Annotated in this window: 43 protein-coding genes and 1 riboswitch (1 of these 44 cut by a window edge); of the genes, 18 read left to right on the top strand and 25 right to left on the bottom strand. The window is 33.2% G+C overall.

The window, feature by feature from the left end; all coding sequences use genetic code 11:
* Positions 1–600 precede the first annotated feature (600 nt).
* Positions 601–7,326, bottom strand: coding sequence for a T9SS type B sorting domain-containing protein (locus tag ACQQ6V_RS03645; protein ID WP_448844198.1), 6,726 nt, complete (start codon positions 7,324–7,326; stop codon positions 601–603).
* 478 nt (positions 7,327–7,804) lie between these two features.
* On the opposite strand from ACQQ6V_RS03645, the gene bsh reads away from it, so the two are divergent.
* Together bsh and ACQQ6V_RS03635 are read left to right on the top strand one after the other, a co-directional pair.
* A complete protein-coding gene (gene bsh / locus ACQQ6V_RS03640; protein ID WP_448844197.1) occupies positions 7,805–8,863 on the top strand; it encodes a bile salt hydrolase in 1,059 nt (352 codons plus the stop codon).
* 135 nt (positions 8,864–8,998) lie between these two features.
* A complete protein-coding gene (locus ACQQ6V_RS03635; protein ID WP_448844196.1) occupies positions 8,999–9,403 on the top strand; it encodes a YdbT family protein in 405 nt (134 codons plus the stop codon).
* Between the two features lie 69 nt (positions 9,404–9,472).
* Here ACQQ6V_RS03635 and ACQQ6V_RS03630 read toward each other — a convergent pair whose 3' ends face one another.
* Positions 9,473–10,816: a DEAD/DEAH box helicase gene (locus tag ACQQ6V_RS03630; RefSeq protein WP_448844195.1), complete on the bottom strand. Its 1,344-nt coding sequence runs from the start codon at positions 10,814–10,816 to the stop codon at positions 9,473–9,475.
* 114 nt (positions 10,817–10,930) lie between these two features.
* Here ACQQ6V_RS03630 and ACQQ6V_RS03625 point away from each other — a divergent pair, with 114 nt between their 5' ends.
* On the top strand, positions 10,931–11,740 hold the full coding sequence (locus tag ACQQ6V_RS03625) for a copper resistance protein NlpE N-terminal domain-containing protein (protein WP_448844194.1): 810 nt from the start codon (positions 10,931–10,933) through the stop codon (positions 11,738–11,740).
* 54 nt (positions 11,741–11,794) lie between these two features.
* On the opposite strand, the gene ACQQ6V_RS03620 is transcribed toward ACQQ6V_RS03625, so the two are convergent.
* Both ACQQ6V_RS03620 and ACQQ6V_RS03615 read right to left on the bottom strand, forming a co-directional pair.
* The gene (locus tag ACQQ6V_RS03620; RefSeq protein WP_448844193.1) at positions 11,795–12,967 is read right to left on the bottom strand and encodes a sensor histidine kinase; all 1,173 of its coding nucleotides are present in this window, start codon (positions 12,965–12,967) and stop codon (positions 11,795–11,797) included.
* Between the two features lie 113 nt (positions 12,968–13,080).
* Positions 13,081–15,081, bottom strand: coding sequence for a S9 family peptidase (locus ACQQ6V_RS03615; protein ID WP_448844192.1), 2,001 nt, complete (start codon positions 15,079–15,081; stop codon positions 13,081–13,083).
* A gap of 185 nt (positions 15,082–15,266) precedes the next feature.
* Between ACQQ6V_RS03615 and secG the strand changes: the two genes are divergently transcribed.
* The gene (gene secG, locus ACQQ6V_RS03610) at positions 15,267–15,602 is read left to right on the top strand and encodes a preprotein translocase subunit SecG (RefSeq protein ID WP_448844191.1); all 336 of its coding nucleotides are present in this window, start codon (positions 15,267–15,269) and stop codon (positions 15,600–15,602) included.
* Between the two features lie 200 nt (positions 15,603–15,802).
* Here secG and ACQQ6V_RS03605 read toward each other — a convergent pair whose 3' ends face one another.
* The 6 genes from ACQQ6V_RS03605 to recQ form a co-directional block, all read right to left on the bottom strand.
* Complete coding sequence (locus ACQQ6V_RS03605) at positions 15,803–18,574, bottom strand: TonB-dependent receptor plug domain-containing protein (protein WP_448844190.1); 2,772 nt, start codon at positions 18,572–18,574, stop codon at positions 15,803–15,805.
* 103 nt (positions 18,575–18,677) lie between these two features.
* A riboswitch (SAM riboswitch) is annotated at positions 18,678–18,778 on the bottom strand.
* Between the two features lie 168 nt (positions 18,779–18,946).
* Positions 18,947–19,855, bottom strand: coding sequence for a DUF4476 domain-containing protein (locus ACQQ6V_RS03600; RefSeq protein WP_448844189.1), 909 nt, complete (start codon positions 19,853–19,855; stop codon positions 18,947–18,949).
* 124 nt (positions 19,856–19,979) lie between these two features.
* Entirely contained in the window at positions 19,980–21,383 is a 1,404-nt protein-coding gene (gene lpdA, locus ACQQ6V_RS03595; protein WP_448844188.1) for a dihydrolipoyl dehydrogenase, read from the bottom strand.
* Positions 21,384–21,610: 227 nt separating this feature from the next.
* Complete coding sequence (locus ACQQ6V_RS03590; RefSeq protein WP_448844187.1) at positions 21,611–21,961, bottom strand: hypothetical protein; 351 nt, start codon at positions 21,959–21,961, stop codon at positions 21,611–21,613.
* A gap of 67 nt (positions 21,962–22,028) precedes the next feature.
* Entirely contained in the window at positions 22,029–23,111 is a 1,083-nt protein-coding gene (locus ACQQ6V_RS03585; protein ID WP_448844186.1) for a glycosyltransferase, read from the bottom strand.
* Positions 23,112–23,241: 130 nt separating this feature from the next.
* Positions 23,242–25,446 (bottom strand): DNA helicase RecQ, encoded by a 2,205-nt coding sequence (gene recQ, locus ACQQ6V_RS03580; protein WP_448844185.1) that lies wholly within the window; start codon positions 25,444–25,446, stop codon positions 23,242–23,244.
* A gap of 241 nt (positions 25,447–25,687) precedes the next feature.
* Here recQ and ACQQ6V_RS03575 point away from each other — a divergent pair, with 241 nt between their 5' ends.
* Both ACQQ6V_RS03575 and tatC read left to right on the top strand, forming a co-directional pair.
* On the top strand, positions 25,688–26,638 hold the full coding sequence (locus ACQQ6V_RS03575) for a KpsF/GutQ family sugar-phosphate isomerase (RefSeq protein WP_448844184.1): 951 nt from the start codon (positions 25,688–25,690) through the stop codon (positions 26,636–26,638).
* 84 nt (positions 26,639–26,722) lie between these two features.
* Positions 26,723–27,553, top strand: a complete 831-nt coding sequence (tatC, locus tag ACQQ6V_RS03570; protein ID WP_448844183.1) for a twin-arginine translocase subunit TatC — start codon at positions 26,723–26,725, stop codon at positions 27,551–27,553.
* A 53-nt stretch (positions 27,554–27,606) separates the two neighbouring features.
* Here the strand turns inward: tatC and ACQQ6V_RS03565 are convergent, their stop codons facing one another.
* Positions 27,607–28,503: a DMT family transporter gene (locus tag ACQQ6V_RS03565; protein ID WP_448844182.1), complete on the bottom strand. Its 897-nt coding sequence runs from the start codon at positions 28,501–28,503 to the stop codon at positions 27,607–27,609.
* Positions 28,504–28,601: 98 nt separating this feature from the next.
* On the opposite strand from ACQQ6V_RS03565, the gene ACQQ6V_RS03560 reads away from it, so the two are divergent.
* Positions 28,602–29,075, top strand: a complete 474-nt coding sequence (locus ACQQ6V_RS03560; protein ID WP_448844181.1) for an Lrp/AsnC family transcriptional regulator — start codon at positions 28,602–28,604, stop codon at positions 29,073–29,075.
* Positions 29,076–29,126: 51 nt separating this feature from the next.
* Here ACQQ6V_RS03560 and tpx read toward each other — a convergent pair whose 3' ends face one another.
* Complete coding sequence (gene tpx / locus ACQQ6V_RS03555; RefSeq protein WP_448844180.1) at positions 29,127–29,624, bottom strand: thiol peroxidase; 498 nt, start codon at positions 29,622–29,624, stop codon at positions 29,127–29,129.
* 182 nt (positions 29,625–29,806) lie between these two features.
* On the opposite strand from tpx, the gene ACQQ6V_RS03550 reads away from it, so the two are divergent.
* The 7 genes from ACQQ6V_RS03550 to ACQQ6V_RS03520 all read left to right on the top strand — a co-directional run bounded on the left by ACQQ6V_RS03550 (position 29,807) and on the right by ACQQ6V_RS03520 (position 38,464).
* Positions 29,807–32,026, top strand: coding sequence for an NADP-dependent isocitrate dehydrogenase (locus ACQQ6V_RS03550; RefSeq protein ID WP_448844179.1), 2,220 nt, complete (start codon positions 29,807–29,809; stop codon positions 32,024–32,026).
* A 138-nt stretch (positions 32,027–32,164) separates the two neighbouring features.
* Entirely contained in the window at positions 32,165–34,567 is a 2,403-nt protein-coding gene (locus ACQQ6V_RS03545) for a hypothetical protein (RefSeq protein ID WP_448844178.1), read from the top strand.
* A 26-nt stretch (positions 34,568–34,593) separates the two neighbouring features.
* Positions 34,594–35,049, top strand: coding sequence for a methylglyoxal synthase (locus ACQQ6V_RS03540; RefSeq protein ID WP_448844177.1), 456 nt, complete (start codon positions 34,594–34,596; stop codon positions 35,047–35,049).
* Positions 35,050–35,856, top strand: coding sequence for a DNA alkylation repair protein (locus ACQQ6V_RS03535; RefSeq protein WP_448844176.1), 807 nt, complete (start codon positions 35,050–35,052; stop codon positions 35,854–35,856). It begins immediately after the preceding gene.
* A 240-nt stretch (positions 35,857–36,096) separates the two neighbouring features.
* Positions 36,097–36,603, top strand: coding sequence for a MepB family protein (locus tag ACQQ6V_RS03530; protein ID WP_448844175.1), 507 nt, complete (start codon positions 36,097–36,099; stop codon positions 36,601–36,603).
* Positions 36,604–36,823: 220 nt separating this feature from the next.
* Positions 36,824–37,465: a hypothetical protein gene (locus ACQQ6V_RS03525; RefSeq protein WP_448844174.1), complete on the top strand. Its 642-nt coding sequence runs from the start codon at positions 36,824–36,826 to the stop codon at positions 37,463–37,465.
* Positions 37,466–37,672: 207 nt separating this feature from the next.
* Positions 37,673–38,464 (top strand): GLPGLI family protein, encoded by a 792-nt coding sequence (locus tag ACQQ6V_RS03520; RefSeq protein ID WP_448844173.1) that lies wholly within the window; start codon positions 37,673–37,675, stop codon positions 38,462–38,464.
* Between the two features lie 34 nt (positions 38,465–38,498).
* On the opposite strand, the gene ACQQ6V_RS03515 is transcribed toward ACQQ6V_RS03520, so the two are convergent.
* From ACQQ6V_RS03515 to ACQQ6V_RS03500, 4 genes are all read right to left on the bottom strand, one after another.
* Positions 38,499–39,011 (bottom strand): DUF421 domain-containing protein, encoded by a 513-nt coding sequence (locus tag ACQQ6V_RS03515; protein WP_448844172.1) that lies wholly within the window; start codon positions 39,009–39,011, stop codon positions 38,499–38,501.
* Between the two features lie 63 nt (positions 39,012–39,074).
* Positions 39,075–39,467, bottom strand: coding sequence for a hypothetical protein (locus tag ACQQ6V_RS03510; protein WP_448844171.1), 393 nt, complete (start codon positions 39,465–39,467; stop codon positions 39,075–39,077).
* A gap of 165 nt (positions 39,468–39,632) precedes the next feature.
* Positions 39,633–42,458, bottom strand: coding sequence for an excinuclease ABC subunit UvrA (uvrA, locus tag ACQQ6V_RS03505; protein WP_448846171.1), 2,826 nt, complete (start codon positions 42,456–42,458; stop codon positions 39,633–39,635).
* A gap of 97 nt (positions 42,459–42,555) precedes the next feature.
* Complete coding sequence (locus ACQQ6V_RS03500; protein WP_448844170.1) at positions 42,556–43,485, bottom strand: DUF6845 domain-containing protein; 930 nt, start codon at positions 43,483–43,485, stop codon at positions 42,556–42,558.
* A 170-nt stretch (positions 43,486–43,655) separates the two neighbouring features.
* Here ACQQ6V_RS03500 and ACQQ6V_RS03495 point away from each other — a divergent pair, with 170 nt between their 5' ends.
* Together ACQQ6V_RS03495 and ACQQ6V_RS03490 are read left to right on the top strand one after the other, a co-directional pair.
* The gene (locus ACQQ6V_RS03495) at positions 43,656–44,447 is read left to right on the top strand and encodes a S1/P1 nuclease (RefSeq protein WP_448844169.1); all 792 of its coding nucleotides are present in this window, start codon (positions 43,656–43,658) and stop codon (positions 44,445–44,447) included.
* 508 nt (positions 44,448–44,955) lie between these two features.
* A complete protein-coding gene (locus ACQQ6V_RS03490; protein ID WP_448844168.1) occupies positions 44,956–45,822 on the top strand; it encodes a sigma-70 family RNA polymerase sigma factor in 867 nt (288 codons plus the stop codon).
* Between the two features lie 127 nt (positions 45,823–45,949).
* On the opposite strand, the gene ACQQ6V_RS03485 is transcribed toward ACQQ6V_RS03490, so the two are convergent.
* From ACQQ6V_RS03485 to dnaA, 7 genes are all read right to left on the bottom strand, one after another.
* Entirely contained in the window at positions 45,950–47,551 is a 1,602-nt protein-coding gene (locus ACQQ6V_RS03485) for an efflux MFS transporter permease (protein ID WP_448844167.1), read from the bottom strand.
* Between the two features lie 121 nt (positions 47,552–47,672).
* Positions 47,673–48,788, bottom strand: coding sequence for an HlyD family secretion protein (locus ACQQ6V_RS03480; protein ID WP_448844166.1), 1,116 nt, complete (start codon positions 48,786–48,788; stop codon positions 47,673–47,675).
* A 34-nt stretch (positions 48,789–48,822) separates the two neighbouring features.
* Positions 48,823–50,130: a TolC family protein gene (locus tag ACQQ6V_RS03475; RefSeq protein WP_448844165.1), complete on the bottom strand. Its 1,308-nt coding sequence runs from the start codon at positions 50,128–50,130 to the stop codon at positions 48,823–48,825.
* 122 nt (positions 50,131–50,252) lie between these two features.
* Positions 50,253–51,083, bottom strand: a complete 831-nt coding sequence (locus ACQQ6V_RS03470; RefSeq protein ID WP_448844164.1) for a helix-turn-helix domain-containing protein — start codon at positions 51,081–51,083, stop codon at positions 50,253–50,255.
* A 264-nt stretch (positions 51,084–51,347) separates the two neighbouring features.
* Entirely contained in the window at positions 51,348–52,046 is a 699-nt protein-coding gene (locus ACQQ6V_RS03465) for an SAM-dependent methyltransferase (protein ID WP_448844163.1), read from the bottom strand.
* 1 nt (position 52,047) lies between these two features.
* Positions 52,048–52,512 (bottom strand): low molecular weight protein-tyrosine-phosphatase, encoded by a 465-nt coding sequence (locus tag ACQQ6V_RS03460; RefSeq protein ID WP_448844162.1) that lies wholly within the window; start codon positions 52,510–52,512, stop codon positions 52,048–52,050.
* Between the two features lie 61 nt (positions 52,513–52,573).
* Entirely contained in the window at positions 52,574–54,025 is a 1,452-nt protein-coding gene (gene dnaA, locus ACQQ6V_RS03455; protein WP_448844161.1) for a chromosomal replication initiator protein DnaA, read from the bottom strand.
* A 135-nt stretch (positions 54,026–54,160) separates the two neighbouring features.
* On the opposite strand from dnaA, the gene ACQQ6V_RS03450 reads away from it, so the two are divergent.
* Both ACQQ6V_RS03450 and ACQQ6V_RS03445 read left to right on the top strand, forming a co-directional pair.
* Positions 54,161–54,571 (top strand): acyl-CoA thioesterase, encoded by a 411-nt coding sequence (locus ACQQ6V_RS03450; protein WP_448844160.1) that lies wholly within the window; start codon positions 54,161–54,163, stop codon positions 54,569–54,571.
* Positions 54,572–54,780: 209 nt separating this feature from the next.
* Positions 54,781–55,437, top strand: a complete 657-nt coding sequence (locus ACQQ6V_RS03445) for a response regulator (protein WP_448844159.1) — start codon at positions 54,781–54,783, stop codon at positions 55,435–55,437.
* A gap of 66 nt (positions 55,438–55,503) precedes the next feature.
* On the opposite strand, the gene ACQQ6V_RS03440 is transcribed toward ACQQ6V_RS03445, so the two are convergent.
* Both ACQQ6V_RS03440 and ACQQ6V_RS03435 read right to left on the bottom strand, forming a co-directional pair.
* Entirely contained in the window at positions 55,504–57,000 is a 1,497-nt protein-coding gene (locus ACQQ6V_RS03440) for a carboxypeptidase regulatory-like domain-containing protein (RefSeq protein ID WP_448844158.1), read from the bottom strand.
* Positions 57,001–57,019: 19 nt separating this feature from the next.
* Positions 57,020–57,671, bottom strand: partial view of a CsgG/HfaB family protein gene (locus ACQQ6V_RS03435; RefSeq protein WP_448844157.1) — the 3' end only. Its footprint extends 767 nt past the window's final position; only the last 652 of its 1,419 coding nucleotides appear in the window; its start codon lies beyond the right edge, outside the window; the stop codon is at positions 57,020–57,022.

Genomic DNA, 57,671 nt, shown 5'->3' with positions numbered 1-57,671 from the left:
ATAGTAATTTTTAATTTTATTAGTTATTCTTACATAAAACCCGCCCGATGAACTCTTAGAAAAAATACTTCGTTCTAAGTTAATTATGCTAAAAAGTCAAAGATAATAATTCTATTTTCTGTTACACTAATCGTAGTGTCAACAAGCATCAATTTGCTCTAATAATAATTACTATATTCAACTTTTATTTTATTGAAATCTATTAAACCTTTACTTTTAAAAACTATTTTTTAACGTATAACATTAAGAAAACTATTGATTAAAGTAAAGCATTAATTTATAATTTTTCGGATTCCAAAGATCATCATTATTATTGAAATATTAAGCTAAAAAGTAAACTTCATTGAAGTTATATTCCACAAAAAAGCATTTAATCTTATAATATTAGTAAAGATCTTCATATGACGTTTTGGAAAGCAATTTTTTATTCGAGATCGTGATTAAGTTATTTAATAAAACAAACTACTTTTAATAAAAACACAAGCTTAGTGAATGTGAAAAGTAGAGATCATGTAGAATTTCAAACAAAAAAAACCTTAAGAAATAATTTACTTCTTAAGGTTATTGGCTATTCTTATAAAAGTTGAAACCTCATCATTTTTAGTTTCTATTTTTAATTGTTAAAAATCCTGTTAAAATTCTTCCATCTGTAACAACGATATGGTACCAATAGTTACCTGTTGGCAATACTCTTTTTTGATAATGCCCATCCCAAGAGAAAGGACCGTCCACCTTCTTATTAAGAACCTCTATACCAGTCCTATCAAGAACTCGTATGATTGATCCAGGATATTTTTCGATACCATCAATCCCCCAGAAGTCATTAACACCATCTCCATTGGGAGAAAAGACATTTTTTATTTTGAAGATTGTAAACTCTTGCTCTGCCACTGCACAAATATTGATTTTATCACGCGCATATACTTTATAAGTACCAGTTTCTAAATTAAAAAATGTGTTAGATGATTGCCATAATTTCCCATCTAATGAAAACTCGAAATTACCATTGCCCTGCATTACTACTTTCACATTATTATTCTCAATTTTTATTTCAGAGATAATAGGTAAAGGTACTCCTGGGATTGCTGTAGATACTAACTGAGAAGTCACAGCAAGACGCCCAACACTTTCGCAACCATCTATAGTTTGTGTAGCATAGTAAGTTTTTCCGTCTTCTAAAATTTGAGTTACAGGCAATACAGCCGTTGAAATCATACTCGAATACCATTTTATTTGACTCCCAACTATCTTAATATTAGACAATTGAGAGCTTTGACTAACACAAAATAGCTGCAACGAATCTCCTGTTGGTGCTGGTGTTGATATAATCTTAATAGTTATGGGAACACGATCACTCTCACAACCTTCTACAAATTGTGATGCATAATAGGTTTTACCATCTGTGAGAATTGTAGATGAAGGTAAGTTAAGTCCTCCAGCTATGTTTTCATACCATTTCACTCCTGTCCCTGTAATTATTATATTTGAAAGCGTTGCATTTTGCTGAATACAAAAGCTTTGACTAGAATTCAAAATAGGTTTTGGTGTATTATTAATATAAACAGCAATATTAGCCGTTGTAGGATCAGATATACATCCCATTGCATTCTTTAATCTAATAATATAATTACCTGGTGCCAAAGCTCCAAATGTATTAGAAAGCTGCCATGATAGACCATTATCAATAGTATATTCTGTACCTATATCTAAAATTAAAATTTGTCCATTAGGTCTATTACAATCAATTTGTTGCACTTGGATTACAGGTGACTTAGGCGTATCTGCAGGTTTATTAATCGTTACTTTTACAGCAGCGGATTCGCAACCAGCAACATTTTTTGTTTTGATAAAGTAATCACCTGCTGCAAGTGGTCCAGACTTTGGATTTGTAACATACGTAATCCCATTATCATAGCTATAAAATGGCATCACAGTATTGATAGTGATTTCACCAAAGGCATAGACACATGACGTAGGTTGTACAACATTATACGTTGGTAATATTGGCGCATCTGGAGGTGTATCTATCTGTATAGATAATGCTGGTGATGGACATCCGCCTAAAGCCAATTTAACACGAACCAAATAATTACCTGGCGGTAGATTTTGACTAGCTTGCCCGATCCAAGTTACACCATCATCATAGCTATAAAATGCGGCTGGAGAAATTATAGAAATCTTACCATTAGTAGCAGAGCAACCTACAGGTTGTGTCACACTCACTTGAGGTATTGTTGGTGTAGAAGGTTGCGTCTTGATATTAGCAACAGCAACTAAAGAAATGCAACCCGCAGCATCTTTAATTATAATATTATAAGTGCCTGGTGACAAATTAGTTTTAGTATTAGAAGATCCAAATGTTAGTCCATTATCAAAACTATATTCTAATGCAGTAGAATTAACAATAATTTCGCCTAATGGATTGTTACAATCTGGTTGTTTTATATCGAAAGTTGGCGCAGGTAAAGGTGCTGGATCACTAATAGTAACAGTTGTAGGAAAAGATAGGCATCCAGAAGTATCTTTTACTCTTACTTTATAAGTACCTGGTAATAAGTTAATTTTAGTATTAGCATAAACGTAAGTAAGACCATCGTCAAAACTATAAGTAGATCCTACTGTCTTAATAACAATACCACCAGTAGATACGCTACATGTAGGTTGTACAATATCCACATCTGGCGCAGCAATATATTGCCCAGAATTGAGATTAACAATTAATGTTTTAGAATCACAAGAATAGGTATTTGTTCTTATTTTAAGAATGTAAGTCCCCGCACCCAAATTCTTTTTAATAGGATCGGTACTCCATGAAGCGCCATCATTAAAACTAAAGCTAATACCTGGAGTGGAAATACTGATACTCCCATCCGTAGTATTACAAGCTGAAGGTTGTACAATAGTCGCAAATGGAGCATTGGGAATATTAGGTACAGAACTGATATAAACACTTTGTGATTGAGAAAGACATCCCGAAGCATTTTTAGTTAAAACAGAATAACTTCCAGAAGCAAGTTTATCTTTCATTGGAGAAGTTTGCCAAGTTGCTCCATTATCAAAACTGTATAAATCTGCTATAGACTTAATTACAATCGTCCCAGATGGCGTTTCGCAGGTTGGTGCAATCGTTGTTGTTTGCGGTGCACTAGCATAATAAGTTTGAACAGAAGTATAAGTTGCAAGAGAAACACAATTTTGTTGGTTCTTAATTTTAATATTGTAACCTCCTGGTTTTGGGTCAAGTAACGTCCTGCTAGTTCCCCAAGTAACTCCGTTGTCAAAAGAATAAAAATCTCCATCACTTACAATTGTAATGCTTCCACCATTTCCGCAAGTTGGTTGTACTGTTTTTAAAAGTGGTCTCGGAAGATAATATTGCTGTATAGATACACTATAAGCATATGGATTAGAAATACAATTTTGAGAATTCTTAATAACAATATTATAATAGCCTGATGTTGGATTATTAAGAATAGGATTAGTCGTCCAAGTTGACCCACCATTAAAACTATATTGAGCGGCTGTCGTTAATATCTTTATCATACCTCCATTACCACAACTTGGCTGAATCACCTGTACATCTGGATTAGGAATATACACCGGGTCTAATGACATAGATATTGCATTAGGATTAGATGTACAATTTTGGTCATTTTTCACCATCAAATTATAATATCCAGATTGCAATCCTGTAAATGTATTAGACGAAGACCAAGTCTTACCTCCATCAATTGAATAGTTTTTAAAAGGAGACAAAAATGTAATTGTACCGCCAACACCGCAAGAAGGCTGCGTAAAACTATACACTGGATCTGGCAAATAGAATTCTTTAATATTAACATAAGAGGTATTAGACTCGCAAGCATTATTATTTTTAATTTTAACATAATAATAACCTGGTTGCAAATTATTAAACACAGGTGTTGTCACCCAAGTACCTCCTCCATTAATACTATAAAAATCAGCAGTAGCATTAATTGTAAGACTCGCCTTTGTAGTGCAAGTTGCCTCTACAATGGACACTGAAGGTTCTGGTAGATTATATTCCGAAAGATTGATATATTTAGTGATTGACGTACAGCCTGCTTTTCTAATTACAATATTATAACTTCCTTTAGATAAACTATTGAATATTGGGCTTGAAGACCATGTGCTTCCACCATTAATACTATATTGATCAGCTGGTGTTACAATCTCTATAGACCCAACAGAATTGCCACAACTTGGGCTTGTTGCTTTATAAATAGGCTCTGGCAAATATGCTGTGCTAAAGTAAACATAATTAGCATCCGAAATACAATTCAAATTATTTTTAACAACAATTGTAAAACTTGTTGACGTAAGATTATTAAATACTGGACTTGCTGACCATGTAGAACCATTATCGATACTGTACCAATCAGCTGGAGTTAGAATGGTTATGCTCCCTTTTGTACTACAAGTTGGTTGGACAATTGATACCTGAGGCTTTGGTAGTTTTGCCTGATATAAATATGCAGAAGCTGGATTAGAAATACAACCAAGATTATTTTTAATCAATATATAATAACTGCCAGCTGATAAAACTTTAGAATTACTCGTCCCCCAAGTCACACCATTATCAAAACTATAAAAATCAGCATAGGTATTAATCGTCACTTTACCATCTACACCACATTTTGGTTGCTCTACATAGATTACAGGTGCTTGTAAAGTAGGCTTTTGTAATGTTACTTGATAATTTTGAGAAATACATCCTGCACTATTTTTAATTTTAATATTATAATTACCTGCAGGCAATTGTTTCAGGTTACTCGTTGTCCAGGTAAGACCTCCATCAAAACTATATTCGGATGCTTCTGTCTTTATATATATAGTACCATCTACACCACATTGTGGTTGATTAGTTTCTACTTCAGGATTAGTATTCTCAAATTTCCTAAGATAAACATATTGCATATTTGATACACAATCTAGATAGTTTTTCACACCGATATTATAAGTCCCTGCTGATAAATTATCTAAAAAATTAGATGTTACCCAAGTTGTACCTCCATCAAAGGTATAGTAGTCTGCCGGCGTATTAATTGTTATTTTTCCTTTTACAGCACAAGCAGGATGCTCAACATTATAATCCACCTCACCTAATGTGCTACTCACAATATTTACTGGATAAGGATTAGATATACAACCTGCGATATCCTTAATACGTACAAAGTACTTTCCTGGCTTAAGCTTATCTATTGTAGATGTTGTCCCCCATGTAACACCGTTATCTACACTATAAAAAGGAGCATTAGAGGTAATAATAATACGTCCTGTATCACCACAAAACTTAGGATTATCTCCATACGCTGAAGGATACGGCAATAATGCAGGAATAATTTCTACTTCTTGAGCATAAGAAATACAGCCTTTTACTGTTTTTATTTTTACCAAAAATTTACCAGGACTTAAATTTGTTTTTATTGGATTAGTCGTCCACGTAATGCCATTATCAAAACTATATTCTGAAGCAGCAGAAGTCACTTCTATTTTACCAAAACTCACAAAGCAAGAAGGCTGGCTAACGACTAACTGAGGTGTTACAGCCGTCTGACTTGGTTGTATATCCACCGTTGCTGTACTAGAGCAACCGTAACTATCTGTTACAACAACACTATAAATACCTACATCTGTTACGGTTATACTTCTTGTCGTTTCGCCACTAGGGCTCCACAAATAAGTAGCACCTTCGGATGCTGTTAATTGTGTACTGCCCGAGCATACATTAAGCACACCTGAAATCTGAGATGATGGATTACGAACTTCTAAAGTGACAGGTATTATCTTAAAACAACTCGCATCTTTAGAAACCCTAACATACAAAGTAGTTGAAGAGGAAGAAAAATTACCTTGATTAGTGACTGGATTGTTATTAAATGCATCCTCATAAGTTTTACAATAAACAAAACTTAACCCAGCTGTAGAGCTTACTAATTGAGTATTAAGATCATCCAGATTAAACACTTCTATTCCATCTTCATTTGCATCACATTTTGATAATTTCCCTGTTTTAACATTTATATTACAGGAAGTATTACAATTAAGAAAACTTATATCCCATCCATCATTAGCATCATTATCTGAAGCTGATTCGAAAAAATTACCACTACCACAAACAATAGTAGGCATATCATAATCGACTTTTACCCCAACATTATAATTCGCAAAATTAATATCAGGAAAGTCAGCAGTTGACAAACTAAAGCAAAACTTTTTATTAATAGCATCAATATTAGCTGCAGTAGTTGTATGTACAACTTTACCTGTACTATCGTAAAGACTTAAGGTCATCTTTTTTACTGTCGCTACAACTCCTCCAGAATTAGGTACAGTAAATGTACCACAAACATTAAGCGGTAACGTTGGACATACTGCATACAATGGGTCTAATTTGATGCTTCCAACAAAACTCTCATCGGTATGAGACACACAAATATCATCCACGTAGGCATAGCCAAAATGTCCTCCCAATCCACAACGAGAAGCCATAAACTCTACCGTAAACTCTTCATTATTTGGTATTGAAGAAATATCTAAAATACCCGCTTGCCAATTGGCTGTGTATAATGTTACATAACCATATGAACCATCTGGAACTTTAGTGAAAATACAGTTTTTCTCATCACCCACTAGACAAAACTCACTAATAGTCTTGCCATTTTTATCAAGAATCCTAGCTTTAAAATATGCCTGATTATCCGTATGGCTAGTATCGTAAACGCTTTGTAAAACGGCTTTGTAATTAAATTTTAGAAAATTTTCATTATTAGTTTTAAATCTTTTACTCTGTACAACCGAGCCATAAGTACCTGAGTTTTCATAATTAATTTTTAATGCATACTGATCCCAAGCCTTTATATCGCCCATGTAACGATCTATAAAACTTGAAGAAACAGTTGTCGCCATTAAGGATTTAGCTTTAGCTGGATCATACAACGGGATATAAGCATCTGCTTTATTAGTTATTGAGCGACACTGAGTAGGTCCAGGCGGATCTCCTATAGTATACATAAAATCTTTAAGAAAACTATTCCCAGAAATTGTTTCATGCTGTTCAAAACCACCATTAGAACACATCTGTACAGCTGACATCGCTCCTTTTTTCATAGAGCTTTGTTCTTCCCTAACTTTACTATCACGTAACTTAATAGCAGCATCTCGTGATTTTGGATTAGTTATAATCTTACCTTGTGTATCTTCTATAATACCATTTCTTAAGTAGCCTAAATTTTGTGAATTTTGTGATTGTGCACAAAGAAATTGAAACAAAAAAAGTAAAACTAAAATATAAAATTTATTCATCAAATTAACCTATAATATTGAATGTCAAATATATTAAAATTTGTATTTTTTTCTATCATTAATTAATAGAATACATTGCAGTAAAACAGAGTTACGGTTTATTATCTACATACCAATCGTAAAATTACACAATCACTAACATCAACCATCAAAAACAAATAAATCAATAAAAAAAATCCAAACAAATGAAAATAACAAAACTACATCAACATAATCCGCTCTAATTAAGTTGTGATTAACCCATATCTATTATTCGATTTTATTAAGTATAAACTATAATACAATTATAAATACTTACAAAAACAAACTAATAATTACTCTTGCGATTATTTATAACAATTGATAATCAACAACATTTAATTAAATTAAAACCAAAATAATAGATTATTTTTATTAAATTGTAAAGCATATCAAATAATGAAATAACCAAAATATATTAAATCTCATAAACAGATATTAATCTAAAAATTAGTTAAACATGAAAAAAAACAATTTACTTAGAGCAACAGTAGCATTAAGCACCATCGCAATGCTAACGCTTACTCAGAAAATGGATGCCTGCACAAGAGTAGTCTACAAAGGCCCCGATAATACAGTAATTACAGCCCGATCCATGGATTGGAAAGACGAAATAGACGCCAATATCTGGGTATTCCCAAGAGGAATTGAGAAAAATGGAAGTGTCGGCAAAAACTCCATTAATTGGACTTCTAAATATGGAAGTGTCATCACCAGTGCATGGGACATTGCTACAACAGATGGTATTAATGAGAAGGGCTTAGTGGCTAATGTTCTTTGGCTCGTAGAAAGTCAATATCCCAAGTATAATCCCAACGGAAAAGATAAAGGTATTACTATTTCTGCTTGGGCGCAGTACGTTTTAGATAATTTTGCATCCGTTAAAGATGCTGTAGACGAGCTTAGAAAAGAAGAATTTGTAATCGTTTCTGATTATATTCCTGGGACGACAAAATTCACTACACTACACCTTTCTATATCTGATGCATCAGGCGATAATGCCATCTTCGAGTATATCGGAGGAAAACTAAAAATACATCATGATTCTTCTTACACAGTAATGACCAACTCTCCTACTTTTGATGAGCAATTAGCCATTAATAAATATTGGCTTGGCATCCCAGGTACCATAATGTTACCAGGGACTAACAGAGCAGCAGATCGGTTTGCGAGAGCATCTTACTACATCAATGCTATCCCTCAGACTGCGGATGTGCGAACTTCTGTTGCAAGTGTTTTCAGTGTTATTAGAAATTGCTCTGTCCCTTACGGTATTTCTTCAGAAGCAGAACCTAATATATCTTCAACAAGATGGAGATCTGTAGCGGATCAAAAAAACCTCGTATACTATTTTGAAACGATTAAAACTCCAAATACTTTTTGGGTTGATCTCAAAAAATTAGACTTTAACAAAAATGCGCCTGTAAAAAGATTAAGCGTAAGTAAAAATGAAACCTATGCGGGAGAAACATCTAAAACCTTTGTACCAACTAAAGCATTTACATTTCTAGGGATATAAAATATTATTGCGCAAAAAATCTCTTCGTGCTAGAAATAGCCGTATAGAAATACTTTGTCATAAAAACCATAATAACTATTGCTAAGTATTTTTCATTAAAAATCCTTAAATTTGAAACTAAAATAATATTGACTAATGAAGGTTGCTTACTCTAAGAAGAGACTTTATACTAATTTAATTTTAGGGATTTTTTGGATTGTACTTAGCATAGCTTATTACATGAGCATTAAACAATTTAGATGGAATGCTTATCTTACCCTAGCCGGAGGGCTTGCATACATCATATTGTATATTTTAGAATCTCGTAAAAACTATTTCGAAATCACAGACAACACACTTAAAATCAATTCTATTCCAGCTAAAGAGATAAAACTGGATGATATTAAAGCTGTCAATTATTATGCTGGAGATTTCACATTTATTACCTCTGATAAAAAGCTTAAAATTGTTCAAAATCAGATTAATAAAGATCAATTATCAGAATTTCAAGATTTTTTTAAAACCCTAAACTTAAATTTAGCTTTAAAGAAATTCAAGTAATATTGAAACAAAAAAAGCTCTCAAAATAATATGATAATTTTGAGAGCTTTTTGTTTATTAAAGAAGTTTTCACTTTCTCTTTTTAGCTTTTTGTTTTTGCTGACCTCTGTTTGTAGGTTTTGTTTTAGGCGGTTTACGCTTTGTTGGTCCTCCTAGATTGACCTTTTTATTCTTATCTTTTTTCTCATGGAATGCAGAATTACCTTCATTAAGCTTAACATTAACAAGGTTTTTCATTTTTACAACCTCTTTCTCAGACTCAATTTTAATATCAGAAATCTTAACCGCTTCTGGGAAATCTACTTTAAGAATCTCTTTATCCATCAACAATTCTATATCCAAAATAAAAGTTGCTTCTTTTGGAGTATAAAAACTGATTGCAATACCATCTTTATCCGCACGACCAGTACGTCCAATTCTGTGAATATATTGCTCCGGAACTTCCGAAATCTCAAAATTGAAAACGTGAGAAACATCCGGAATATCTAATCCACGAGCCATAATATCCGTTGTGATAATACCTCTTAGCTCGTTATTACTAAATTCTTCCATCGTACGAAGACGGAAATTCTGAGACTTATTAGAGTGAATAACTCCAAATTGTCCAGGGAATTCTTCATTAATTTTATTGAAAATTAAATCTGCGTGTTTCTTATTATTAGCAAAAATCAAAATCTTTTCAAAATCATTTTCTGATTTCAAGAAGTGAATTAATAGATTAAGCTTTGTATTAAAATTAGCAACAGGAATTGCAGATTGAGCAATCTTCTCCAACGGTGTACCAGATCTTGCCAAAGAAATCTCCAATGGATTTTTGAAATACTCATTCAACATTGCATCTACTTGATCTGTCATTGTAGCAGAAAACAAAATATTCTGACGTTTGCTACTCATCATCGTGAAAATATGTGTCAGCTGACCTTTAAAACCAAGACTCAACATCTCATCAAACTCATCAACCACCAATTTCTTAAGATCTTTGAACTGAAGAACATTATCAATCCCAAGATCCATAACACGCCCAGGTGTACCAACTAGAATATCAACACCAGCATACACCAACTTCTTTTGAGTATTGATATTAACACCACCATAAATTCCTAAAACACGAACATTAATTTCTTCCGTTAACTGATTAAGAACTTCCGTTACCTGCACTACCAATTCTCGGGTAGGTACCAGAATAACAATTTTTGGCTGATCAGTTTTAGAGTATTTGTATTCTCTAAGAATCGGTAAAAGATACGCCAACGTTTTACCCGTACCTGTCTGCGCAATGCCCATTACATCGCGTCCGGAAAGAATCGGCGAAAAACTTTTTAACTGAATTGGTGTAGGCTCAGAAATGTTTAATTTTTCTAAAGCATTATTAAGAGATTTTGGTAAATCAAAATCGGAAAAGCTTGATATCATTTTGCAAAGATAATCATTTCAAAAAAAAGGTGATTAATTAAATATAATTGTATTTAATTAATCATTTTAAAAGAAAGGAATAATATTTGTTTAACACGTGTCAAAATAAATCTTATGATTCCACAAATGACTTTAAAATCGTTAAAAACTATCGGACTTGCTAGTCTGTTTATGCTAAGTTTTACATCTTGTAAAATGACCAATACTAATAACAATTCTGTAAAAAGCGATATAGCAGATGCTCACAATGCTAAAAACTCTTTAGATTATGATGGTATGTACCAAGGAACTTTGCCATGTGCAGATTGCGAAGGTAAAAAAACAATCATATATATTAATCAAGATAATACCTATGTTCTAAAACAAGATTATCTTGGTAAGAAAGCTTCAATAGAAGAAAAAGGCAATTATGTTTGGGACAAAAATGATAATCAATTTACCTTGCAACCGTCAGATAGCAAAGGACAAGCACTTAAGTTTTTTGTTGGAGAAAATACACTTACTATGTTAGATACTTCTGGTAAAAAGATAACAGGCAGCCTTGCTGATCATTATGTTTTGTCAAAAGACAATGCTGCGCTTCTTAATAAAAAGTGGAGAATTATGACTTTGTATGGAAAAGCATTTGACTTAGAAAAATCGCCAAAAAGAGAAGGCTATATCCAATTTATAGATGAAGATAATCGCTTTACTTCAACTGCTGGTTGTAATCAGATGAATGGGGCTTTCAAAATCAAACCTAACAATCAATTAGAAATAGGTAATGCTATGTCAACACTAATGGCATGCTCAGATATGTCTGCAGAAAAAGACTTAGGTAAAGTTTTATCAGAAACAAAATCTTTCTTAATTGACAATGAAGATTTGTCTTTTCTAAATAAAGATAAAAAAGTTATCGCTCAATTTAAAGTTCCAATGAACTAAAACATTTCTAGCAATTATAACAATGTCGCACTCTTTACCAGAATGCGACATTTTTTATACATCATCTTTAGGCAGTTTCATAATAATCCTAAAGGTAGATCCTTTTCCTAATTGAGAGTTAACAACTTTTATCTCGCCGTTGTGATACTCATGGATTACACGATTGGCTAATGACAATCCCAATCCCCAGCCTCTTTTTTTGGTAGAATATCCCGGTTTGAAAACCTTTCTCGCTTGGCTTTTTGTCATTCCTATTCCTGTATCTACCACATCAATATACACATTGCGTCCTTTATTATAGAGCAAAACATCCAATTTGCCTTCGCCCTTCATAGCATCTACAGCATTTTTCACAAGATTCTCTATCACCCAACTTACAAGAATCTTACTATGCGGGATGAGGATTTTCTCATATGTTTTTTGAAAATTAAATTCGATTTTAGTAGAAATTCTACTTTTCATATAATTAAAATTCTCCTGCATAGTCTCATTAATATCCAGATCTGTAAGCTCTGGGATAGATCCTATTTTTGAAAATCGTTCAGAAATTGTTTTCAGACGTTCTACATCTTTTTCAAGCTCTTTCACGCCCATTCCGTTTTCATTTTCTAGCTTCATGATTTCTACCCAGCCAATCATAGATGATAATGGTGTCCCGATCTGATGGGCAGTTTCTTTAGCTAATCCAGCCCAGACAAAACCCTCGTCTTTTTTCTTGAGCATCCTCAAAAACCAAAAAGAAAACATCAAATAAAGTCCTATAAATAACGCAATCGCATAGGGATATATGGTAAAATAATAAAGTAAATCAGAATTATCATAAAATACGAATTGCTTCTTACCAAATGGCTGTTCTACGACAAATGGCTCGGAAGCTTTCTCCATCTTTTTAACCAAATTTTGTAACTTGATTGAGTCATTTTCTATAGATTTTGGAATATTAGACAGGAAAAAAGGCGTTCGTTTTTCATCTGTCACGATAAGAGGAATATTGGTATTTTCCTGCATTACCGCCAGATACAATCCTTGAAACTTAGTGTCTGCAGAAGCCTCATCGTCAGAATAAGATTTAAGTGCCGCAGTTATAAGTTCAACCTTTTTTTTCTCTTGTAATCTTAATTGATTAATTAAAATAACAGAAGAAACAGCAATTCCCATAACAACAGCTGTCAGGATAAAGTAAATAACCCAGTTATTGATACGCTTGAGAAAATTGAATCTTTTCATTCTGAAAATTCGGTTTTGATTGGCAATTTATGAAATTAATATTTTAATTATTTAGTCAAATAAAAAAGTGCTAGATATTTTCTAACACTTTTTATATATTTAAGATAAGTCTTTTATAGAGTTTCTTTTAACCAATCAAAGAATTCTCGTTGCCATACCAATCCATTTTGAGGATGTAAAACCCAGTGATTTTCATTAGGGAAATATAAAAATTTAGTTTTAAGTCCTTTTAATTTAGCCGCCTGGAAAGCTTCTTGTCCCTGCTCATAAGGCACTCGGAAATCTATACCACCTTGGATAATCATAATTGGCTTATTCCATTGTGCAACCTTTTTAATCGGATTAAATTCTGTGTAAGCTTTAGGTTGAGGGTTTTTCCAATAAGGACCGCCAAGATCCCAGTTAGCAAAAAATAACTCTTCTGTTGTCCCATACCAAGATGTCATGTCAAACAATCCATCATGTGCAATAAAGGTTTTGAATCTGTTCTCATGCATCCCAGCCAACATAAATACAGAATAACCTCCATAACTAGCACCAACTGCTGCTACTCTATCGTTATCTACATAAGGCAAAGTTTTAGCAAAATCTGTCGCTGCAATATAATCTCTAATTGGTTGTCCACCCCAATCACCGCTGATTTCTTCGTTCCATTTTGTACCCCAACCTGGCATACCGCGTCTGTTAGGTGCCACGACGATATAATCATTAGCTGTCATTAATCCAAAATTCCATCTAACACTGAAATATTGTGTTAACGCAGATTGTGGACCTCCTTGACAATATAGAAGGGTTGGATATTTTTTATTCGGGTCAAAATTAGGCGGATAATGGAACCAAACGCCCATTTCTTTTCCGTCCGATGTTTTAACCATTTTCAGCTCCGATGTCCCTTGAGACAATTGGGCGTAAGTTTCTTTGTTAACCTCCGTAACTTGTTTCATCGCGCCTTTCTTCAATTCAACTGAAAAAAGATCTGCATTATGATTAACATCTACTCTGGTAACGATAAGGTTATTTTTAGTCTGAGCAATAATGCCATTAACATCAAATTGTCCATTGGTAACCTGAGCTACTTTTGCAGACTTAGCATCTACAGAAAACAATTGTATTGTACCTCTGTAAGCAGCAGTGAAATAAATAGATTTTCCGTCTTCGCTCCAGTAAGTTGCCCCTGTAACAGACTCGTCCCAATTTTTGGTAAGATTAGTTTTAGCTTTGGTCTTCCAATCCATGATAATGATATCATTTTTGTCGGCTTCGTAACCATCGCGTTTCATACTTTGCCACAATAATGACTTGCCATCTTTACTGAATTTTGGGTTAACATCATAACCCATCATACCTTCTGTAAGATTAACAGTTGTACCTGTTGCTAAGTTGTAAGCAAAAATATCAGTATTAGTGCTTTGTGCATAATCTGCGCCGCTTTTAGCTTTAGTCACGTATAATAACTCAGCAGAGTCTGGACTCCATATAAAATCTTCGCTTCCCCCAAAAGGTTTCTGTGGAGAATCGTATTTTTTACCTTCTAAAAGATCTTTAGCTTTATCAACAGATTCAGAAATATTAACTACAAAAACGTGGTTATATTTACCTTCATTCCATGCATCCCAATGTCTGTGGTTAAGATCTGTATAGATCTGCGCAGTAGACTTAGGCGTATCATTGTATTTATCTTTCCCTAAAAGTTTTTCTACTAAAACAGCCTTACTAAAAGCTATTTTTTTACCGTCTGGAGAAATAACAACATTTTCTACATCGCCATCCACGGCATAGAAATCTTGCCAAGTCTTCCCTGCATCTTTAGAAACAACAATCTTATCTCCTTCTTGTGCATATAAGCCATTCTTATCCCATTGGATGATTGCTCTTTTCCGGAAATCTACCTTTGTTGCTGTATTATTAATTAAATTAAGAAAATAAGATTCAGAACCTGATTTTTCAGTTTTGAGATCTGTTTTACTTAACTTATAAATCAAAGAAGATTGATCTGGAGAAACTGCCTGAACACCGATTTTGTTAAGCGTCCACAAAATTTCTGGCGTCATCACGTGTTGTGCATTCATCATAAAAGGCGCTGCTAACGCAAAAAGCGTATGTTTTAACTGCATGAAATTGTTTTTTATAATTCTCTACGAATTTATTAATTATATTTTAAAGATCATTAAGATTATAATATATCAAAAAAACATTGTATCCATCAATATATTATTATAAATAAATCGCATAAAATCTAGAATATCTTTCATTAATTAATTTTTAATGATTATATTTGCCATTCAAAATTTTAAATTAAATGAGCACTATATTCACGCTTTTTATGGTATTAATAATGATCGCTTGCGTCTTATTAGTAATTATTATCATGGCACAAAACCCTAAAGGTGGAGGTCTTTCTGGTACATTCGGAGGTACATCTTCTGCAACATTTGGTGTGCAAAGAACCAACGACTTTATGGAGAAAGCAACTTGGACTTTGGGTATTACAATTGCTGTACTAATATTATTAAGCATTGTAATGACTGGGAAACCATCAGTAGCAACACAAGCTCCTAAAGCTCCAGCAAAACAAGAAGCTCCTGTAGCACCAACTAATAATGCTCCAGCAACACAAGCTCCAGTGCAGAAATAAGAATTATATTTTATATAAATATTAAACCGATTGATTATTCGATCGGTTTTTTTTGTCTAAAAAAGTGAAATATAGAAGTTTGTTTATCAAAATTAAAGCGCATTAAGTTTCTAACTAACGTTAAGAACTTTGTCTAATATATCTCTAAAAAGAAAAGAGAGAAACCGCAGTCTCTCTCTTTATCAAAACAATAATAAAAATTAAAAAGTAAAATTAACTCTACTAAAGACGTAGCGTCCATTTTGTCCAAATTGTGAAGTCGATCTAGAATAAACAAATTGATCGTTATTACTAGAAAGTGGTAAATTCTTAGTTGGATAGATATCAAACAAATTGTTAACACCTAATGTCAATCCAACATTTTTTGTAATGGTATAACCCAAAGAAATATCCGTAATGACTTTATCAGAAATTAACTGATGCTCGTAAGGTAGTACATTAGCATTAATAATATCTGCGCCCCACACTTTCCCGAAGTAAGTATTTCTTAAGTAAAAATTAAAATCTTTCCAACTTATATTATGAGATAAACTGGCTTTAATCTTTGGCACAGAATCTTCCAGATATACTCTAGATTTCTCTGAGAAAAAAGTATTTTCTAACCCAAGGTTTCTAAGCCCTTCTGAGGTATGTACATCACCAACTTTTCTGGTTTTATTAAGGTTAATCGCAAAATCATTATTCAGTTTTACAGCGCCAGTTCTGTAATTATGGCTGATGACAATATCAAGACCTTTGGTTTCTGTATCTATAGAATTGGCAAAAAACTGCGCGGCAGTAACACCCGCTTCATCAAATTTTTGTTGAAGTCCTTGTAGACTAGGGTTAACCAAAATCTGTTCTGCAGTTGGTCTATTAAATTGATCCGTTAATACAATACGATCATCGATTCTGATAAAATAAGCATCTGCTGTGATGTTCAAATTAAGACTCGGAATTTTATATGTAAAACCTGTGCTGATAGATTTTGACGTTTCTTGTTTGAGTTTCGGAATTCCGAAAGTTGTAGCGAAATAAGAATCATTACTAAAAGTCCCTACTTCCTTCAAGACACCATCAGAAAATAAAGTAGATGTTGTATTATAATAAATCTGGTGAATTGATGGTGCACGGAAACCCGTAGATCCAGCAAATCTGAAATTAAGATGATCTGTTAACTTAATTCTTGATGCCAATTTATAATTAAATGTCGACCCAAAATCCGAATAGTCCTCATATCTAATTGCAGCATCTACCAATAACCAATTGGTGAAATTAAATTCTACATCTGCGTAAGCTGCATAAGAGTTTCTGCTTCTATCAGTTCTGTTAGCATCTCTAAATCCTGCAAAAACCTGTGATCCTCCTGCCAAAGCAGCTCCAAAAAAATCTGTTGGCTTTTGATTAGCTGGTGTTGCAGCCGTCTGTGGATTCCCGAAAATATCATAAGCCGTGTAAGAAGCCGCTTCGCCTGGTGTAATCTTAAAATTCTCATGGCGCTGCTCTCCTCCAAAAGCTACATTAATCCCAGACCAAACATCAAAATTCTTACTGAAATCTAAGTTAACAGTATTTTGTAAAAATTGTAATCCTCCCGCCTTAAAACTATTAGGAGTTGCAAACCTCAAGCTCGTATTGCCAGTATTTTTAATCGTATAGTCGAAACTATTTTGACCAAAAGTATTACTCAAATCAACATTCCAGCCACTCCATTCTCCTTTGATCCCAGAAGATAAAGACACATCTTGTATATCCGTTACAATATTAGGCAGATAACCATCCGGATATAATCCTGTAAATGTTCTCGCTTGATTTGGACGTCTATAAAATCCTCCAGAACTACCATGTCTTATGCCATAACCACCAAAAGTATAAACCTTCCAATCATCATTAAGAGGCACTTCTATATTTGCAAAAACTTGTTGATTGTTAAGCTTAGACTGTCCAACTTGCATATTAAAATCTCTTCTTTCTAATCCGCGATATGCCAATTCCTGATTAGTAACATCGCCTTTTAACAAACCTTGCAAAGCAGAAATACTCGTCGCATTCTGAATATTATTTTGTAATGCCTGGTTAAAATATCCCACCTTTGGCGCATATTGCTTGATGTAATCTATTAACTGCTGAGAATTGGGCGTATTATTAATGTTAGAAAACAAAGAAGACAAATTAACTCCATCATTAAGCGCTCTTTTTTCAATTGCATTGTAGGCATTATACAAAGCACCACTTTCTACACCCGCTCTAGTTGTTGGCTCTCGAAATTGAGAAGATAAGGTCACGTTATAAAAACCACCTTTAGTTCCAATTTTATTCCCGTAATTAAGATCTAACTGATATTGTTGCCCATCAAAATTACCTGTATGATCGTTAGCTGTTGGTGTAAGATATCCACCATAATTAAGTTGTCCTGTTAATTTTCCTGTATCTTTTTTTAAGATTAAATTCATCACACCGGCAATAGCATCAGATCCATATTGTGCAGATGCGCCATCACGCAAAACTTCAATTTTATTAAGCGCAAAAGCTGGGATAGCATTAAGATCCGTCCCTACTGTCCCTCTTCCTGGAGAACCATTAACATTAATCAATGCAGACGTATGCCTTCTTTTACCATTAACTAAAACCAAAACCTGATCCGGACTAAGACCTCTTAATTGCGCAGGATCTAGATGATCCGTACCATCTGCATTAGTCTGAATAGTGGACGTAAAAGAGGGAGCTATACTGTTAAGAATTTGATTAATATTAGTCTGTGGCAGGCTTACAGAAGCTTCTTTGATATTAAAAACATCTACTGCAACTGGACTATCAGCCTTAGATCGTCCACCGCTTCTAGAACCTACGACAACAACCTCTTCTATATTATTTTGTTGTATAGAATCTTTTTTAGCCACGATCTCTTGACCAGAGAAAGTCCCTAAGCCCGCAAAAAAAACAACAGCGCTTGTCACTGAGTAAATTTTGTTCTTTTTAGAATTTGAATTCATTTTTGTTATATTTTTTAAATTTTTTGACCATAAAAAAACCTCTTCCAGAAAGACAGAAAGAGGATATCAAATTATATCTATAAAAATAAAAATGAACTGATCTTACTTATCTATCCTTTTTCAAGGTTAAATGAAACACCTTACCTAATTGGCAGGTTGTTAAGACTTCTAAGGGTTAACTCCCTCCATCTTTCTTAATAAGTTAACAACAATATTGCATTATCATGGTGCAAATGTAAAACAGTTTTAATAAAAAAACAAACATTTCATACCGAAATAGTATGAATTGATAAACTTAAGCAATTAATAGCTTGATTATCAATAATTTAATTTTACAATAAAAAAGAGAAACTAAAAAGCTTCTCTTGAATATTAAGATTTTGAAATGAATTTCATAAGATCATCTTTATACCTCTGATACGTAAAAGCATCAAAAACAATAAAGAAATTATTACGATCTACACATGAGTTAAAAAGTTGCTTAGCCAATTCTAAGCGATTAGTATCAAAAGAAAATTCAGTTAACATTTCAGCAATTTGCTTGGACGTAAATTGCGTAGTTCTCAGTTGTTGTAGAATAAAGTCTTTTTTATTATTATCAAAACTAGCTTCTCTTTTCATCGTAGTCATAAACTGAGAAAAGCTCTGATTATTCATTACATTACTTGGATTAGAATTACCCCAACCGTTGTTATAAGGATTATTCCAGACATCATCCCATTGATTAAAACCGTATGTCTGCCCTTTTATCGGATAAGAATCTAAAAGATATAATCCATTATGGGTAAAGAAATCTAGAACGATTCTGTTATTATTAGACACTGATAATTGCGTTCTGTAAATAAGAAATCCATCTTGATAAATTGAAATTGGCATACGACCTGAGTCTAAATCAAAAAAACGAAATTTTCCAGAAGCATTACTTATCGTCTGGTCTCCTATTTCTACAGTAAAATATCCATATTCAGGGATTCTTAAGAATACTTCGGAATAGCCAAAATTCTGATTCCACCGATAGCCAGAAGTCTGCCCAGAAGAAGAAGAATTATTATTGCCAGAGTTATTAGGATTTCGGAAACCAGAGTTATCCAAAGCTCCTGATTGATTATTAGAATTACGATTGTTAGACGACTTATTATTTCTAAAACCTTTATCTGATTTTTGCGTATTTAGCTCTGTTTTAGAAGCTTCATTTTTAAGGAATTCACCAGCTTTACCGGCTTCTTGTGCAAAACCAGATATACTAATAGCAATTAACATCGAAGTAAAAATACTTTTCATAGTTTTGTAATTTATAAATTATATTATGTCATGAATCATGCCATAAAAAATAATTATCATATAAAAGCATAAAAAAAAAGAGAAGTTTATTAACTTCTCTTTCAATAATATTATGTCAAAAACCTTACATGTGTAAAGCTCTCTTTCCTGTAGCATCCAAAGCAGCTTCTTTAATAGCTTCTGCATAAGTTGGGTGCGCATGAGACATTCTAGAAATATCTTCAGCACTTGCACGGAATTCCATCGCGGTAACTCCTTCTGCAATTAGATCGGCAGCTCTTGCTCCAATCATATGGAAACCAAGAACCTCATCTGTTTTCTCGTCTGCAATAATCTTTACAAAACCATCTGTATCACCAGAAGCTCGGCTTCTTCCTAATGCTCTCATTGGGAAATTACCAACTTTATAAGCAACACCCTCTTCCTTAAGCTGCTCTTCTGTTTTACCAACACCAGCAACTTCTGGCCATGTATAAACAACACCAGGAATCAGGTTATAATTGATATGAGGTTTCTGACCTGCTAGAGTTTCAGCAACAAAAGTTCCTTCTTCTTCCGCTTTGTGCGCTAACATTGCACCAGCAACAACATCTCCAATTGCGTAGATATTAGAAACATTAGTCTGTAAGTGATCGTTAGTTTTCACGCGACCTCTTTCGTCCAATTCTACACCAGCTTTCTCTAGTCCAAGTCCTTCTGTATAAGGTTTTCTACCAACAGAAACTAATACATAATCACCTTCTACAACAACTTCTTCTCCTTTCTTATCTTTAGCCGTAACTTTTACAGAATCTCCATTTCTTTCTACACCAGCAACAGCAGTAGAAAGCATGAATTTCATACCTTGTTTTTTCAAGACTTTTTGTAATTCTTTAGACAAAGATCCATCCATACCAGGAATAATCTTATCCATAAACTCAATCACAGTTACCTGAGATCCTAATCTTAAATAGACAGAACCCAACTCTAGACCAATTACACCACCACCGATAACAACAAGATGTTTTGGGATTTCTTTAAGGTTAAGTGCTTCTGTAGATGTAATTACTCTTTCTTTATCTAAAGTGATAAATGGCAAACTAGATGGCTTAGATCCCGTTGCGATAATGGTATATTTAGAATCGATTGTTTCTGAAGAACCATCATTCTTAGTTACTTTAATTTGTGTAGCAGATTCAAAACTTCCAACACCTTCAAAAACGGTAATTTTATTTTTGTCCATTAGGAAATTAATTCCTTTGGTGGTCATCTCTACAACTTCGTTTTTACGAGCGATCATTCTTGCGATATCCGCTTGTGGCTCATTAATGATAATGCCGTGGTTTGCAAAATCGTGTTTCGCTTGTTCAAAATGCTCAGAGCTGTCCAATAAAGCTTTTGACGGAATACAACCTACGTTAAGGCAAGTACCGCCCAAAGTAGGATATTTCTCAATAATTGCAGTTTTGAAACCTAATTGCGCCGCTCTAATTGCAGCAACATATCCGCCTGGACCTGAACCTATTACGGTAACATCGAATTGACTCATGTTATTATATTAATTTGTTAATTATTATCTCTTTAATTCCTACAAATTTAACGATTAATTACTAAGTGAGAAAGTGAGATTTATCAAATTTCATATTAGACGTATAAAGTTTATGATTAAACCTTAAAAACAATAAAATGACTGATCTTACTTTACTTTTCCACTCACTCAATATATTTTAATCCTAAAAATAAGCATTAGAAAAGTTCCTTACACTTACAAAAGTATCACAAATCAAAATTGATTTTCCCTTTACCAAGTTTCGCCGAACTTTCAAAATAAAGACCTCCATAGACATACCATTGAAGGCTTTCCAAAAATTCGATTGCATTTTCTGGTGTTATTCGTGCTCTATCTTTTTTAGAAACAATCCCTTTGTACCATCTTCCTGAATTGGGGAAACTTTCAAATTCAACAAAATAATGAATCCATATTCTCTGGCAAAATTTGCACTGCTGGATTGTTACTTCTGCATCTCTTCCGTTGGTATGATCTATGCCTAACTCAGAACTTCTGAATTCTGTGTAGCTAAGAGTCGGTTTTTCACAAGCGCATCCAATTTGGGGAATTTTATTCATCTATTATTATTGATTTTAATAAAGTTCAAATGTAAGAAAATAAGAATCCAAAACGCAAATCCTCCAATTACTTCTTCATAATATCCATTAAAACATTTTCATATTTATCCAAAATAATATCCTTAGAAAATCTTGATTTAATAGATTCTACAATCGCTTCTTTGGGATGATCCTGATGTACAATTCTCAATATTTCTTCAGAAAAAGCTTTATGATGTTCTATATCAGAAATTTCTCCATTAACATGATCTTTTATAATCTCATTAATCCCACCTGGGCAGTTATTGGCTAAGGCATAGACTCCGCACGCTCCTGCTTCTAACAAAACATTAGGAAAACCTTCATAACGAGAGGATAAAATGAACAAATCTGCAAATTTCAAAAACTGATAAGGATTGTCTTGCCGTCCATAAAACGTAACATTGTTAAGGTCTAAATCATGTTTAATTTCATTCAACAATTCTTTATCTCGTCCGTCGCCCAAAATATGAAGATGAACATTGGCTGTTTTAAGATGATAAAAAACCTTTAACAAATTATCAAATCCTTTTCTGGAAGATAGATTACCAATGGCAACAATATTTTTTTTATCATAGCTAAAACTTTCTGGTCGTGTAGAAACAGCCAACTTTTCATTGATGAAATCAAAATCAACAGGATTATTTATTTTGATTAATTGTTGAGTATTTAGTTTAAAATTATCAACCAAATCATGTAGCATATCATCGCTTTGGCAGATAATTTTGTGATAATTTTTATAGAATTTATAGAAGAATCTAATTTCCTTTCTCGTGACATGCTGAGAAACTACGTTAGTCTCGCGAGCGATGAATTTAGTTTTCGGAAATAGGCGAATAAAAATCGATAAGTAGGCGTTAACTTCTCCAAATCCAGAAAATACAATATCTGGTTTTCTTTGTCTAATTTCCTTTAAAATTGGCAAAAGAGAATTCCTAATTCTTTGGACCTTAAGATCAATAATTTCTACGTCATCTTTTACGATATTGAGGTAAGCGCCTTCTTTACGAAGCAACATGATTTTTGGGTCAAATTTTTCGCGAGGCAAGTGATTGGCAATGGTTGTGACAATCCTCTCTGCGCCGCCACTTTCTAAATCTGGAAGTATAAAAATTATCGATTTTTTTTTCATCTCTGCTAATTTATAAAAAAAACGGATTTTATCATATTTATTGTTGAAAATATAATACACTTATTACAAAACATAAAAATCCCTTTCCAAAATAATTAGAAAGGGATTTTTTTATATCAATTAAAAAAAATTAATTAGCAACGTCACTAATAAATTTTATTCTTAGCATTCTTACTTCTTCATCACTTAGATCGTCGCCAAACTCGCTTAGGAGAACCTTCATGCTATCACTTTCTGATTCTTTCATGAACTCCATAAAGTCATCAACGATATCTTCGTCAAAGTTTTCTTCTATATAATAATTAATATTAAGTTTTGTACCTTGATAGACGATGGCTTCCATTTCTTTGAGAAGCTCATTAATAGTAAGATTTTTAGCTCTAGCAATATCTTCTAGGTCAATCTTTTTATCAGTACTTTGGATAATAAAAACTTTATGGCTCGATTTGTTAGCGACTTGCTTCAAGACCATATCTTGAGTTCTTTCTATGCCATTATCATCAACATATTTTTTAATAAAATCTGCAAAGTCTTTACCATATTTTTTGGCTTTACCTTCTCCAACGCCATAGACTTTTGCAATCTCGTCTAGTGTAATTGGATATTGTACCGTCATATCTTCCAAACTTGGATCCATAAAAACAGTGTACGGCGGAATGCCCAACTTCTGAGCAATTTTCTTTCTTAATTCTTTAAGCTGCCCGAACAAAACCTGATCTAGACTTCCTCCAGATTGCACCTGTACTTGGTCACTTTCTGCTTTGGTCTGTGCTAAGTCGTACTCTCTATCTTCTGCGATAAAGAAATTGACTTTATTCTTCCCTTCTAATAAATCTAATCCTTTTTGGGAGAATTTTAGTACGCCATAAGTTTCTATATCTTTTTTGAGATAATCTTGTACGGTGGCTTGTCTTATGATAGATTTCCAATAGTTATCGCTTTCTGACTTCCCAAAACCGAAATATTTAGATTGCTCTAATTTATAAGACTTAGTTACTGCCGTTTCTTTGCCAGCTATAATAGATATTAAATCTTTGGTCTTAAATTTCTCTCCCAAAAACTTAATTAATTCTAAAACTTTCTTAAGATCATCTGATGCTTCTTTAAGCTTAGGAGGGTTGGTAGAGTTATCGCACATCTTGGCGCCTTCTCCATTCTCGGGATCAAATTGCTCTCCGAAATAGTATAATAAATATTGGCGTCTACTCATAGAAGTTTCTACATAGCCTACGACTTCATTAAGCAATTGCAAACCTATTTCTCTTTCAGACACAGGTTTTTGAGCTAAGAATTTTTCAAGTTTCTCAATATCTTTAGGATCATAAAATGCTAGGCAATAACCTTCTCCTCCATCACGTCCTGCTCTACCCGTCTCTTGGTAGTAACTTTCTAATGATTTTGGAATATCATAATGAATTACAAATCTTACGTCTGGCTTATCAATCCCCATCCCGAAGGCAATAGTTGCAACAATAACATCTACTTCTTCCATCAAGAATTTGTCCTGATTAGCCATTCTTGTTTTTTGGTCTAATCCTGCATGATACGGCAAGGCATTAATCCCATTAACCTGAAGAAGTTGCGCAAACTCTTCGACTTTTCTTCGACTTAGACAATAGACAATACCTGATTTTCCTTTTCGTTGATTGATAAATTTTACAATTTCTTTATCAACGTTAACCTTAGGTCTTATTTCGTAAAATAAATTAGCTCTGTTAAAGCTTTCTTTAAAAACCAAAGCGTTGTTCATCCCCAAAGTTTTTTGGATATCATCTTGTACTTTGGGCGTTGCCGTAGCTGTTAATGCAATAACTGGTACTTGAGCAATTTTATCTATGATCCCTTTTAGATTACGATACTCTGGACGAAAATCATGTCCCCATTCTGAAATACAGTGTGCTTCATCGATGGCTACAAAAGATATCTTCACCTCTTTTAAAAACTCAACGTAATCTTCCTTAATTAATGATTCTGGTGCTACATATAACAACTTGGTAACACCGCTTTTTATATCATCAAAAACTTGTTTTACCTGAGCTTTATTAAGTGAAGAATTAAGCACGTGTGCAACGCCATTTTTGTCAGAAAGACCATTAACTGCATCTACTTGATTTTTCATCAAAGCAATTAGAGGAGAAACAACAATGGCTGTCCCCTCAGAAATAAGTGCTGGAAGTTGATAACACAACGATTTCCCACCACCTGTTGGCATTAATACAAAAACATCTTGCCCTGATAACAATGTTTTTATAATTAGTTCTTGTTGCCCTTTAAATTTTGAGAAACCAAAGTATTTTTTTAGTTCTGCAGATAAGTTGAGGCTTTTTGTATCCATCCTATAATTTAGTTTGCTAAATTTGCATCCAATCAAAGTTAAACAATAATATCAATAATAAGAAATCTTTTCTAATCAATAGTATTGATGTTAATAGACAAGTAACATATTGTTATTATCACAAAATTCTTTTAAAATTGAATTTTGCTATCCAATTTTGGTTAAGAGTCAATTAACGGCTCAATTTAAGAAATAAAAAGTTTATTTGAAAATTTTTAATACTAAGCATCAATTTAAAATTATGAACATCCTTTCTTTAGCTAAAAAAACTTTATCCATAGAAATATCAGAACTAGAGTCTTTACGAGATCGCTTAGACGAAAACTTTGAAAATGCCGTAAAAATTATCAATAATGCAAAAGGAAAATTAATTATTGTAGGCATAGGAAAATCTGCACACGTCGCTAACAAAATTGTTGCGACCCTTAACTCTACAGGTACACCTTCTCAGTTTTTGCATGCTGCAGAAGCTATCCATGGAGATCTTGGCGTGATCCAAAAGCAAGATATTGTCTTATGTATTTCTTACTCTGGTAACTCATCAGAAATTGTTAATCTCCTTCCGTTTCTTAAAGATTATTCGGCTACATTAATAGGAATGACAGGTAACCCAAACAGTAAATTAGCTGAAGTGTCTGATATTATTCTTAATACTCACATAGACAAAGAAGCCTGCCCTAACAGATTAGCTCCAACAAGTTCTACAACTATACAAATGGCTCTAGGTGATGCTTTAGCGGTTTGTCTTATGGAACTTAAAGATTTTAAAGATACGGATTTTGCAAAATTTCATCCTGGTGGAAGTCTTGGCAAGAATCTTACTGCCAAAGTAAGTCAATTTGTCTCTCAACACAAACCCGAAGTTACAGAAAATGCTAATATCAGAGAAATTATTATCTCAATAAGCGCGTCTAAACACGGTATTACTACGGTCGTAGAGAATGACACTATATTAGGTGTAATTACTGATGGTGATCTTAGAAGAATGCTTCTTAATCAAGACGATGTTTCTAAAGTTATTGCTAAAGACATTATGAGCAAAAACCCTAAAAGTATTGATAAATATCAATTGGCTAAAGATGCCTTGCTAATCCTGAAACAAAACAATATTGGGCAATTAATCGTCACGGATAAAGAAAAATACTATGGGATCATAGATCTGCATACACTTCTAGACGAAGGTATTAATTAAGCTTATGATTTATCACATAATTAAAGATTTATTTTTCTGAATTGATTAACTTCGCAAATTATCCTGAACCTGAAGTAATACATAATGTCTGAAGAAAAAGAAATGTCCTTCCTTGGACACATTGGAGAATTAAGAGCGCATCTTGTACGCGCTATTTTGGCTATCGTTGTTGGCGCACTAATTGTTGGCTTTAATGTCAATTGGATTATGGATCACGTTTTCTTTGGTCCTACTAATAATAACTTCCCTACATTCAGAATTATTAATTATTTCTCAAGAATGTTTACCGATCACGACAGCATCGTACTGCCTGATACTTTTAAAATCCAACAGAAGCAATTGTTTCAGCAGTTTAATGTCATGATGGCTGTTTCTATTTTTGGTGGAATTATATTGGCTTTCCCTTATATTATCTGGGAAATATGGCGATTTATAAGCCCTGCCTTAATGGCAAAAGAAAAGAAAAATTCATTATTTTATATTAATGCTATTTGGATTTTATTTATGGCTGGCGTGTTGTGTGGTTATTATTTAATCTTACCATTAGCCATTAATTTTGGATTATTATTTTCGGTTTCCGATAATATTGTACAATTATTTGATCTTAGTGATTACACTACATTATTTTTACAAGTCGTATTAGGGATGGGGGTTGTATTTTTATTCCCTGTTATTGTCTATGTATTAACATCTATCGGCATATTAACGCCTAAATTCCTTAAAACCTACCGTCGTCATGCGATTGTACTAATAATGGTTGTTGCAGCGATTATTACACCAGCAGACGTATTAAGCATGATGGCTGCGGCATTGCCACTTTTATTACTATATGAAGTAAGTGTACTTATGTCAGGATACGTTTATAGAAAAATAGAAAAACAAAATAAATCTACCGAAATTACTAAAACATCATAAAGCAAAAAGACTATCAATTTGATAGTCTTTTTTTTATCTAAACTTAAATAGTATTACTTTTTTATACCTAGCAGAACAATTGTAGACACGATAAAAGCACTTCCAATCCAATCCATTAATAAGAACGGAACATTAAGCCAAAGCACAGCAACAATTGTTGCAGATAATGGTTCTGCAGAAGCTAACAAACTCGTCTTTTGTCCTCCAATAATCTGAGCCGCTGTCAGATAAGCATAAAATGCTACTAATGTCCCAAAAACGATTATAAATCCTGCAGAAATATAGGCGCTAAAGTCCCAAACTCCTTCTACAGAAAAAGGAGATTTTACAAAAGAAAATGCCAAGCCTCCCAGAACCATCGCCCAACCAATCACAACAGAAGAATTATATTTACGAAGTAATGCCATTGGTTGAAGTGTGTAAATTGCTAGACTAAAAGCCGAAGCAATCCCCATATACAAAGCTTGCTTTGAGATATTCAAAGAATTAATATTACCATGCGTCACCAACAGAAACGTCCCAACAACGGCTAACACAATTGAAATTATTTGCCAAATATCCGGCGATTTCCTGCTTTTAATACTTAGAAAAATCGCAATAATTACAGGTCCTAAATACTGTAAAACCGTTGCTGTTGCAGCATTAGAATATTTGATTGTGGCAAAATAAGTATACTGCACCGTTAACATTCCTATTAAGCTAAAAAGCACCAACTCTACAATATCTTTTCTATTTTTCCAAATACCAAAAAGATCTTTATTACCTTTAACCAAAGGAAAAACTAACAAAATAATACCAGAACAAAGCATTCTTACTGTAATCATCCACTCTACATTAACTCCACGCTGTTGAAATAAGAATTGTGCAAATGTACCAGACAATCCCCATAGTAATGCTGCTAAAATTGCTAAAACAAAACCTCTTGTCAATTGATTATTTTGAATGTTCATGGAATATTTTTTTTGCAAAAATATCTCATTATACATTGGCTTTTTCATTAAATTTGGGCTAATAAATGCAATTTTGTTTCATATTAATTAATAAAAGAATGAAAGAACTAGATCAATTTGATTTGAAAATTCTACAAATCTTACAAGAAGATAATCTTACACCACAACGTAACATCGGCGAAACCATTGGTTTATCAGCAGCAGCAGTACAAAGAAGGATCAAAAAAATGCGAGAACTTAATATCATTCAATCAGATATTGCTATTATTAACCGCGAAAAATTAGGGAATCTCATTACTCTTTTTGTAGAAGTAGAACTTAATACAGAAAAAATAGCGTTAATAGACGAAGCTAAAGAAATCTTCCTCAATACTCCAGAAGTACAACAGTGTTATTACGTAACAGGAAATGCTGATTTTATGCTGATTATAATCGTACCATCCATGCATGAATACGAGAAATTAACCCGTAAAATTTTCTTTAATAATAAAAATATGAAACAGTTTAAAACATTTGTAACACTAGACATTGTAAAGCTTAGCATGGAGCTGCCTTTACCTTTAGAAAAATAAAAAGTGAAGCATCATCGATACTTCACTCAAAAAAAATAATTTAATTTCTTATTATTTCACCGCATTAATTGCGTTATCATAATTAGGTTCTTGTCCTATTTCTGACACTTGTTCTGTGTACACAACTTTTCCGTTTTCGTCAAGGACAACCACTGCTCTACTTAATAAACCATGAAGTGGAGAATCCAGCAAAGTTACTCCATAATCTTCACCAAATCTACCACGGAAGTCTGATAAAACCTCTACATTATTAAGACCTTCTGCCGCGCAAAAACGATTAAGTGCAAAAGGCAAATCTTTGGACACGTTAATAACAACAGTATTTTCTAAAGAACTAGCCTCTTTGTTAAACTGTCTTGCTGATGCAGCACAAACACCTGTATCAATGCTTGGGAAAATATTTAAAACTACTTTTTTCCCTTGATAATCTGATAATTTTTTCTCTGATAAATCAGAAGCAACCAAAGTAAAATCTTTAGCCTCAGTACCAACTTCTGGTAACTGTCCTACTGTATGAATTGGATTTCCTTTAAAGGTAATATCTGCCATTTTTATAAATTTAGTTCATCAAATTTAAGCCTAAGTTTTCAATATTAGAAATCAAGATTTATTATTTAAGAAAATTTAACTTTAATCCTTAAGATTAGGCACAAAATCATTCTTTAGGATTCTCAATTTCGCATAATTATGCTTATTTTTGTCATTCAATTCTAATAAAAAAGAATCATATAATGTCAGATCATTCAAAAATTATTTACACGTTAACGGATGAAGCGCCAATGTTGGCAACTCATTCATTTTTACCAATTGTAAAAGCCTTTACGTCAGTTGCTAACATTGATATTGTACCAAAAGACATTTCACTTTCTGGTAGAATTCTGGCTAATTTTCCAGAATTTTTAAAAGAAGATCAAAAAATAGGTGATGCATTAACAGAGCTTGGTCAATTAGCGACTCAGCCAGATGCTAATATCATCAAGTTACCTAACATCTCTGCTTCTGCACCACAATTAGATGCGGCAATTGCAGAATTACAAGCTAAAGGTTTCGCAGTTCCTAATTATCCTGCAGAACCTAAAAATGACGACGAGAAAGCAATCAAAGCTAAATATGCTAAAGTATTAGGAAGTGCTGTAAATCCTGTATTAAGAGAAGGAAACTCTGACAGACGTGCGCCTAAAGCTGTTAAAAATTATGCTAAAGCCAATCCTCACAGAATGGGAAATTGGGCGTCTGATAGCAAAACCGACGTTGCTCACATGGATCACGGAGATTTCTACGGAACCGAAACTTCTACAACGCTTGAGAATGCTACACAATATAAAATCGTTTTCAAAGGAAATGATGGCGCAGAATCTTTATTGAAAGATTTCGCACCTCTTCTAGCAGGTGAGGTTATCGACTCTTCTGTAATGAATCTTAATGCATTGAGAGCTTTTGTACAGACAGCAATAGATGAGGCCAAAAACAGAAACGTTCTTCTATCTGCTCACCTTAAGGCGACTATGATGAAGATTTCTGATCCTATTATTTTCGGAGCAATTGTAGAAACGTTCTTTAAAGATGTTTTTGCTAAATATGCTGAAACATTCAAATCTTTAGATGTTAATCCTAACAACGGTCTTGCTGATCTTTTTGATAAAATCAAAGGGAATGCGCAAGAAGCCGATATCAAAGCTGATATAGAAACTGCTCTAGCTAATGGACCAAGAGTTGCAATGGTTAACTCTGACAAAGGTATTACCAACTTCCATGTTCCTTCTGACATCATCGTAGACGCATCTATGGCTGCATTGGTAAGAGGTGGCGGAAAAATGTGGAACAAAGATGGAAACGAAGAAGATACAGTTTGTATTATCCCGGATCGTTCTTACGCTGGTTTTTATCAGTCTGTAATTGATGATATGAAAGCGCACGGAAAATTAGACCCTACAACTATGGGATCTGTGCCTAACGTTGGATTAATGGCTCAGAAAGCTGAAGAATATGGTTCTCACGACAAAACCTTCCAAGCTGCTGGAGATGGAACAATTGAAGTTGTAGACGAAAATGGAAATGTTCTTCTTTCTCAAAAAGTAGAAAACGGAGATATCTTCAGAATGTGTCAGACCAAAGATGCGCCTATTCAAGATTGGGTAAAATTAGCAGTTAACAGAGCAAGATTGTCCGATACACCAGCTATTTTCTGGCTAGATAAAGGTAGAGCTCACGATAGAGAAATGATCAAAAAGGTTGAAAAATATCTTCAAGATCATGACACTACAGATCTTGTGATCGAGATTCTTGATGTTAAAGATGCAATGACAGAAACGTTAATCAGAGCTAGAGAAGGAAAAGATACCATTTCGGTTTCTGGTAACGTACTGAGAGATTATTTAACAGATCTTTTCCCAATTTTAGAATTAGGAACTTCTGCTAAAATGCTTTCTATCGTTCCGTTGATGAATGGTGGTGGCTTATTCGAAACTGGTGCTGGAGGTTCTGCCCCAAAACACGTTGAACAATTTATAGAAGAAGGTTACTTAAGATGGGATTCTTTAGGAGAATTTTTAGCTCTTCAAGCATCTTTAGAACATCTGGCTCAAACTCAAAATAATACTAAATCTCAAGTGTTAGCCGATGCTTTGGATGAAGCGAATGCTAAATTCTTAGCAACAGACAAATCTCCAGGTAGAAAGTTAGGAACAATTGACAACAGAGGTTCTCATTTTTACCTAGCAATGTATTGGGCTGAAGCTTTGGCTAAACAAACAAAAGATACAGAACTAGCTAAACAATTCTCTCCAATCGCACAAGCGTTACAAGAAAACGAAGAAGTGATTAACGCAGAGTTAATTGATGTACAAGGAAAACCTCAAAATATTGATGGTTATTATAGACCTGACACTTACAAAACTTATGCAGCCATGAGACCAAGTACCGTTCTTAATGAAATTATAGACGGGATATAATCTCAACAAATAAGATTAATAATATCAAGCCTCAATCTAATTTTAGTATTGAGGCTTTTTTTTAGTTAAAATAATCTAAAATCATTGCCATTCCCTTTAAAAATAATTAAATTGGGTATCTTAATCACAACTAAAATTATGAGCAAAAAAACTATAGTATTTCTTCTTATAGCATTCGGTTTACAAGTATCTGCACAGGACAAATTAGACAGAGCCATTCAAAATCTTGAAAAAAATTATGCTCAAGAAAAAATATACATCCTTACGGATAAAGAACAGTATGTGGCAGGCGATAATATTTGGTTTAAAACCTTTGTATTTGAAGGTTATGATCTTACCTCGATATCTTCAACATTATTTGTAGAATTATATGACAACGACAAAAAATTAATAGGTTCTAAAACCCTTTTGCTTGTTAATGGAGAAGCCAGTGGTAATTTTACTTTAAAAGATGACGCTAAAGAAAATGCATATTTTATAAGAGCTTATACACCTTGGATGGCTAACTTTAGTGAGGATTTCCAGTTGATGAAGCCTATTACCGTATATAATCCATCTTCTCCACAGAAGTTAGAACGCAGTGCCAATACACAATGGATTGCTAATGCATCTCCCGAAGGAGGAACTTTTGTTAATGGATTATCTTCAAAATTTTCTGTCCGATTATCTTCAGCTGGAGTACTACCATCTGATTGGAGCGGCTATGTTATAGATGCAGATCATCCCAAAGATAAACTAGCGAGTTTTAAAAACTTAGACCAAAATGTTGCGACATTCAATTTGACTCCCAAATTAGGTGCGAATTATAAAGTTATTGTCGAAGATAAAAAATCTAATCAACAGACTTTGGATTTGCCAATTGTTACAGAAAAAGGTATTAATTTGCGTGTAGAGAATAATAAAGATGGCATAAAATACATTCTTAAAAGTGCTAACCTCCCTCAAGGTTTACAGAATTACAAAATTGTAGGTACCATTAATAATCATTTGGCTTATAAAGCGAATATTAAAAATACATCTTCAGAAATTTCAAGTAGCATTCCGTCAGCTATTTTTGAAGGAAAAAATGGAATTTTGCAATTAGCTATTTTGGACGAAAGTTACAACCTTGTAGCACAGAGATTGGTTTTTGTAAATCCTGATAAGCTTAGTTTTGTAAAACCTACACTTCAAAATCAATCTTTTAATTCTAGTCCAAGAGCTAAAAATAATTTTGAAATTGAAAACAAATCTACTTTTTCAAGATACACCGTCTTGATACAGGATGAAAGCGATACCAATCAAAAAGATGAAAATAATCTCTTAAGTACATTATGGCTCACAGGAGATTTTCCTTCAAAAATATATGCACCATCTCAATATTTTTCTAAAAATGCTAATACTAACGCTCTAGATGCTTTATTGATTTCTGAAAAGTGGCAACGCTTCGACTGGAATTCTCTAATGATAGGTTATGCTCCAGTGATAAAGTATGTACCACAGAATTACCTTTCCTTTAAAGGAAGACTAAATATTAATAGTCGCCCACTTCCTAATACCTTTGTTAACCTTGTAATGACCTATGAGGACAACCAAAATGTAACTTCTCAATATCTATCTGACAACGAAGGTAACATCTATATCGACAATCTTTATTTTGAAAAAATATTGGGTATTTCTTATTTCCTTAACGATGGAAAGGGCGCTACAGCGGACAATCTTAATATAACTTTTCAACCCATCGTAACACCAGTTCTTTACAATAAAGCTTTACCAAAAACTAATTACCAATTAGTAACAAGACCTTCTGGTGCGGAAGTTCCTGCAGAAATCGTTAAAGCAATTGATAATCAAAAAGCTCAAAAAGAAATTAATGACGGATCAATATTAATTGATGAAGTTAAAATTAAAGCAAAGAAAAGAGATGCTACTGCGCAATTAGACAGAGAACTATCAACGGGAATGTTTACCACTATTAACTCTACCGTTTTTGATTTTGTCAATGAGAACCAAAATGCAAACTCCTCTTCAGATATTTTTGAATGGTTGCAAGGCCGTGCAGCTGGATTAACATTTCAGCGTGACCAATCAGGCTTTAATGTCCCTTATATAAGAAACTCTCCTGCCAAGATTTATCTTAACGAAATGCAAACAGATGCTAGTGCTATATCTGCAATTGTAATTTCTGATATTGCTATGGTGAAAATTTTAAAAGGAGCTGGACTCATTGGTGATGCCGTAGCAATCTACACCAGAAAAGGTAATATGAAATCCAAAAATGATAATTCTGCAACCATTGCTGCTAATAACAAAGTTATCCTAACAGGTTACAGCATAGAATCAGACTATTTTGCAGCAGATTACAGTAAAGAAGCTCAAAAAAACATCTCTCGAGATAACAGAAAAGTATTATTCTGGAGCCCTTCTCTCTCTGCAGAAACTAATCAACCTATAGATATTAATTTCTATAATAATGATAGTGCAAAAAAATATAAAACAACCATTATAAGCATTGATAAAAATTCTGAAATCTTATTTTTAGAAGATTTTATAACACCTTAATTTCGAGAATAGACATATAATTAGACATGACAAAAAAAATAATACCACAAGAAAAAACCATTGCATTAGTTGCCCATGATTACAAAAAAGATGAACTACTAACTTGGGTCAAAAAACATAAAAACATCCTTATTAATCATCACTTAGTTGCGACAGGTACAACAGGAAAATTAATTTCCGAAGAATTACAAGTCCCTGTACATCGTGTGTTAAGCGGTCCATTAGGTGGCGATCAACAATTAGGCGCTATGATTGCAGAAGGTAAGATCAATATGGTGGTATTCTTTTGGGATCCTATGGAATCTCAGCCGCATGACAGCGATGTAAAAGCTTTTCTTAGACTTTGTGTCGTTTGGAATATCCCTACAGCTAGCAATGCAGCAAGCGCAGATTTTATGATTAATTCTAAATATATGGATGTCATATATGAAAGTGAAGATCCTGACTATTCTAACTATCTTAATAGGGCTATCAAAAAATAAATGACTAATACTAAACGAAAAGGTTCAAAATCTACAAAAGATATTCCCAAAGATATTTTGGATCAGATGAATCTTGGTCTAATTGAAACTGCCAATCTTGTAGAATGGCTGGCGGTTGATCAGCGACTATTACTAGAAAATTTGTTATTGCAAACAGATAGAGCAATCTATTTAGCACCAATTTTATCAGCGATTGATAATCTTAAGAAGCAAACAGTCAATACAATTAATGAAGCCATTGGAACTGGACTTTTTGAGCAATCAATAAAAAATAATGACGCTCAAATATTATCAATTATCTCCACTCATCCATCGGATTTAATTAGATGTTGGGCAACTTATACTATCGGCAAAAATGAAACATTAGATATCTCAGAAAAACTTAGTAGAATTCAGCTTTTTGCCGCAGACTCTCATTTTGGCGTTAGAGAAATATGTTGGTTAGCCGTAAGGCCTAGCATTGCTAAAAATTTGCACCAAAGTCTCGATATTTTATCCACTTGGACTAATCACGAAGATGAGAATGTAAGGCGCTTCGCAAGTGAAGCAACACGACCTAGAGGTGTCTGGTGTGAGCATATTGAAGAATTAAAACAAAACCCAGAATTAGGCTTAACCATATTAGAACCTTTAAAATCAGACAAAGCAAAATACGTCCAAGATAGTGTTGGCAATTGGCTGAATGATGCGAGTAAAACACAAGCAGAATTCGTTAAGAATATTTGCGAAAAGTGGAATAAAGAGAGCCCAACCAAAGAAACAGCCTACATCATCAAAAAAGCCCTGCGCACGATTGATAAACAATAAAAAAGCATTGAGTTTTACTTCAACGATGATGTTAGCTGTAATGCATACAGAAAACCTACGTAAAATAATATTTTGAAAATTTCACTTACAATTATCCTAATTATAATATTAATTGGACTTTGCTTTTTTTTTGATAACACTCTTAGCATCCTCTCATAATATTCCTAATGAAACATACATAAAATTAGGCTTCGCATTTAGTATATTTTTATGCTTATTTGTAATCGTAAGAAAAAAAATATGAATAACGAATTAAAGAAAATCGAAAAGCTACTTTCTGGAACTACTCTATCACGAATTTCAAATCTAATTAAAGATGAAGAATCGAAAGAATATTTTGGATGTAATTTTCAAATGGAACAACTAAATTACACATTTAGAAAAGCCAAAATTACACCTAAAAAAGTTGGTCAATTTGTTACTTTATGGAAACGAAATTCAAAAAATGAAACCGAACCGTTTAATGAATTTGATAATTATGATTTTTATATCATAGTAACAAAAGAAAACGGAAATTATGGATTCTTCTTATTTCCCAAAAGTGAATTAATAAAAAGACAAATTCTAACAACAAATTCAAAAGAAGGAAAGCGAGGTTTTAGAGTATATCCAAACTGGACAAAAACGGAAAATAAACAAGCTGAAAAAACTCAAACTTGGCAAACTCGATATTTTTTAGACTTTACTCAAGAAAATAACGAAAATTGCAAACGTATAACAGAAATAATAAAATCGCACTACATCTAACCTAGTTTCTGCACAACACAGATGATTGACCCGAATTAAGAACTCTACTTTTCAACCCACTTAGTGCTTTTAATTCCAAGATTTTTCAATAATTTAGTTTCCAATAAAAAAGCATTGGCTTCGATTGGTATTTCCAGAACTTTTAGTCCTTGGAAAATCCGCAATTGGTCAAGTTTTTTTTTACGTTAGATATAATTACATTACAAACATATTCCAAAATATGAAATATATTAAATTAGTTTTTTTGTCACCAGTTTTACTTATATTATATGCTTGTCCAATGACTTCTGGTTCAAGAATTTATAAACCTACAAATATAGAACAAACATATTTTACGCAATCGACAAGATGTTTTCTTCCCAATGATGCAAAGAATTTTAAAAACGGAATCAATAAAAATAAGTTGTTAAACTGGACAGGAATTATTAAGAATGTAAAAACTGAAAACGTTGCAGATTCTTTAAAATTTACAATTACCGTAGATCATAAATATTGGGATTTTATAGAAGATTTTAGTATTCAAGATGAAAAAATATTTTTATCAGAAAAAGGAGAAGGTGAATTTTACTTCACCAAAAAATATCCGCTTTCCTATCAATCAAAATTAGATTCTATTTCAAATAATTATAAGATTAATGACTTTATCATCTGCTATGGAAATTTAAAAAATAATTTTGAAAATATTCCAGATCTTAATTCACAATTTTCAAGAGTTATACCTCTAAAATTCTATTCCACAAATATTTGGAGGTATGATGCAAAAAAAGATGAAAATGGAAAAACAATTTGTAATGATAAAAATTCTTATGAATTAGCAAATTTTGAATCATTAAAAATTCCAAAATCCGGTCAAAATAAGTAACTTCAGATAATGCCGATTTTACCGTAACACGCCGCATTTATCAGGCTTTTAGTTCCAAGATTTTTTGTAAATTAGTTTGCAATACAAAGCATTGGCTAAGTTTGACTTTTCATTGAACTTTTAGTCCTTAGTAAGCCTGCACTTGCGTTAGAAATTGGCTTAACGATGCAAGTAAAACAAAAGCACCATTAAAAAAACTATACGGATATGAAACATACACTCTTTTTTTTATTACTATCACTGTCTTGTTTTTCGCAAAAACTAAGTTTGATTTATGATGTTAGATATAAAACTAGCACCGACAGACCAGAAGATATCAATAAGGAAAGTATGATTCTGGATTTCGATAATAATAGATCTATTTTTCGGGATTCTTTTGATAAAAAAGTAGATTCATTATCTATTAATAAGAATAAAAAAGATACTTATAGGATGGGTGTAGAACATCAATTTTATATCAAAAAAGATTTATCTAATAATAAAACTGATAAAATAATAACCTTTCTTGGCGTCAATTATCTTTTACCTATTGAAGAAAAACTATCCTGGAAAATCTCTTCTGAACAAAAAAATATTGGTAAATACAAAGCTCAAAAAGCCGAAGTTAATTACGGTGGTAGAAATTGGACTGCATGGTTTACCACAGATGTACCGGTAAGTGATGGTCCTTATGTTTTCTGTGGTTTGCCAGGATTAATTATTACCGTAGAAGACGCTAATAACGACTATTCTTTTTCATTAATAGAAGTGAAAAAAGACAGTAATTTACTCGATGCTAGAACAAAAACAATCACTATAGATTGGGCAAAATATGAAGCGTTGGCAAAAACGTATTATAATGATCCTAATGACCTCAATTCTAAGGTTGGACACTCTGTTACTATGACGGACGCCAAAGGAAATAAAATGGACATTAATGACTATAGTAGAGCTATACAAAAAGGCATAATTGAAGATAATAACCCATTAGAATTAAATCATAAAATTAAATATAAATAATTATGCAACTATTGTTAAGAAGCAATTATAATCACTAGAAATTATGCTTCTTCCTGATGATTTTTTTATGCCTTGTATAATGTGTAGAATTATTACTATCTATAGAAATCACACTGATATTACCATCCACTTCTAAGATCGCTAATTTGACTTGCTTAATGGTTTCTATCCCATGTTCATGAACGGTTTCTAGCAATTCGTCGGTAGAGATCTGCACTTTTCTTAATGTCTCGTCAAAAATATTCCCATCTCGTACCAAGACATAAGGATGATCCTCCATTAATTCTTTAAACTTTGGACTTTTAAAAATCAATTTTTTAACTAAATAATTAGCTAAAAACAAGACCAAAGCTGCTACCAATCCACCTTGCAAACTCGTATCTGAGCCTACCATGGCATTCTGTACCGCATTAGAAATCAATAATAGCAATACAACATCACCCGCATTAAGCTGTGACAACTGATTTTTCCCAAACAAGCGAAGTCCCAAAAGCATAAACGCATAGACACTCAGCGAGCGAACTGCAATTTCTAAAAAGTCATTCATTTTATAAAAATAAAAAAACCGCACATATTAATTGCACGGTTATCACTATTTAATCAAATTATATCATCTTCTTGTAATAAAAACCTCTACAGGCATTACATAATTTGTGGTTAATAGGGTTGTATTAACTTTAGATGTATTTAATTTATAAAGAAGATGATTGAGTACATTTTCTATTTCTGTACTTACCTCAGGGCAATCTCCTAGAGCTTTTACATTAACAATTTTACCATTTTTAGCAACATTAAAGTTGACTTGCGTCTTGACAGATCCTTCTGTAGTCGCTATATTCGTAAAGTCAAAATTATCGTTCAATAGTTGTCGTAATTCTGTAAAGCCATCTCCTGCTATAACTTTAACCTCTTCTATGTTTTGTTGTCCTTTGACATGAGATACAAAACCTGCTAGTAAAACTAAAACCGAAAGTATAGTTATTTTTCTAAACGTATTTCTCATAAGTAACTGAATTTTAAATTAATATTGATAATTGAAAAAACAAAGTTAGAAAAAAAAACCATTAGTTAATATTAAATTAACATTCAATTAATTTTGAGTTAATTTTGAAATAAAAAAAAGCTTACCAAAATATTGATAAGCTTTATATAAATAATTAAAATCTGCTTACATTTCCTTTTTAAGAAATTTACCTGTAAGCGATTTTTTAGATTTTATAATATCCTCAGGCGTTCCTTTTGCAATAATCTGTCCGCCATGTTTACCACCTTCTGGCCCAACATCAACAATATGATCCGCTAACTTAATAACATCCATATTATGTTCTATTATAATAAAGGAATTACCCAATTCTACAAGTTGATTTATGGCTTCCATCAAGATTTTAACATCCTCAAAATGAAGACCTGTTGTAGGCTCATCTAAAATATAAAGTGTATTTCCGGTTTGTCTTTTTGCCAGTTCTGTCGCTAATTTTATACGTTGCGCTTCGCCGCCTGATAAGGTAGTCGATTGTTGTCCTAAAGTGATATAACCCAAGCCTACATCTTGTAAAGTTTTAACTTTATTAAAGATTTTCGGGATCGGTTGGAAAAAATCAACCGCCTCATTAATCGTCATATCCAAGATATCAGAAATAGATTTTCCTTTATATCTAACTTCCAAAGTTTCTCTGTTAAATCGTTTACCATGGCAGGTTTCACAATGTACATAGACATCTGGAAGAAAATTCATTTCGATCACTTTAAGACCGCCACCTTGACAAGTTTCGCATCGGCCACCTTTAACATTAAAAGAAAATCGGCCAGCTTTGTAACCTCTAATTTTACTCTCTGGTAATTCTGCAAACAAGTTTCTAATATCGGTAAACATCCCCGTATAAGTTGCCGGATTAGATCTTGGTGTACGTCCAATCGGGCTTTGATCTACATCTACAATTTTGTCGATATTATCAATCCCTTCAATAGTTTTATATGGTAAAGGCTCTTTGACTCCTCTGTAAAAATGCTTATTAAGAATTGGATACAACGTCCCGTTAATCAATGACGACTTTCCGCTTCCGGAGATACCCGTCACAACAACCAACATCCCTAACGGAACTTCTAGATTAACATTTTTCAGGTTATTTCCTGTAGCGCCTTTCAGCAAAATTGATTTGCCATTACCTTGTCTTCTGACTTCTGGGATTTCTATTTTACGTTTTCCGGTAATATAATCAGCGGTAATGGTGTTGGCTTTTGTGATGTCTTTAGGAGAACCTTGCCAAAGAATTTCGCCCCCGAATTTCCCTGCTTTCGGGCCAATATCCAAAACATGATCCGCCTCCATAATCATATCTTTGTCATGCTCTACGACAATCACAGAGTTACCGATATCACGAAGATGCTTAAGAGAGTTAATTAATCTCTCGTTGTCACGTTGATGCAATCCAATACTTGGTTCGTCCAAAATATAAAGGACATTAACCAACTGTGAGCCAATCTGTGTCGCCAATCTAATACGTTGAGACTCGCCACCAGAAAGAGTTTTAGAACTTCTACTTAAGCTTAAATAATCCAAACCAACATCCAATAAAAATTGTAATCTGGTTTCTATTTCTTTAAGAATTTCGTGTGCGATAATTTTCTTTTTTTCGCTAAAAGTACCTCTAACTTCTGCCAACCAATCTTTAAGATCTATCAAAGATAAACCGTTGATTTCGGCAATATTTTTCCCGTCAATTTTAAAACTAAGGCTAGAAGGCTGCAATCTTGCACCTTTACAAGAAGGACAAATTTCTTCTGTTGTAAAGTGTCGCTCCATTAATACTGCATCGTAATTCTCACGCTCTTCTACCATTTCTTCCAAAATAGGTACTAAACCATCAAAATTGATGTTCAGCTTTTTAGAAATGCCAGCATGCTTTAATTCTTTATTAATTTCTTTATGACAACCGTAATAGATTAATTCTAAAGCGTCTTGCGGAATATCTTGAAATGGTGTAGATAATGCTAAATCAAAGCTTTCTAAAATAGTTTTGATTTGAGACAAAATCCACTTATTAGTTTTCAATTGTTCTAATGGCAATAAAGCGCCTTGGTTAATGGATAATTTAGGATTTTCTACAAAATTATCGACACTTACTTTTTTTACCGTTCCCAGACCTTTACAAGTTGGACAACTTCCCTTAGGCGAATTGAAGGAAAATGTATTAGGTTCCGGCAATGCCAAAGAATCTCCCGTATCATCATCCATCAAATTTTTACTGAAATATACAGCGCTATCCTCTCCCATTTTCTGGATGGCAATAGCACCTTCTCCCATATCCAAAGCCGTTTTCAAAGACTTAGGCATGCGGGTTTCTGTCGCATTTTCGCCAACGATCCAACGGTCTATAACCACTTCTATATCGTGGGTTTTGTAACGGTCTAATTTCAAATCGGGTTCGATATCCTGGAGAACGCCATCTATCCTAGCCTGCGAGTAACCTTTCTTAGACAACTGAATAAAAAGCTCGTGATAATGCCCTTTTCTGGATCTTACCACTGGGGAAAGCAATAATATTTTTTGACCTTTATAGTTTTCTTTAATTGTATCAAGAATCTGCTCTTCTGTGTAACTCACTAACTTCTGACCCGAAGTCTGAGAATAAGCATCCGAAACTCTAGCATACAACAATCGTAAAAAATCATACAATTCTGTGATTGTACCAACGGTAGAACGTGGATTCTTATTAGTGGTTTTTTGCTCAATGGCAATAACAGGCGACAGTCCTTCTATCTTGTCGACATCTGGTCTTTCTAAACCGCCCAAAAACTGTCTGGCATACGCCGAGAAAGTCTCAATATAACGGCGTTGACCCTCTGCAAAAATAGTATCAAATGCCAACGATGACTTTCCGCTTCCTGATAAACCAGTAATAACGACCAATTCGTTTCTCGGGATTTTAACGGAAATATCTTTTAGATTGTGCTCGCGAGCACCGTAAATTTCAATAAATTCTTTATCAGCCATAGATTTTGCAAAGGTACGAATAATCAAACTTTTGCGACACATCTATCCATAAAAAAACCTCAAGATTAATTGAGGTTTATGCTTTATAATAAAAAGATTAATTAACAAAACTATTATAGGACGAAATCGCAGAATCATAAGCACTATCCATTGTATTAATATCAGATTCTGAAATGCTTCCTGAGGCTTTAGAATCTCTAATTAACTTACGAAACTTATCCAGATAATCAGATATTTTTTTATTGTAATTCTCATAACTTTTGGCTTTATAAGAATATTGTTTGTCTTTTACGTCAAATGTTAGTGCAACATTCGTTTCTAGAGATTTAGCAAGATTATCATAAGCTTTTTGTACTTCTGTTTCATCGAATTTTTCTGCAACAAATTGTTTGTCCAAAATAGAAAATGCCTGATCCATATCATCATTTACCTTTTTAGACGATACAATATATTTTCTTAGAGGATGACCTTTCAGACTAATTTCTTCAGCAACATCCACCGCGGGTTTCATTTTATCCAAAATATTTTCGCCAGCACTAAAAAACTGCTCACTATCTGCTTCTATTTCTTTATAAATCGCAGAAGCCTTATTACCATTATCATCTTTATAATCCTCTGCTGCAATATAAGATTTCAGTTGTTCTAGTTTCTTTTTGATATTATCATACTTTTCTTTGAAAACCTTAAAGCTCTTGTCCAAAACAGATTTCTCCTTACCAAAAGCATCTGGTACAGCATCTGCTTTCTTAATCGTGATAGAAGGCATAACCATTGGCATAAATAAAACTTTTTCTCCAGAAGACTTTTTTACGGCAGCATCCGCATATTTTAAAATTGACTCTATCTCTTTTGTTTTGGATTTGTACTCCGCCAAGATATTATTATTAAATTCAATAATACTATTAGCATCGTCCATATTATCCACTTTGGCTGTCGTAGAAGCTTTAGCACTATCGCCATCCTTCTTACAACTTATCTGTAAGCCAGCCACGGAAAACATTCCAATAATTAAAATAATTTTCTTCATAATTTATATCATTATAGTTAATTTGCGAATTAAATATATAAAAAAATCTCACTAACTACCCAATACCATTAATGTTATATTGAAAAATTAACATTTCATTGAAATTTAAAAACAATCAAATACATTAAGACTTCTTATCTTTGGCAATCGACAAACAGACGATTTTTTTTATGAAAAAGATTTTAACCAGAATTTTATTTGTAGGATTACTTTCATCCTCAATATATTCTTACGCTTGGGGATTAACCGGACATAGAGTTATTGCAGAAATAGCAGAAAACCACTTATCTGGAAAAGCAAAACGCCAAATAAAAAAGATAATGGGCGAAGAGCGCCTAGCTTATTGGGCCAACTGGCCAGATTTTATTAAGTCTGACACTACAGGAGCATGGAAAGAAGCTTCTTCTTGGCATTATGTAAATATAGATCCACAGACAGATCTAAAGGCTTTTGAAGCTAATCTAAAAGCACAAGCTGGACCTAGTCTTTACACGCAAGTTAGCGTATTATCTTCTCAAATTAAAGATGAAAAAACATCAGAAAAAGACCGCAAAATTGCTTTAATTTTCTTGATTCATCTTATGGGAGATCTTGCACAACCTATGCATACAGGACGTGCTGGCGATCTTGGGGGTAACAAAATTAATGTCACTTATTTTGGAGAAAAAACTAATCTTCACTCGGTTTGGGATGGTAAGTTAATAGACTCTCAAAAATACAGCTATACTGAATATGCCAAACTTCTTGACATTAAAACCAAAGATGAAGTAAAGGTAATACAAGCTGGTACACTAGAAGATTGGTTATATGATTCTCACAAAATTGCCAACAAAATCTACGCAGAAACACCTGAAGGAAGCAAATTGGCCTACGATTATCAATACAAATTCAATGATACGATGGAGCGTCAATTGTTATATGGCGGATTGAGATTAGCAAAACTAATTAATGATTTGTTTTAATTAACAGAATTGTAAAAAGACGGAATTTCTAATTCGAGAGATTACGAAACTTTATAAAATAATTTTAATAATACGTTGTTAGAGCTTGGAGTTCTAACAACGTTTTTTGTTAATATGTAATTAAATAACAATTTAGGTTTTCAACATTTTTGTCATTCCGAAGGAATCTAAACTGCTTCATTGTAGCACATTGAAGATTCTTATAGAATGAACACTGATATTAGCTTTATGATTAACAACAGACATTTATTATTTATTAAAGAATTTACCATTTCTAACTTCTGAAAACCAACTTCTCAACTAACCACCACTCTGCGTCCCAGATAGAGCGATCTGTCTGAGCTCTTTTTGTAAGCGAAGGAAAAGTATAGGCGCAAAAAAGCGAGTCGCGAAAGCTGGTTAAGACGCCCAAAGAAAAACATAAATTAGAGTTAAAATAAATTATTTGTAACCTTTTGGTATATCTTTTCGTATAATGTAATAGAACTCTACATGGAGTGATTTTATAATGAGACAGTTAAAAATTACAAAACAGGTTACCAACAGGGAAACCGCTTCGCTAGATAAATATCTACAGGAAATTGGTAAAGTAGAATTGATTACAGCAGACGAAGAAGTAGACTTGGCACAACGTATCCGCGCCGGCGATAGAGCCGCTTTGGAAAAACTAATTAAAGCCAACCTTCGTTTCGTAGTATCAGTTTCTAAGCAATACCAAAACCAAGGTCTTTCTCTTCCGGATCTTATCAATGAAGGTAACTTGGGATTAATGAAAGCTGCAAAACGTTATGACGAAACTAGAGGTTTTAAATTTATCTCTTATGCTGTATGGTGGATTAGACAATCTATCTTACAAGCGCTAGCAGAACAATCTAGAATTGTAAGATTACCGCTTAACAAGATTGGATCTATTAATAAGATTAACAAAGCTTACGCCCACCTAGAGCAAGAAAACGAGAGACCTCCTTCCCCAGAAGAATTGGCAGAAGTGCTAGACATGAGCGAGGATGACATTAAGGAGTCTATGAAAAACTCTGGTCGTCACTTGTCTATGGATGCACCATTGGTTGAAGGTGAAGATAGTAACTTGTACGACGTTTTGCGTTCTGGCGAATCTCCTAGCCCAGATAAGGATCTAATGTTAGAATCTCTTCAGATTGAAATAGAACGAGCATTAAATACTTTGACGCCAAGAGAAGCAGATTTAGTTAGATTGTATTTTGGGCTTAATGGCAAACACCCAATGACTTTAGAAGAAATTGGAGAGACTTTTGATCTTACAAGAGAGCGTGTGCGTCAGATTAAGGAAAAAGCAATCAAGCGTCTGAAGCATAACAGCAGAAGCAAAATCCTAAAGTCTTATTTAGGTAAATAATTTTCTACGACAAAAACAATACAATAAGGATCTGGTTAACTGGATCCTTTTTTTTGTTGAATTAAAACCAAAAAGAAACCCCTTCTACAAAAAAGTATCAGGGGTTTCCATGAAAAACAAGGTTTCTTTACGGCGCAGAGCCCGCTATATCTTTTATACCTTTAAGGTTTCTATCTAAAATTAATTGTTCTCTTTTTCTACGTTTTGCAATTAAAGCTTTACCTTTTAAAGTCCTTATAAATTTAACTTTAGTGAATCTTTCTTCTCCGAAATGATGTGTTAATATATATAACAAAACACCAATACCCGCGATGATAACGTAGCCTAACAACTTTTTGTTAGCAGCCAAAATAGCATTAATCTGGATAGACTTCAGATTCATCATTGTCTCTTGAGGTCCCATTAATAAACCATCCCAATACACGGCTAGATCTCCTAAACTCGTCACCTGAAAGCGGTATTGCATCCAAGAATATAGCGCAGAAAATATACCCACCGCAATAAAAGTTCTCCAAACTAATACAAATCCTATCGCTGGCAAAAGATCATTAACATCTAACTTATCTAAGGTGTAATACCAAATTGCGATAAATAATGCACACATCCCGTAACCCTTAAGAAACATTGGGAGATACCATCTTTCGTAATTAAATTCTGGCACCATTGAGAGATACAAAACAATCGTAAACATTAACATTGCTGCAAATCCTGAGAAAATATACATCTTGACATTCAGTTCTTTTTTAAACCAAATAATCGCGACCACAGCACCTGCAATAATCCCTGGTATCATTAGTAAATTAAGTTTTGCATTCGTTATTTGGTCATATTGTAATATCCCAACTGCGAAAATACTTTGGATAGAACCCAATCCAATGAACATCCCGAGAAAAAACAGCATTAACAATCCGTGTCTCACATTATTTTTCTTGAAAATTCTGAATGATAAGTAAGGACGTTTTAGTGTCGATTGTCTAATAACTAAAGCAGCAAAACTAACGAAAAACAAAATGCATCCATTAATAATATTATTAGAATTAAACCAATCTTGTTGTCTTCCGAACGATAAAACATAAGCTAATGATACGAATGTCATCGCGAATAATAATGCGCTAAGCCAATCGATATAGTACAAAGGCATCTTTAAAGCAAAGTATTGATTATGCATTAATATCCAACTGATTAATGCCATGAATAAGCAAATTAATGCTGTTACTATAAAAAAGTATTGCCAATTATACATTACAGAATATTCTGCTGCATAGAAATTCATGACCTGTGCCATTACCAAAACTAATCCGTAAAGCAATCCGTAGAAAACGCCTCGCACAGGAACTAGCATCATTAATGGTAGGAAAAACTCCATGCTTATAATCATTTTCAAAAACCCTATCAACAGAGAGTTAACAATAATAATCCAAGGTTCTGAAGTTGTTGCATTGACAAATAGTAAAAATGCCAACATTATAAAAACAACCGTAACCTTATGTCTGATTTTAAATCGAAGTTTGAATCTTAAAACTAATGGCATAGCTACGCCCATCCCAATCGTAGTCGCATAATTTGCCATCAGAAAATATTCTTGCATCACACCAGAACCAGAAACCATATGACTGAGATTCCCCGTATAGACTCCAGCAATTGGCATTGCCACCGCCATCATAATGACTAGTAAGAGCAATTGCAAGGGCTTTGGAACCCAATCGTGAAATAATCCTTTATTATACATTTTTATAAGAATTAGAGGTTAGAAAATTTGATATTAGAATTTAGATGTTAGACACGAGACATTAGACTAATATTGTCAACTATATATGATCAAGTGTCAATTAAAAACTAAAATCTTGATACTATTTAATTTTCAAAACCATATTCATCCCCGCTCTTAGTTCTTTAACTTTTTGAGGATCGTTATTTTTAGTAAATTCTAATCTTACAGGAATTCTTTGCTGAACTTTAATAAAATTTCCTGTAGAGTTATCCGTCGGAACATTAGAATATCTAGAACCTGTTGCTGCAGAAACTGCCGTTACTACTCCTTCAAATTCTTGTCCACCTAAGGCATCCGCTTTCATTGTAAAATGGCTTCCAATTTTCACATTTGGCATTTGGCTTTCTAAGAAATTAGCTGTCACCCATTTTTGACTATTTAATACAATCGTTGCAACTTGTTGTCCTGGCTGTATCAATTGTCCTTCAGCAATCGTTCTTCTTCCCATTACTCCATCATAAGGTGCAGTGATTACTGTATAGCTCAAGTTGATTTTAGCCATATCTAGTGCAGACTTTGTTCTTTTAATTTCTGCATCGTTAATACCTAATCTAGACTTTACTTCTGTGGTAGAAAGACTAGCAGATTGCTTTTGATTAACTAGAGTTTCGTAAGCTGCTTTTTGAGCATCATATTCAGTTTTCACTTGGTCGAATTGTTGTCTAGTCACAGCTTCAGAAGCTAGTAGATTTTTATAACGCTTAAGATTTTGTTCTGCGTTCCAAAGTCTTGCTTTAGCACCTGCAATGTTAGATTCCATAACATTTATATTATTAGAAACTGTATTAACAGAAGAACCTGTCGCATTTTTTTGAGCCATTGCATTTTGATAAGCTGCTTCTGCTTGTCCCAACTGCGTTTCTATCTCGCGATCATCCAATATTAATAAAGTATCGCCTTTTTTAACTTGTTGGTGTTCTATGAATTTAATTTCTTTGATATAACCCGGAATCCTTGTATTAATAGGATTAATAAACTCCTCTACCTGAGCAGCTTCTGTATAATTATTATCACCAACATGAAAATATTTTGTCACCAACCAATAAAACCCGAAGCCAATCACTGCAAAAACAATGATGTTAGAGATGATAGAGCGTGCTTTATTAGTTTTATTTTTTTTCTTATTTTCTGGCGCTTTAGGCGCTGATTGTGGAGGTGTCTGTGGTGTATTTTGTTGGGTTTCCTTGTTTTCCATGTTTATATTTTTTTTTAACCTTGTTCGTAATTAATTAAAGTGTTCCTGTAGATTTCAATAAATTATAATATTGATAGATTACATTAATCTCAGCATTAGCTAAGTCTAGCTCAGCTTGTAGTTTTTGATTTTGAGCATCAATCATTTCGGCTTGTACCGCCAATTGATTAAGATACTTAGCTTCTGTAATATTATAATTTTCATTAGCCAAACGTTTAGAATCTTCAAAAATTTCGGCTTGCTTTATCGCTTCTTGATGCTTGATATAAGCAGCGTTAACAGCCACATCAATATTTTGTTGCATTAAGGTTAATGCTTCTTGTGCTTGACTTTTCTGTAGCTCTCCTACTTTCAATCTTTCTTTAGTTTTAAAAAGATTATCAATATTGTAGTTTATGGAAACGCCTGCCTGCCAAGAGTTGCTATACATATCCAAAGCCGGGATTCTTGATGTGATAGGACGCTGCATATTATAACCTCCAAAAGCAGCTACTGTCGGCATCTTATCTGTATTGATGATTTCAATATTTTTATCGGCAACCGCAATGTTTTTTTGTGCTGACTTTATGATTGGACTACTTTGATGCGCAAGCTCCATATAGACATTTTGCTCAGACGTTATTGATGCTTTATCAGAATCACTTACCGGGATAATCTCTGTATCTGTAGGCAATGCCAAGACAACATTCAATTGATAATTAAGAATTTTTTTATTGTTTTCTAAAACCAAAATCCCTTGATCAAGATTCTTAATAGCCAATTCTCCACGGATGACCTCATTTCTTGTGATCATGCCTTGTTGGTAGAATTTCTGAACGTTTTTCAATCGTTCTTGTGCTAATTTTTTATTATTCTTAAAAACTTCTATTTGATTAATCAACTTCTGAATATCCAAAAAAGTAGACGTTACTAGAAATCTGACATTTTGTTGATCTTTTTCAAGATCTAGTTGCGCCAACTGTTCTCGCAAACCTGCCATCTCTACAGACTTATTAACCAATCCTCCTTTAAAAATCAATTGGCTGGCTTGTACTCCATACGTACTGCCATAATGAGGCATGTCTAAAGTTGTAGAGTTAGAAAAATGCTTATCTAACAAAAGAACATCACCTAGATAAAACTGACTGGTAGATGCTGTGATATTGGGCAATTTCTGAAGTTTTACCACCTCAGTTTGCTGCTTAGCAATATCAATGTTTTTTTCGGATAATTTTAATTGCTGATGATTTTTAATCGCCAGTTGCATGACTTCTTCTGCAGTCATGGTCTTAATTTCTTGAGCATGATATAATCCGCCCATAAGAAAAAAAGCTAATAATGAAGTCTTTACCTTGTTTTTCATTTTTAACTATTTAGCTTGATAATCTATTTTATCAATTTTCAACGATACAAAAATACATTCTTAACTCAAGTAAAATAATGATTAAACAAGTGTTTGAAATGCTCAAAAGTAAGATTAAATCTCTAAAACATATTGCGATATTCTGTTGGGCTTACTTTTTGATGTTTTTTAAAGAAATGACTAAAAGCAAATTGATCACTAAACTGTAGCTCGCTAGCAATTTCATTAATAGGCTTAAGTGTAGAGGATAATAAAGCTTTAGCTTCATTAAAAATATAATCGTTGATAATTTGGTTAGCTGTTTTGCCCGTCACTTCCTTGAGGACGGCAGAAAGATGTCGCGTAGACAACATCAGTTTTGAAGCATAGAACTCTACACTTTTTTCTTGTAAATAATAATCTGAAACAAATCGAATAAAATCGAAGACAATTTCTTGAGAGCGCGTCATCTTGTCTTTAGAAATCAGTCTAGTCTTGGCTATTAAACTCGCAAATTGATAGAGAATTGATGTGAAATGGCTCTCAATAATTTCCAATTTGTAAGCCAAATCATCATCTTGATTAATGTAATAATCTAGATTATCAAGATTTCTCCAAAAAGCGAAAAATTCTTGCTCTTCGACATGATAAACTTTCTTAAACTCTCCTCCTATTGTACGATAAGCATTAAGTTTATTAAACTTTAAAGATAAATTTTGGATAAAGCTTAGGTCGTAATTAAGCATCAAAAACTGAATATCATTACTATACTCCAGAATTTCGTAAACAGAGCTAGGATCTATAAGGATAATCGAAAAATCCTCCATAATAATATGATTGATCTGTTCTTTCATCGTTAGCCTACCACGTTTTACAAACAAAAAAGACGGCTTAGATGGATGATAAGGATGTCCCATCACCAACAAATCTAAAAGATTTTTTTCCGTAAAAATTTTTACATCCTCAAAACTCAAATTTCTTTTTTTTCAAAAATAGGAAATAAGATGCTTTTAAATAGATATTTTTTAATTTTTATGCATATTAACTGATCATCAACACATTAACTAAGTCTTAACTTCTTCTAATCTATGGTTACAAATAGTCAAAAATTTAACATTACAGTCATCAACTTAAGCAATATTAGACAATCAAAAATAACTTATTATCATCAATAATTAATATTAATAGCTTATGTGAAAAATCATACAAACAATAATATAATTATGATTTCATCAATTTTAGTTCCCTATTAAAAACACTGTTGGGATCTTATGTAGGTCTGGTTTTTGTTTTTGCCAATCTTGGGCGCTTCTCGTCTGGATAAATTCTGACTCTGGATCATTAATATTAGCAGCGATGCATAATTTTGTTTTGGGAGAAAGATATTTACATAGATCATCTATCATCTGATTATTACGATAAGGTGTCTCCATAAAAATCTGTGTAAAACCAGACTTATTTACAATCGCTTCTAATTGCTGTATTTGCTTTCTTTTTTCGGATTTATCAATCGCCAAATATCCATTGAAACTAAATTGTTGCCCATTAAAACCACTCGCAATTAATGCCAAAATAAAAGAACTTGGCCCATTAATAGGGATCACTTTTATTGCGTTGTCATGGCTCCACTTTACAATAATATTGCCTGGATCTCCAATGCACGGCAAACCAGCTTCTGATAAAAGCCCGAAATCTACGCCTTCCTTCATGAGTTGTTGTGCTTCTTTGAGATCATTACTTTCAGAGTATTTATCTAGTAAAAATAACTTTAACTCTGATTGCTTTTTTTCTGGTGCAAAAAACTTAATGACCTTACGAGCTGTTTTTTCGTTTTCTACAAAGAAATAATCCGTTTTCAGAATAATATCTTTAATACAAGGTGCAAAATAATCTACGGGAGAATTCTCAGAAAGATAAGCTGGTAACAGAAATAGCATTTTAGTTTAGGTTTTGATTATTATTAATTTTGTTGGCGATAACATCACAAGCTTTATCCAACATCTGATAAACATCATCGAAATCAGACAAATCTCCCCAATAAGGATCTGGGACCTCACGAGAATTCTCATCTTGCAAAACATCTAATATTAAAGATATTTTTTGGCGTTGCGCGTCTGATTTTGTTAAGGAAATAGCGTCTTGAAGATTATTGTGATCCATGCAATAAATATGGTCAAATTCTTCAAAATCCTTCTCTAGAATTGGTCTTGATCGATGTACATTAATATCAATATGATGATTCTGTGCAGTTTTTATGGAGCGCTTATCAGCTTTCTGACCTTCATGCATAGAAATCGTCCCTGCACTGTCTACAAGATGATTAGTAGAGATTTTACTTCTTAAAATTCCTTCTGCCAAAGGACTTCTACAGATATTACCCAAGCACAACATTAATATTTTCATGATTCAAAAATAAATAAAAAAAAGGATTCAAATTACTTTAAATCCTTTTTAGTTATATAATCTATTGACTAATTCTTTCCTTTAAGTCTTTGATGTATTTTTTAATTTCTTTATCAATTTTGGAGACGTCTCGTATGGTATCACAAGCATACATAACAGTAGAGTGATCTTTACCTCCCATTTCTTCTCCAATTTTGGTAAAAGTAGAGTTGGTATATTCTTTAGCAAAATACATCGCTAACTGTCTAGGTAATGCAATCTCTCTCTTACGTGATTTTGATAATAAAACTTCTCTATTAATCCCAAAATAATCACAAACTACTTCTTGGATATAAGGAATGTTAATCGTTTTCTTCTGAGTAGAAGCAATCTTATTAATTGTGTCTTTTAGCAATTCTAAACTAAGATCTGACTTATAAATTGTAGAATAAGCAATTACAGAATTGATAACTCCCATTAATTCTCTAACGTTAGTTTTTACTTCTGATGCTAAGAAATCTAACATATCATCCGTTAAAACAATACCATCACGAGATAATTTATCTACAATAATCTGGCGACGTGTATCAAAGTTAGGTGATTTTATCTCTGCTGTTAATCCCCATTTGAAACGAGAAACGATACGCTCTTGGATATCCAAAATATCAGCAGGAGCTTTATCAGATGTTAATATAATCTGTTTCCCATTTTGATGTAAATAATCAAAAACATGGAAGAAACTATCTTGTGTTGCTGCTTTACCTGATAAAAACTGAATATCATCAATAATCAAAACATCAACTAATTGATAATAATTCTGAAAACCTGTTTTATCTTGAGATTTTGCAGCCTTGATAAAGTCCTGAATAAACTTCTCTGAAGATTGGTACAAAACAACCTTATCTGGGAAAGAATTCTTCACTTCTAGTCCAATTGCTTGTCCAAGGTGAGTCTTACCTACACCATAACCTCCATGTAAAAACAATGGGTTGAAAGCTGTTGATCCTGGTCTTTTTGCGATAGTTTTACCTACCGTTGCAGCCAATTTATTACTCTCTCCTTCTACAAAGTTATCAAAAGACAAATCTGCTTTAAGATTAGAAGAAATATTAATTTTCTTAATACCAGGCGCTACAAAAGGATTGATATGCGATTCTTTACGAACTGGCAAAGCTTCTTGTATCTTAGGGGCTTGGGTAGAATTTCCTTTTACACTTAAGGTAATAGGTGCTTCTTGTCCTTTTGGTTTGTTTTCCATAACAGAATACCAAAGCTTAACACCTTTTCCTATATTTTTTTTAAGAGCTGCAGATAATAAAGAAAGATAATTATCTTCTATATATTCTTTATAAAAATCACTAGGTACTAACAAGGTCAAGTTGTGGTTAACCAATGAAATCGGCTCCACTTTATCAAATAACAAATCAAAGGAATTCTCCAATTTTTTGAGATCCGAATTGTCTTCAGCGCTATTAAGATTATCTCTCATAAACTGAAGGCATTTCTCCCAGATTAATACTAAATTTTCGTTCATTTTATCAGCTGCTTATGTGTGTGAAATCACTACTTTTTATTGGGATGACAAATGTCTAATTATAATTTATAAAAAAAAAATCTTGGGCTATTGATTATTAAAAAATATATTTGTATGTATAATAAACAACCCAAAATGATAAACACAACTCACTCTATAAGAGTACGTTACGCAGAAACAGACCCAATGAAATATGTCTATTATGGCAACTATGCAACCTACTTAGAAGTAGCCCGCGTGGAGCTATTTCGCTCACTAGGAATGCCTTATGATGAGATTGAAAAGCGCGGTATATTTTTACCAGTTTCTGAATATCAAATCAAATATATAAAACCAGCTTTATACGATCAGCTTTTAACCATCAAAACTTATGTGAAAAAGTTACCAGGTGTACGGATTATTTTCGAATATGAAATCTACAACGAAAATAATGAAAAAATATCAACAGCAGAGACTACTCTCTTCTTTCTAGAAGCCCAATCTAATAAAATTATAAAGTGTCCAGACTTCTTAATGGATCTTATTCTATCAAAATGGGAAGAATAGTTTCATAAAAAAATGTTAAATGATTGGAACTTAACATAATAAAGTTGTAATTTGGTACACATTTTAAACACTAAGTATGATAATATTGAAAACTTAGTAATAGAAATAAGCTGAATCAAACAATATATTAACAAAAACAGAAAATTATTAATTATTGAAGAAAAATAAAAAACCCAAAAACTAAAAACAACCATAAAACTAAAACAACCATGAAAATTTACATTATTGATCAACATCAGATCGTTATAGACGGACTGACTGCCTTGCTCAGTAAGAAAAAAGGCTTTACTGTCGTCGGTTGCAGTCACTCTGCTACCCAAGCAACACAATGGCTTAAGGAGAACAAAAATGAAGTGGATCTTATTATTACAGAAATCGTTTTTTCTAATGATAACTCCCTAGAGCTCATTAAGACCATCAAGGAAAAGCACAGCAAAGTAAAAATCCTAATTCTTACTGGTGAAAATAAGATTAAAAAAGTAAGCGAACTCTTCCGCCTTGGTATCAATGGCTTTGTTGAGAAACACAAACATTCTGACCAAATCATTGAAGCTATAAAATGTATCCAAAACGGAAATGCCTACATGGGAGAAGACTTGCGTAGCAAGATCCTAGAAAGCATCTGTAACTTCCCTAATCCCGAAGGAGAAAAAACTATTAAAGAAGCACTAGACAGTATCACCAACAGAGAGCTAGAAGTTATCCAACTTATCTGTGACGGATGCAATACCAAAGAAATATCAAGTCGCTTATTTATAAGTTTCAATACAGTGGAGACACACAGGAAACATATTTTCCAAAAGCTTAATATTAAAAATTCTATTGGCTTAATGAGATTTGCTTTGCAAAATGACTTAATAGAATAAAAACAGTTAAAAAACAGCGAACCTCTTCAATGACTTGAAGAGGTTCTTAACTGAAAAAAATGTAACCTATTCCCAATCGGGCATCCAGCCATTGCTGAATAGCAACTTCCTAGACTCATCTTTGTCTAAGGAAACCTTATAGACATCTTTCTTGGATAATCCATCATTAGAAGTCTGAGTAAAAATTACCTCTGCTTCATTAGGAGAAAATCTGGGATCAATATCAATATAACCTGAAGGAATTTTCGTAAATGCAGATACATCGGTTTTTGTATTTGCCGTTAAATCGTATAAAAATATATGCGTATTAAGCTGTCTGTAATCCTGGCTTTGATAACCTGATACATCGTAAGTATAAAGAAGCTTGTTTCCTGTAACAGAAAAATTAATTCCGCCAGCTGCGCCAAGAACATTTTCTAAAACCATCTGCACAAAATTCCCCATAATATCTATAATATAAATTTTAGCATTATAACCATTGATATTATTTGTTTTGATGGCAATTTTAGACCCATCGCTACTCCAATCGCATTGCGAGATAAAACTACCATCAGTCGTCTGATAGACTAATTGCGTCCCACTACCATCTTTATTAACACGGTACAGTTTATCAAAACTAGGATACAACAATTCTTTACCATTGGCACTCCAAGCATAATTAAGTTCGGAGATATTAAAACCACCTAACGGAATTGATGTCACTTTGAAAACATCTGATCCATCTGTTTTTGATGTAAAAATATGAGCATTACCTTCTGCAACTCTTAAAAATGCAATTACGCCTGCTGCATTACTTTTTCTTGGTCTGAGAGAATTGGTATTCTCTTTAGTCAAATTAAAAGTATTACCTGCTTCATCAGAAGAAACGACAACATGATTATCACCTGATTTTCTTATATAATGGTATCTATTCTGAGGAACTTTGGCTGTCGTAAACTTAGAATTACTACTATACACCTCATCGTTAATACCATCAGAAGCTATTACTTGCCAAAAATAACTCGTCCCGAAGTCAAGGCTATCAAGACTGAATTTCATTTCTTTAATATTTTTATAACTTCTTATTTTATCGGTTTTATTATTTTTAACGATTAATCGATAGGTTAATGGGTCCTCATCCGGATCCGTACATGACCATGTCAAATTAACCTTCAGGGGCTGGTCTACCGCATTGTCCGCTGGTGTCAAAAGATTAGGAACGCTCGGCGGAGAATTAAGCGATGTATCATCTTTCATCTCAAACACAACGCTTACCATCTGTCCATCATCTTTAAGGTTAGCGGCTTTTATTTCCATAAGATAACCTTCTAATTCTGCCTTTACAGAGTAATCACCAATAGGCATATCATTAATCTGAAAAGTACCATCTGCTGCTGTAAAAATAGTCTGAGTTGTAGGACCTGTTGTGATCTTAACATTAGCTAATGGCTTGTTGGTTTTAGATTGAACAACAATACCCTTTACAGCACCTTTATTGTTCTTTTCCATCAATTCTTCGCTACACTGTATTAGTATAAAACTTAGTAAAATTAGTTTTAGACCTATATATATATAATGTTTCATTTTGATAATTTTTAAAAGATTAATTTTTATTAAATTTTCGTCCAAAATAATAATTGAGGCTTACCCCAAATCTTAAAAGATTATCATTCCTCTTACCACTAACAAATCCATCCCAATCATCATTGAATCCAAAATTATATTCTCCAAAGGCACGTAATCCAATAGTATTGGTAACTAAATACTCTACTCCCGCTCCTAGATTGGCTTTTAGTGCTACATTGTTAAAGAATCTATTGCTAGGAGCTATTGCCCCAAAGCCTCCAAAGGCATATGGTGTAAAATTATCATTAGGCATTATAATATATTCTAAATTAAGATCTACATTATTAAACTTTCGTTTAAAAATACCTTCGTTTTCTAAATAAAAATCGACAAAAGAAGCTTCTAGATTAAATCTTTCATTCATAAAAAATTTAATTCCAAATCGATATCCCATTTTAGCTTTGGCATTAACATAGTCACCTTTTATTGTATTACTTGTAACACCTGCAGTGATGCCCATTAATCCTCTACGAGGTTCTAAAATACGAGTATCAATACGTTGTTCTTCATTAACTTCTTCTTCGGTTTTATAAGAAGCAACTAGATCCTCGAAGACTGATTTTTCTTTATCACTAGGCTCCCATAGATTCTCTTTACTTCCTTCTATGATTAGTGAGTAGACTGCTTTT

This window comes from Chryseobacterium electrogenes, assembly GCF_053553015.1.
Note: the sequence above shows the minus strand (reverse complement) of the source record. Positions and strands in the feature narration are given on the sequence as shown.

Excerpts from the sequence above, each read along its gene's own strand:
- ACQQ6V_RS03635 (WP_448844196.1), top strand. The coding sequence starts at position 8,999 with ATGAAGGTTGCTTACTCTAAGAAGAGACTTTATACTAATTTAATTTTA.
- ACQQ6V_RS03445 (WP_448844159.1), top strand. The coding sequence starts at position 54,781 with ATGAAAATTTACATTATTGATCAACATCAGATCGTTATAGACGGACTG.
- ACQQ6V_RS03535 (WP_448844176.1), top strand. The coding sequence starts at position 35,050 with ATGACTAATACTAAACGAAAAGGTTCAAAATCTACAAAAGATATTCCC.
- tatC (WP_448844183.1), top strand. The coding sequence starts at position 26,723 with ATGTCTGAAGAAAAAGAAATGTCCTTCCTTGGACACATTGGAGAATTA.
- ACQQ6V_RS03575 (WP_448844184.1), top strand. The coding sequence starts at position 25,688 with ATGAACATCCTTTCTTTAGCTAAAAAAACTTTATCCATAGAAATATCA.
- ACQQ6V_RS03615 (WP_448844192.1), bottom strand. The coding sequence starts at position 15,081 with ATGCAGTTAAAACATACGCTTTTTGCGTTAGCAGCGCCTTTTATGATG.
- ACQQ6V_RS03590 (WP_448844187.1), bottom strand. The coding sequence starts at position 21,961 with ATGAATAAAATTCCCCAAATTGGATGCGCTTGTGAAAAACCGACTCTT.
- ACQQ6V_RS03485 (WP_448844167.1), bottom strand. The coding sequence starts at position 47,551 with ATGTATAATAAAGGATTATTTCACGATTGGGTTCCAAAGCCCTTGCAA.
- uvrA (WP_448846171.1), bottom strand. The coding sequence starts at position 42,458 with ATGGCTGATAAAGAATTTATTGAAATTTACGGTGCTCGCGAGCACAAT.
- ACQQ6V_RS03465 (WP_448844163.1), bottom strand. The coding sequence starts at position 52,046 with ATGCTATTTCTGTTACCAGCTTATCTTTCTGAGAATTCTCCCGTAGAT.
- ACQQ6V_RS03545 (WP_448844178.1), top strand. The coding sequence starts at position 32,165 with ATGAGCAAAAAAACTATAGTATTTCTTCTTATAGCATTCGGTTTACAA.
- ACQQ6V_RS03520 (WP_448844173.1), top strand. The coding sequence starts at position 37,673 with ATGAAACATACACTCTTTTTTTTATTACTATCACTGTCTTGTTTTTCG.
- lpdA (WP_448844188.1), bottom strand. The coding sequence starts at position 21,383 with ATGAGTCAATTCGATGTTACCGTAATAGGTTCAGGTCCAGGCGGATAT.
- ACQQ6V_RS03625 (WP_448844194.1), top strand. The coding sequence starts at position 10,931 with ATGATTCCACAAATGACTTTAAAATCGTTAAAAACTATCGGACTTGCT.
- ACQQ6V_RS03620 (WP_448844193.1), bottom strand. The coding sequence starts at position 12,967 with ATGAAAAGATTCAATTTTCTCAAGCGTATCAATAACTGGGTTATTTAC.
- ACQQ6V_RS03480 (WP_448844166.1), bottom strand. The coding sequence starts at position 48,788 with ATGGAAAACAAGGAAACCCAACAAAATACACCACAGACACCTCCACAA.
- ACQQ6V_RS03515 (WP_448844172.1), bottom strand. The coding sequence starts at position 39,011 with ATGAATGACTTTTTAGAAATTGCAGTTCGCTCGCTGAGTGTCTATGCG.
- ACQQ6V_RS03440 (WP_448844158.1), bottom strand. The coding sequence starts at position 57,000 with ATGAAACATTATATATATATAGGTCTAAAACTAATTTTACTAAGTTTT.
- ACQQ6V_RS03475 (WP_448844165.1), bottom strand. The coding sequence starts at position 50,130 with ATGAAAAACAAGGTAAAGACTTCATTATTAGCTTTTTTTCTTATGGGC.
- ACQQ6V_RS03645 (WP_448844198.1), bottom strand. The coding sequence starts at position 7,326 with ATGAATAAATTTTATATTTTAGTTTTACTTTTTTTGTTTCAATTTCTT.
- tpx (WP_448844180.1), bottom strand. The coding sequence starts at position 29,624 with ATGGCAGATATTACCTTTAAAGGAAATCCAATTCATACAGTAGGACAG.
- ACQQ6V_RS03495 (WP_448844169.1), top strand. The coding sequence starts at position 43,656 with ATGAAAAAGATTTTAACCAGAATTTTATTTGTAGGATTACTTTCATCC.
- ACQQ6V_RS03605 (WP_448844190.1), bottom strand. The coding sequence starts at position 18,574 with ATGAATTCAAATTCTAAAAAGAACAAAATTTACTCAGTGACAAGCGCT.
- ACQQ6V_RS03500 (WP_448844170.1), bottom strand. The coding sequence starts at position 43,485 with ATGAAGAAAATTATTTTAATTATTGGAATGTTTTCCGTGGCTGGCTTA.
- ACQQ6V_RS03630 (WP_448844195.1), bottom strand. The coding sequence starts at position 10,816 with ATGATATCAAGCTTTTCCGATTTTGATTTACCAAAATCTCTTAATAAT.
- ACQQ6V_RS03550 (WP_448844179.1), top strand. The coding sequence starts at position 29,807 with ATGTCAGATCATTCAAAAATTATTTACACGTTAACGGATGAAGCGCCA.
- recQ (WP_448844185.1), bottom strand. The coding sequence starts at position 25,446 with ATGGATACAAAAAGCCTCAACTTATCTGCAGAACTAAAAAAATACTTT.
- bsh (WP_448844197.1), top strand. The coding sequence starts at position 7,805 with ATGAAAAAAAACAATTTACTTAGAGCAACAGTAGCATTAAGCACCATC.
- ACQQ6V_RS03525 (WP_448844174.1), top strand. The coding sequence starts at position 36,824 with ATGAAATATATTAAATTAGTTTTTTTGTCACCAGTTTTACTTATATTA.
- ACQQ6V_RS03510 (WP_448844171.1), bottom strand. The coding sequence starts at position 39,467 with ATGAGAAATACGTTTAGAAAAATAACTATACTTTCGGTTTTAGTTTTA.
- ACQQ6V_RS03560 (WP_448844181.1), top strand. The coding sequence starts at position 28,602 with ATGAAAGAACTAGATCAATTTGATTTGAAAATTCTACAAATCTTACAA.
- ACQQ6V_RS03530 (WP_448844175.1), top strand. The coding sequence starts at position 36,097 with ATGAATAACGAATTAAAGAAAATCGAAAAGCTACTTTCTGGAACTACT.
- ACQQ6V_RS03585 (WP_448844186.1), bottom strand. The coding sequence starts at position 23,111 with ATGAAAAAAAAATCGATAATTTTTATACTTCCAGATTTAGAAAGTGGC.
- dnaA (WP_448844161.1), bottom strand. The coding sequence starts at position 54,025 with ATGAACGAAAATTTAGTATTAATCTGGGAGAAATGCCTTCAGTTTATG.
- ACQQ6V_RS03460 (WP_448844162.1), bottom strand. The coding sequence starts at position 52,512 with ATGAAAATATTAATGTTGTGCTTGGGTAATATCTGTAGAAGTCCTTTG.
- ACQQ6V_RS03565 (WP_448844182.1), bottom strand. The coding sequence starts at position 28,503 with ATGAACATTCAAAATAATCAATTGACAAGAGGTTTTGTTTTAGCAATT.
- ACQQ6V_RS03490 (WP_448844168.1), top strand. The coding sequence starts at position 44,956 with ATGAGACAGTTAAAAATTACAAAACAGGTTACCAACAGGGAAACCGCT.
- ACQQ6V_RS03600 (WP_448844189.1), bottom strand. The coding sequence starts at position 19,855 with ATGAAAAGTATTTTTACTTCGATGTTAATTGCTATTAGTATATCTGGT.
- secG (WP_448844191.1), top strand. The coding sequence starts at position 15,267 with ATGAGCACTATATTCACGCTTTTTATGGTATTAATAATGATCGCTTGC.
- ACQQ6V_RS03540 (WP_448844177.1), top strand. The coding sequence starts at position 34,594 with ATGACAAAAAAAATAATACCACAAGAAAAAACCATTGCATTAGTTGCC.
- ACQQ6V_RS03450 (WP_448844160.1), top strand. The coding sequence starts at position 54,161 with ATGATAAACACAACTCACTCTATAAGAGTACGTTACGCAGAAACAGAC.